This window comes from Chryseobacterium sp. MIQD13 (genome assembly GCF_050496705.1).
Classification (GTDB): Bacteria; Bacteroidota; Bacteroidia; order Flavobacteriales; family Weeksellaceae; genus Chryseobacterium.
In genome coordinates this window covers 1,268,060-1,325,730 of record NZ_JBNWAF010000001.1, presented here as the reverse complement: position 1 = coordinate 1,325,730, position 57,671 = coordinate 1,268,060, and the positions used below count along the sequence as shown (strand labels likewise).

General features: G+C 37.2%; 54 protein-coding genes (2 of these 54 running past the window's edge). 21 read left to right on the top strand and 33 right to left on the bottom strand.

Annotated features, from left to right (window positions below):
* Together ACQWU4_RS06305 and ACQWU4_RS06300 are read right to left on the bottom strand one after the other, a co-directional pair.
* Window positions 1-9 carry the 5' portion of a PglZ domain-containing protein gene (locus tag ACQWU4_RS06305; protein ID WP_429934923.1) on the bottom strand. It extends 1,536 nt beyond the left edge of the window, so 9 of the gene's 1,545 nt are visible here — the first part of the coding sequence; its start codon is at window positions 7-9; the stop codon falls past the left edge of the window.
* A gap of 134 nt (window positions 10-143) precedes the next feature.
* On the bottom strand, window positions 144-1,787 hold the full coding sequence (locus ACQWU4_RS06300) for a S41 family peptidase (protein WP_429934922.1): 1,644 nt from the start codon (window positions 1,785-1,787) through the stop codon (window positions 144-146).
* Window positions 1,788-1,986: 199 nt separating this feature from the next.
* On the opposite strand from ACQWU4_RS06300, the gene ACQWU4_RS06295 reads away from it, so the two are divergent.
* The 9 genes from ACQWU4_RS06295 to ACQWU4_RS06255 all read left to right on the top strand — a co-directional run bounded on the left by ACQWU4_RS06295 (window position 1,987) and on the right by ACQWU4_RS06255 (window position 10,052).
* Window positions 1,987-3,213 (top strand): HD domain-containing protein, encoded by a 1,227-nt coding sequence (locus ACQWU4_RS06295; protein ID WP_429935080.1) that lies wholly within the window; start codon window positions 1,987-1,989, stop codon window positions 3,211-3,213.
* 72 nt (window positions 3,214-3,285) lie between these two features.
* The gene (gene lpxD / locus ACQWU4_RS06290) at window positions 3,286-4,317 is read left to right on the top strand and encodes a UDP-3-O-(3-hydroxymyristoyl)glucosamine N-acyltransferase (RefSeq protein ID WP_429934921.1); all 1,032 of its coding nucleotides are present in this window, start codon (window positions 3,286-3,288) and stop codon (window positions 4,315-4,317) included.
* Complete coding sequence (locus ACQWU4_RS06285) at window positions 4,310-5,707, top strand: bifunctional UDP-3-O-[3-hydroxymyristoyl] N-acetylglucosamine deacetylase/3-hydroxyacyl-ACP dehydratase (RefSeq protein WP_429934920.1); 1,398 nt, start codon at window positions 4,310-4,312, stop codon at window positions 5,705-5,707. The genes lpxD and ACQWU4_RS06285 overlap by 8 nt, the downstream gene beginning before the upstream one ends.
* Window positions 5,708-6,502: an acyl-ACP--UDP-N-acetylglucosamine O-acyltransferase gene (lpxA, locus tag ACQWU4_RS06280; protein ID WP_429934919.1), complete on the top strand. Its 795-nt coding sequence runs from the start codon at window positions 5,708-5,710 to the stop codon at window positions 6,500-6,502.
* A 12-nt stretch (window positions 6,503-6,514) separates the two neighbouring features.
* Window positions 6,515-6,850 (top strand): hypothetical protein, encoded by a 336-nt coding sequence (locus ACQWU4_RS06275; RefSeq protein WP_429934918.1) that lies wholly within the window; start codon window positions 6,515-6,517, stop codon window positions 6,848-6,850.
* A 16-nt stretch (window positions 6,851-6,866) separates the two neighbouring features.
* Window positions 6,867-7,430, top strand: coding sequence for an elongation factor P (gene efp / locus ACQWU4_RS06270; RefSeq protein ID WP_429934917.1), 564 nt, complete (start codon window positions 6,867-6,869; stop codon window positions 7,428-7,430).
* Between the two features lie 70 nt (window positions 7,431-7,500).
* Window positions 7,501-8,403 carry a UDP-3-O-(3-hydroxymyristoyl)glucosamine N-acyltransferase gene (locus tag ACQWU4_RS06265; protein WP_429934916.1) on the top strand — a complete coding sequence of 301 codons (903 nt, stop codon included), beginning with the start codon at window positions 7,501-7,503 and terminating at the stop codon, window positions 8,401-8,403.
* 91 nt (window positions 8,404-8,494) lie between these two features.
* Window positions 8,495-9,367, top strand: coding sequence for a succinate--CoA ligase subunit alpha (sucD, locus tag ACQWU4_RS06260; protein WP_040997883.1), 873 nt, complete (start codon window positions 8,495-8,497; stop codon window positions 9,365-9,367).
* Between the two features lie 16 nt (window positions 9,368-9,383).
* Window positions 9,384-10,052 (top strand): porin family protein, encoded by a 669-nt coding sequence (locus tag ACQWU4_RS06255; protein WP_429934915.1) that lies wholly within the window; start codon window positions 9,384-9,386, stop codon window positions 10,050-10,052.
* A 107-nt stretch (window positions 10,053-10,159) separates the two neighbouring features.
* On the opposite strand, the gene ACQWU4_RS06250 is transcribed toward ACQWU4_RS06255, so the two are convergent.
* The 3 genes from ACQWU4_RS06250 to ACQWU4_RS06240 all read right to left on the bottom strand — a co-directional run bounded on the left by ACQWU4_RS06250 (window position 10,160) and on the right by ACQWU4_RS06240 (window position 12,842).
* Window positions 10,160-11,470: an ABC transporter permease gene (locus ACQWU4_RS06250; protein ID WP_429934914.1), complete on the bottom strand. Its 1,311-nt coding sequence runs from the start codon at window positions 11,468-11,470 to the stop codon at window positions 10,160-10,162.
* 5 nt (window positions 11,471-11,475) lie between these two features.
* Window positions 11,476-12,387: an ABC transporter ATP-binding protein gene (locus tag ACQWU4_RS06245; RefSeq protein WP_429934913.1), complete on the bottom strand. Its 912-nt coding sequence runs from the start codon at window positions 12,385-12,387 to the stop codon at window positions 11,476-11,478.
* 104 nt (window positions 12,388-12,491) lie between these two features.
* Entirely contained in the window at window positions 12,492-12,842 is a 351-nt protein-coding gene (locus ACQWU4_RS06240; RefSeq protein ID WP_429934912.1) for a T9SS type A sorting domain-containing protein, read from the bottom strand.
* Window positions 12,843-12,960: 118 nt separating this feature from the next.
* Between ACQWU4_RS06240 and hemB the strand changes: the two genes are divergently transcribed.
* The gene (gene hemB, locus ACQWU4_RS06235) at window positions 12,961-13,950 is read left to right on the top strand and encodes a porphobilinogen synthase (RefSeq protein WP_429934911.1); all 990 of its coding nucleotides are present in this window, start codon (window positions 12,961-12,963) and stop codon (window positions 13,948-13,950) included.
* 121 nt (window positions 13,951-14,071) lie between these two features.
* Here hemB and ACQWU4_RS06230 read toward each other — a convergent pair whose 3' ends face one another.
* The 3 genes from ACQWU4_RS06230 to ACQWU4_RS06220 form a co-directional block, all read right to left on the bottom strand.
* Entirely contained in the window at window positions 14,072-14,800 is a 729-nt protein-coding gene (locus tag ACQWU4_RS06230) for a hypothetical protein (protein ID WP_429934910.1), read from the bottom strand.
* 106 nt (window positions 14,801-14,906) lie between these two features.
* Window positions 14,907-15,206: a TM2 domain-containing protein gene (locus ACQWU4_RS06225; RefSeq protein WP_429934909.1), complete on the bottom strand. Its 300-nt coding sequence runs from the start codon at window positions 15,204-15,206 to the stop codon at window positions 14,907-14,909.
* A gap of 183 nt (window positions 15,207-15,389) precedes the next feature.
* Complete coding sequence (locus ACQWU4_RS06220) at window positions 15,390-18,191, bottom strand: GH92 family glycosyl hydrolase (protein ID WP_429934908.1); 2,802 nt, start codon at window positions 18,189-18,191, stop codon at window positions 15,390-15,392.
* A 102-nt stretch (window positions 18,192-18,293) separates the two neighbouring features.
* Here ACQWU4_RS06220 and ACQWU4_RS06215 point away from each other — a divergent pair, with 102 nt between their 5' ends.
* From ACQWU4_RS06215 to ACQWU4_RS06195, 5 genes are all read left to right on the top strand, one after another.
* Window positions 18,294-20,636 carry a TonB-dependent receptor domain-containing protein gene (locus tag ACQWU4_RS06215; protein ID WP_429934907.1) on the top strand — a complete coding sequence of 781 codons (2,343 nt, stop codon included), beginning with the start codon at window positions 18,294-18,296 and terminating at the stop codon, window positions 20,634-20,636.
* 133 nt (window positions 20,637-20,769) lie between these two features.
* Entirely contained in the window at window positions 20,770-21,879 is a 1,110-nt protein-coding gene (locus ACQWU4_RS06210) for an Mrp/NBP35 family ATP-binding protein (RefSeq protein WP_429934906.1), read from the top strand.
* A gap of 47 nt (window positions 21,880-21,926) precedes the next feature.
* Complete coding sequence (locus tag ACQWU4_RS06205) at window positions 21,927-22,175, top strand: NifU family protein (RefSeq protein WP_002977212.1); 249 nt, start codon at window positions 21,927-21,929, stop codon at window positions 22,173-22,175.
* 190 nt (window positions 22,176-22,365) lie between these two features.
* Window positions 22,366-22,932, top strand: a complete 567-nt coding sequence (locus ACQWU4_RS06200) for a serine protease (protein WP_429934905.1) — start codon at window positions 22,366-22,368, stop codon at window positions 22,930-22,932.
* Between the two features lie 31 nt (window positions 22,933-22,963).
* Window positions 22,964-24,541 (top strand): flotillin family protein, encoded by a 1,578-nt coding sequence (locus ACQWU4_RS06195; protein ID WP_429934904.1) that lies wholly within the window; start codon window positions 22,964-22,966, stop codon window positions 24,539-24,541.
* A gap of 58 nt (window positions 24,542-24,599) precedes the next feature.
* Here the strand turns inward: ACQWU4_RS06195 and ACQWU4_RS06190 are convergent, their stop codons facing one another.
* The 6 genes from ACQWU4_RS06190 to ppk1 all read right to left on the bottom strand — a co-directional run bounded on the left by ACQWU4_RS06190 (window position 24,600) and on the right by ppk1 (window position 32,636).
* Window positions 24,600-25,295 carry a CBS domain-containing protein gene (locus ACQWU4_RS06190; protein WP_429934903.1) on the bottom strand — a complete coding sequence of 232 codons (696 nt, stop codon included), beginning with the start codon at window positions 25,293-25,295 and terminating at the stop codon, window positions 24,600-24,602.
* Between the two features lie 87 nt (window positions 25,296-25,382).
* Window positions 25,383-28,421 (bottom strand): choice-of-anchor I family protein, encoded by a 3,039-nt coding sequence (locus tag ACQWU4_RS06185; protein WP_429934902.1) that lies wholly within the window; start codon window positions 28,419-28,421, stop codon window positions 25,383-25,385.
* A 192-nt stretch (window positions 28,422-28,613) separates the two neighbouring features.
* A complete protein-coding gene (locus tag ACQWU4_RS06180) occupies window positions 28,614-28,760 on the bottom strand; it encodes a hypothetical protein (protein WP_429934901.1) in 147 nt (48 codons plus the stop codon).
* Window positions 28,761-28,765: 5 nt separating this feature from the next.
* Window positions 28,766-29,419: an NAD-dependent epimerase/dehydratase family protein gene (locus tag ACQWU4_RS06175; RefSeq protein ID WP_429934900.1), complete on the bottom strand. Its 654-nt coding sequence runs from the start codon at window positions 29,417-29,419 to the stop codon at window positions 28,766-28,768.
* A 263-nt stretch (window positions 29,420-29,682) separates the two neighbouring features.
* Entirely contained in the window at window positions 29,683-30,567 is an 885-nt protein-coding gene (locus ACQWU4_RS06170) for an exopolyphosphatase (protein ID WP_429934899.1), read from the bottom strand.
* Window positions 30,564-32,636 carry a polyphosphate kinase 1 gene (ppk1, locus tag ACQWU4_RS06165; RefSeq protein WP_429934898.1) on the bottom strand — a complete coding sequence of 691 codons (2,073 nt, stop codon included), beginning with the start codon at window positions 32,634-32,636 and terminating at the stop codon, window positions 30,564-30,566. Before ppk1 ends, ACQWU4_RS06170 begins: the two co-directional genes overlap by 4 nt.
* 256 nt (window positions 32,637-32,892) lie before the next feature.
* Between ppk1 and dnaK the strand changes: the two genes are divergently transcribed.
* Entirely contained in the window at window positions 32,893-34,788 is a 1,896-nt protein-coding gene (gene dnaK / locus ACQWU4_RS06160) for a molecular chaperone DnaK (protein WP_429934897.1), read from the top strand.
* Window positions 34,789-34,890: 102 nt separating this feature from the next.
* Here the strand turns inward: dnaK and ACQWU4_RS06155 are convergent, their stop codons facing one another.
* The 6 genes from ACQWU4_RS06155 to ACQWU4_RS06130 all read right to left on the bottom strand — a co-directional run bounded on the left by ACQWU4_RS06155 (window position 34,891) and on the right by ACQWU4_RS06130 (window position 36,813).
* Window positions 34,891-35,241, bottom strand: a complete 351-nt coding sequence (locus tag ACQWU4_RS06155) for a hypothetical protein (RefSeq protein ID WP_429934896.1) — start codon at window positions 35,239-35,241, stop codon at window positions 34,891-34,893.
* 1 nt (window position 35,242) lies between these two features.
* The gene (locus ACQWU4_RS06150) at window positions 35,243-35,467 is read right to left on the bottom strand and encodes a hypothetical protein (RefSeq protein ID WP_429934895.1); all 225 of its coding nucleotides are present in this window, start codon (window positions 35,465-35,467) and stop codon (window positions 35,243-35,245) included.
* 167 nt (window positions 35,468-35,634) lie between these two features.
* The gene (locus ACQWU4_RS06145) at window positions 35,635-36,030 is read right to left on the bottom strand and encodes a DUF7674 family protein (RefSeq protein ID WP_429934894.1); all 396 of its coding nucleotides are present in this window, start codon (window positions 36,028-36,030) and stop codon (window positions 35,635-35,637) included.
* A 48-nt stretch (window positions 36,031-36,078) separates the two neighbouring features.
* Window positions 36,079-36,210 (bottom strand): hypothetical protein, encoded by a 132-nt coding sequence (locus tag ACQWU4_RS06140; protein WP_429934893.1) that lies wholly within the window; start codon window positions 36,208-36,210, stop codon window positions 36,079-36,081.
* A gap of 80 nt (window positions 36,211-36,290) precedes the next feature.
* A complete protein-coding gene (locus tag ACQWU4_RS06135) occupies window positions 36,291-36,647 on the bottom strand; it encodes a DUF7674 family protein (RefSeq protein ID WP_429934892.1) in 357 nt (118 codons plus the stop codon).
* Between the two features lie 4 nt (window positions 36,648-36,651).
* Window positions 36,652-36,813 carry a hypothetical protein gene (locus ACQWU4_RS06130; protein ID WP_429934891.1) on the bottom strand — a complete coding sequence of 54 codons (162 nt, stop codon included), beginning with the start codon at window positions 36,811-36,813 and terminating at the stop codon, window positions 36,652-36,654.
* A gap of 260 nt (window positions 36,814-37,073) precedes the next feature.
* Between ACQWU4_RS06130 and ACQWU4_RS06125 the strand changes: the two genes are divergently transcribed.
* Window positions 37,074-38,087 carry a nucleoid-associated protein gene (locus ACQWU4_RS06125; RefSeq protein WP_429934890.1) on the top strand — a complete coding sequence of 338 codons (1,014 nt, stop codon included), beginning with the start codon at window positions 37,074-37,076 and terminating at the stop codon, window positions 38,085-38,087.
* 73 nt (window positions 38,088-38,160) lie between these two features.
* Here the strand turns inward: ACQWU4_RS06125 and ACQWU4_RS06120 are convergent, their stop codons facing one another.
* The 5 genes from ACQWU4_RS06120 to ACQWU4_RS06100 are packed head-to-tail and all read right to left on the bottom strand — an operon-like array spanning window position 38,161 to window position 44,141.
* Entirely contained in the window at window positions 38,161-38,913 is a 753-nt protein-coding gene (locus ACQWU4_RS06120; RefSeq protein ID WP_429934889.1) for a succinate dehydrogenase/fumarate reductase iron-sulfur subunit, read from the bottom strand.
* Window positions 38,914-38,925: 12 nt separating this feature from the next.
* Window positions 38,926-40,842 (bottom strand): fumarate reductase/succinate dehydrogenase flavoprotein subunit, encoded by a 1,917-nt coding sequence (locus ACQWU4_RS06115; protein ID WP_429934888.1) that lies wholly within the window; start codon window positions 40,840-40,842, stop codon window positions 38,926-38,928.
* Between the two features lie 12 nt (window positions 40,843-40,854).
* The gene (locus tag ACQWU4_RS06110) at window positions 40,855-41,511 is read right to left on the bottom strand and encodes a succinate dehydrogenase cytochrome b subunit (RefSeq protein WP_429934887.1); all 657 of its coding nucleotides are present in this window, start codon (window positions 41,509-41,511) and stop codon (window positions 40,855-40,857) included.
* A gap of 17 nt (window positions 41,512-41,528) precedes the next feature.
* Window positions 41,529-42,959 carry an anion permease gene (locus ACQWU4_RS06105; RefSeq protein WP_429934886.1) on the bottom strand — a complete coding sequence of 477 codons (1,431 nt, stop codon included), beginning with the start codon at window positions 42,957-42,959 and terminating at the stop codon, window positions 41,529-41,531.
* A gap of 21 nt (window positions 42,960-42,980) precedes the next feature.
* Window positions 42,981-44,141 (bottom strand): porin, encoded by a 1,161-nt coding sequence (locus ACQWU4_RS06100; RefSeq protein WP_429934885.1) that lies wholly within the window; start codon window positions 44,139-44,141, stop codon window positions 42,981-42,983.
* Between the two features lie 532 nt (window positions 44,142-44,673).
* Between ACQWU4_RS06100 and ACQWU4_RS06095 the strand changes: the two genes are divergently transcribed.
* The 3 genes from ACQWU4_RS06095 to ACQWU4_RS06085 all read left to right on the top strand — a co-directional run bounded on the left by ACQWU4_RS06095 (window position 44,674) and on the right by ACQWU4_RS06085 (window position 48,485).
* Window positions 44,674-46,863: an ATP-binding protein gene (locus ACQWU4_RS06095; protein WP_429934884.1), complete on the top strand. Its 2,190-nt coding sequence runs from the start codon at window positions 44,674-44,676 to the stop codon at window positions 46,861-46,863.
* Window positions 46,864-46,889: 26 nt separating this feature from the next.
* On the top strand, window positions 46,890-47,441 hold the full coding sequence (locus tag ACQWU4_RS06090) for a biliverdin-producing heme oxygenase (RefSeq protein WP_429934883.1): 552 nt from the start codon (window positions 46,890-46,892) through the stop codon (window positions 47,439-47,441).
* A 117-nt stretch (window positions 47,442-47,558) separates the two neighbouring features.
* Complete coding sequence (locus ACQWU4_RS06085) at window positions 47,559-48,485, top strand: malate dehydrogenase (protein WP_034745431.1); 927 nt, start codon at window positions 47,559-47,561, stop codon at window positions 48,483-48,485.
* Window positions 48,486-48,573: 88 nt separating this feature from the next.
* On the opposite strand, the gene ACQWU4_RS06080 is transcribed toward ACQWU4_RS06085, so the two are convergent.
* The 7 genes from ACQWU4_RS06080 to ACQWU4_RS06050 form a co-directional block, all read right to left on the bottom strand.
* The gene (locus tag ACQWU4_RS06080) at window positions 48,574-49,122 is read right to left on the bottom strand and encodes a hypothetical protein (protein WP_429934882.1); all 549 of its coding nucleotides are present in this window, start codon (window positions 49,120-49,122) and stop codon (window positions 48,574-48,576) included.
* A 38-nt stretch (window positions 49,123-49,160) separates the two neighbouring features.
* Window positions 49,161-50,078 carry an alpha/beta fold hydrolase gene (locus tag ACQWU4_RS06075; RefSeq protein WP_429934881.1) on the bottom strand — a complete coding sequence of 306 codons (918 nt, stop codon included), beginning with the start codon at window positions 50,076-50,078 and terminating at the stop codon, window positions 49,161-49,163.
* Between the two features lie 161 nt (window positions 50,079-50,239).
* Entirely contained in the window at window positions 50,240-51,796 is a 1,557-nt protein-coding gene (locus ACQWU4_RS06070; protein ID WP_429934880.1) for a rhomboid family intramembrane serine protease, read from the bottom strand.
* 185 nt (window positions 51,797-51,981) lie between these two features.
* Window positions 51,982-52,896: a helix-turn-helix domain-containing protein gene (locus ACQWU4_RS06065; protein WP_429934879.1), complete on the bottom strand. Its 915-nt coding sequence runs from the start codon at window positions 52,894-52,896 to the stop codon at window positions 51,982-51,984.
* A 16-nt stretch (window positions 52,897-52,912) separates the two neighbouring features.
* Window positions 52,913-53,812, bottom strand: coding sequence for an NAD(P)H-binding protein (locus tag ACQWU4_RS06060; RefSeq protein WP_429934878.1), 900 nt, complete (start codon window positions 53,810-53,812; stop codon window positions 52,913-52,915).
* Between the two features lie 272 nt (window positions 53,813-54,084).
* Entirely contained in the window at window positions 54,085-54,885 is an 801-nt protein-coding gene (locus ACQWU4_RS06055) for a GLPGLI family protein (RefSeq protein WP_429934877.1), read from the bottom strand.
* Between the two features lie 2 nt (window positions 54,886-54,887).
* On the bottom strand, window positions 54,888-55,421 hold the full coding sequence (locus ACQWU4_RS06050; RefSeq protein WP_429934876.1) for a GNAT family N-acetyltransferase: 534 nt from the start codon (window positions 55,419-55,421) through the stop codon (window positions 54,888-54,890).
* Between the two features lie 225 nt (window positions 55,422-55,646).
* Between ACQWU4_RS06050 and pafA the strand changes: the two genes are divergently transcribed.
* A complete protein-coding gene (pafA, locus tag ACQWU4_RS06045; RefSeq protein WP_429934875.1) occupies window positions 55,647-57,293 on the top strand; it encodes an alkaline phosphatase PafA in 1,647 nt (548 codons plus the stop codon).
* An 86-nt stretch (window positions 57,294-57,379) separates the two neighbouring features.
* On the opposite strand, the gene ACQWU4_RS06040 is transcribed toward pafA, so the two are convergent.
* Window positions 57,380-57,671, bottom strand: the end of a protein-coding gene (locus tag ACQWU4_RS06040) for a hypothetical protein (RefSeq protein ID WP_429934874.1). Its footprint extends 839 nt past the window's final position; 292 of the gene's 1,131 nt are visible here — the last part of the coding sequence; the start codon falls outside the window, past its right edge — the gene reads right to left on this strand; its stop codon occupies window positions 57,380-57,382.

Genomic DNA, 57,671 nt, shown 5'->3' with positions numbered 1-57,671 from the left:
TTCCGACATATATTTATTTTTTTACATGGTTATTGCATCAAAATGTTGACCAATTCTTTTTAAATTCTCACAAATTAGAGACAACAAAAGTTAAATATTAGTTAAATGAAAATCCGCATCATTACTACTGATATTCAAATTGTTTAAAAACCGGTCTTTATATAATCCAAAGCTCTTTCCAGAACCTCGTCTTTTCCTTCCTGTATACCTTTTACAGTAGGCTTTATGATAATATCAGGGACAATTCCTATCCTCTGCGTTTCCCTTCCATCAGGGTAATAGGCTCCAAGTCCTGTAAAACAAGTGTCAAGGTCTGCAATTTTAAATCTTATAACGTCACCATTGGCCCCTGAAGTATTACTGCCGATCACTTTAACATTCGGGTGTTGTTTAAGCATCATCGTTGTGGTCTCTGCCTGGCTTTGTGTGCTCTCGTCTGCTAAAACAATTACGCGTCCTTTATAATAATCCGGATTTTTTCTTCCGATGCTGTTTTTTGCGCTATAAAATTTACTCAAATAATCCGTCTCCGGAAAATTAAATTGATAATAAATTGTTTTTTCCGGAAGAATTAACCTGCTTAGAGGAAAAATAGTCTGTTTAGGATAATTTCTGAGATCAAAAATGATTGACGTAGCAGATTTAAAATCCTTATACATATCATCCAGATCACTTTTTTCAATAATACCCATATTCACATAGCCTGTCTTTTTGTCCGCATCCAGAAATTTCCACTTTTGCTGAACAGCCGGTATTTCCTGGGTAATATCTTTAAGAAGATATGTTTTCACCTGAACAGCAAGATTTTGCCCACCGCGTTCTATTTTTAAAGTAATGGAATTATTATTACTGAAAAGAAACAGATTCCTGACTTTATTGATCTTTCCCCAGGAATTGGATGCAGGAATGTATTTCCCTAGACCATTCACCATCTGAGGTATCGTCCGGCCATTGACATCGTAAATCACATCACCAGTTTTCAAAGATGTTTCTTCATCAAATTTATTTTTAATGATCTTTGTTACAACCAGTTTTCCTTCCGCATAGCTGTATAATGCCGGGACTTTTCTTCTTCCATATTGATTTACATTGATTATAGGTGAATATAGAAAGGCGTGGGAATCATCAGTTTTTGCTACCAGTTCTGCGAGAGTTAATTGGTAATTTTCATCATTGTCAATATTCAGGAATTTAGGAACCATTTCTGTTAAAACATCGTTCCAGTTCTGATCTGTAAGGTATTTGTATGGGAAAAAATATTCTACCAGATTCCAATATCTGAAAAGCTCCAGCAGGCTGATTTCTTTTGATGTGAATTTTGAACCGTATGAATTCTCATTTTTAAAATAAACCTTTTTCCCTCCTTTCCCGAAATAATGACTGCTGCTTAAATTTCTGTTATTTTGAATAAAAAGTAACTCCCGGGTAACTTCCTCATTGAATATTTGTTTATTATTAATCCAGTTCAGGTCAAAATTTCTCAAAAAATAAACTTTCTCTTTATCTTCTTTTGGGCATTTTTTGCATTCATCAATTTTTCCGAGACTGCTGATCCATTTGGAATATAATTCGTTAAGCTGGGCTTTATCCTGAATATGATCAAGTTCATCAATTTTTTGAAAGAGCTGCTTATCCCAATCAAAATCTCCTTTGGCAACATGAGGATGATAATACTTTAAAAATCCCCAAACCCTGCACAGCGATTCCAGCTTTTGAGTTTCAGATAAAGCCTGTGCCGAAAAATGTAAACTGAAAAAAAATAGAATGAAGAGAGAAATTTTTCTCATTAAACAGTAGCGTTATTTATACAATCAAAGATATATTTTTAAAATAGAATATGCAGAAGCATCTGTGTAAATTCGTATGATCTGTGGTTAAAAAAAATAAAAATATATTGCATATGCCGACAGCTTAAAATTCTTAACACCAATTTATAATCCCTAAAATTTAAAATCCCTAACTTTGTTTACCAATACCAAAGCCTCCATGCAGAATAAGTTAAAGATCATCAACGATCCCGTTCATGGTTTCATCAGAATCCCACACGAAATTTTATTTGACGTTATAGAACATCCTTACTTTCAGAGACTGCGCAGAATCGGGCAGACGGGACTTCTCAATCTGATCTTTCCGGGAGCTACCCATACAAGATTTCACCATGCGCTGGGAGCAATGCATCTGATGTTTACGGCACTGGAAACCCTGCGTCAGAAAGGGGTTAAGATTACCGAAGAGGAAGAAAAAGGAGCAATGCTTGCTATTTTGATGCATGATATCGGCCACGGACCTTTCTCTCATGCATTGGAAAATATGCTGATGGACGACTGGCACCACGAAAAACTTTCCTTATTATTAATGAATAAGCTGAATGAAGAATTTGATGGACAGCTTTCTGTAGCCATCGAAATGTTTCAGGGAAAATACCATCGGAAATTTTTCAACCAGCTTATCTCTTCCCAGCTTGATGTAGACAGGCTTGATTATCTGAACAGAGACAGCTTTTTCACAGGTGTTTCAGAAGGAAATATCAATACACAAAGGATCATTTCCATGATGAATGTATGCAGCGAAGGCGAATTGGTGATTGATGCCAAAGGGGTTTACTCCATTGAAAACTTCCTTACCGCCAGAATGTTTATGTACTGGCAGGTGTATTATCATAAAACTTCAGCGCTCGCAGAGTTTCTTTTGGTTAAAATTTTGGAAAGAGCAAAATATCTGATTTCCGAAGGAATGGATCTGCCTGCAGGAGAAAATCTGAAATATTTTTTAAACCGTGGGAAAAGTGCAGCTACCGATGAGGATATTTACAGATTTACGCAACTTGATGATAATGATATAATTCATGCGATGAAATCCTGGCAGGATTCCGAAGACTTTATTCTTTCTTATTGGTGCAAATGTGTGATCCAGAGAAACCTTCCTAAAACGATTATTTCCACCCGCTCCTTTAAAAAGAAATTCATTGAAGAAAAAATAAAAAACACCAATGAATTTTTCGGAATTGATAATGGAAAAGAGCTTGTACATGAGATTAAGAGGAAATTACTGCCTTATGACACCAAAAAACAGCCTATTTATCTGCTTCAGAAAGACGGTAAAAAGATCAGGCTGGAAGAGTCGCAGGATCAGCTGTTGTCCGGGCTTATGGTACACAAAACAGCCAGGTATATTCTTACCTTTCCGAGAGATATTTCCCAGATAATATCTTAAATAATCTTAAAATTCACGTTCCTAAAATCAAAAAATGTTTGCGAATTACAGAATTTCTTATCTTTGCAGAATATGGAATTTACAGCTTCGCAAATTGCAAGTTTTATTGACGGACAGATAATAGGCGACGAAAGTACGGTTATTACGGGGGTTTCACCAATTGAGAATGGTGAATCAGGACATCTTTCTTTTATAGCACAGGATCGATTTTCCCATTTTTTAGATACCTCAAAATGCTCCGTTATTATTGTTTCGGAAAAACTTATAGATAAAGATAATTATAATCCTACCTTAATTGTTGTAAAGGATGCATACCTTTCTTTTCAGATTCTGATGAATCTGTATCAGGAAATGCAGGGCAGAAAAGAGGGAATCGAAACCGGTTCTTCTATTCATGATACTGCTGTGATTGGTGAAAAGGTGTATATCGGGGCATTTACTTATGTTTCTGAGAAAGCCAGAATCGGAGAAGGTTCGCAGATTTATCCGCATGTATATATCGGTAAAGGAGTTAAAATCGGTAAAAACTGTAAAATTGACAGTGGTGCCAGAATTTATGACTACTGTATTATCGGAGATAACTGTGTGATTCATTCCAACACGGTTGTGGGGGGGGACGGATTCGGTTTTCAGCCTACTGCTGAAGGATTTAAGAAGATTCCTCAGTTAGGAAACGTGATTATCGAAGACGATGTGGAAATCGGCTCAAACTGTAGTATCGACAGAGCTACAATAGGTTCTACCATTATAGGGAAGGGTACCAAGATTGATAACCTGATCCAGATTGCTCACAACGTGAAAATCGGTCAGAACAATGTGATTGCGGCACAGGCCGGAATTGCAGGATCTACTACTATCGGAGACTGGAACCAGATCGGAGGACAGGTAGGAGTCGTTGGCCATATCAAAATTGGTAATCAGGTGAAAATTCAGGCTCAGAGTGGTGTGAATTCCAGTGTTAATGATAAAGAAACATTGTACGGGTCCCCTGCGATAAGTTATAATGACTATCTTAGAAATTACGTCCATTTCAGAAATTTTACTGAAATTGTAAAGAGAATAAATAATCTTGAGGATATCTCAAAAGATAAAACTAATGAGTGATATGCAAAAAACACTCCAGAAAGAAGTAACGCTTTCTGGAATTGGCCTTCATACAGGTAAAGAAGTAAAACTTACCATTAAGCCTGCAAAGGAAAATACAGGTTTCGTGTTCGTAAGAACAGACCTGGAGGGACATCCTCAGGTAGAAGCGGATGTTAATTATGTAGTAGCAACAGAAAGAGGAACAACATTAGAAAAATTAGGCGTAAAAATCACTACCTGTGAGCACCTTTTAGCTGCGTTGGTGGGATGTGACATTGATAATGCCATTCTGGAAATGGATGCTTCCGAGCCTCCAATTTTAGACGGATCTTCAAAATTCTTTGTTGAAGCTATTGAAAGTGTAGGAATAGCAGAGCAGAACATTGCCAGAGAATATCTGGTAATAAAAGAAGTACTGAGCTATGCAGACCCGGCATCTGGATCAGAAATTACAATCATTCCTTCAGATACTTACGAAGTGACTACCATGGTAGATTTTGGAACCAAAGTATTGGGAACCCAGAATGCTACCCTTAAAAATATTTCAGAATTTAAAGAAGAGATCTCTTCTGCAAGAACCTTCAGCTTTCTGCATGAACTGGAAATGCTTTTGGATCACGGATTGATCAGAGGCGGAGATATCTCTAATGCTATAGTATATGTAGATAAGGATCTGACTCCCGACACTACAGAAAAACTGAAAAAAGCCTTCGGAAAAGATAACGTTTCTATCAGACCGAACGGTATTCTTGATAATCTTACATTAAATTACCCTAACGAAGCTGCCAGACATAAATTACTTGACGTAATTGGTGACTTGGCTTTGGCTGGCGTAAAAATAAAAGGTAAAGTAATTGCAAACAAGCCGGGACACTTTGTGAATACCCAGTTTGCAAAAAAACTGAACCGCCAGTGGAAACTTCAGAAAAAGAAAAACGTACCAGATTTCGATCTTACCAAAGAACCTGTTTTTGATATTAACGGAATTATGAAGCTTATGCCTCACAGACCTCCATTCTTATTGATTGATAAAGTTCTTGAACTTTCAGATTCTCACGTGGTAGGTTTGAAAAATGTGACTATGAACGAACCTTTTTTCGTAGGACATTTCCCTAAAGAGCCTGTAATGCCTGGAGTTCTTCAGGTAGAAGCTTTGGCTCAGACAGGAGGTATCCTTGTATTGGCAAGCGTTCCGGATCCTGAAAATTACTCCACTTATTTCATTAAAATTGATAAAGTAAAATTCAAGAGAAAAGTAGTTCCCGGTGATACTATGATTTTCAAAATTGAATTGATAGAGCCTATCAGAAGAGGTATTGTTCATATGCAGGGATACGGATATGTAGGAGATACCGTAGCAGTAGAAGCAGAATTAATGGCTCAAGTTGCAAAAAATAAAGTTGATTAAATGATTCATCAATTAGCAGCCGTAGATAAACGCGCAAAAATCAGCAAAAATGTAATTGTAGAACCATTCACTACAATTGCCGGGGATGTAGAAATTGGAGAAGGAACCTGGATAGGCCCGAACGTTACCATTATGGACGGGGCGAGAATAGGTAAAAACTGCAGGATTTTCCCGGGAACGGTAATTTCTGCGATCCCTCAGGATCTGAAGTTTGATGGTGAAGATACTCAGGTTATTATCGGTGACGATACAACAATCAGAGAATGTGTTACCGTAAACAGAGGAACAAAAGCCTTAGGATTTACAAAAATAGGAGCGAACTGCCTGATTATGGCAACTTCCCATATTGCTCACGACTGTGTTATTGGTGATCATGTTATTATCGTGAATGGCTGTGGTATTGCCGGACACGTAGAAATTGGCGATTATACTGTGATGGGTGGCCTTAGTGCTGTTCACCAGTTTGGTAAAATCGGAAAGCATGTGATGATCTCCGGAGGTACTTTGGTAAGAAAAGATATCCCGCCATACGTAAAAGTAGCTAGAGAGCCAATGTCTTATGCAGGAATCAACTCGGTTGGTTTAAGGAGAAGAGGATTTACCAATGAGAAAATTTTTGAGATCCAGAAAATCTACAGAGCTATTTTCCAGATGAAGATGAACGTTTCCCAGGCTATTTCACACATTGAAAAAGAAATGCTTCCGACAGCTGAAAGAGACGAAATCCTTCAGTTTATCCAGAACTCTCCAAGAGGTATTGTAAAAGGATACGGAACAGGTAAAGAAAGTAATTAATATAAATTACAAATGAAAAGTTTAATCTTACTAATAATGCTTTCAGCTTCATCTTTGTTGTTTGGACAGCAAACGGAAGGATTAAAAACTGAAAAAATAACGAAGACTTCAATCATGGAAAGAAAACATCCTGAGAAGTCTAATGACAGTATTGCTAAGAATTATTTAAATGATGTTCTGAAACGGTCAAATACTGGGAGCTCAATTTTTGGGACCGCCAATCAGTATAATTCTGAAATTCAGATGAATGTAAACAGATTGAATAACAATATGAATGCATTCAATAATAATACATTTAACAGAATGATGCCTCAGGGGCAGGGAATACAATTTAATAAAAGAAAATAAATATATACAAAATTTAATGGCAACAAGTAACGATATCAGAAAAGGACTTTGCATAGAGTACAGTAACGATATTTTTAAAGTAATAGAGTTTCTTCACGTAAAACCAGGGAAAGGACCTGCTTTCGTAAGAACAAAATTAAAGTCAGTAACCAACGGAAAAGTAATCGATAATACTTTCTCTGCAGGTCACAAAATTGACGAAGTAAAAGTAATCACAAGAAAGTTCCAGTATCTTTATGATGATGAGAACGGATTCCACTTCATGAATAATGATGATTTCTCTCAGTTATATCTGAATAAAGAAATGATTGAAAATGCACAATTCATGAAAGCAGGAGAAGAAGTAACGATCATTTTGAAAGAAGTTGACGAAACACCTCTTTCTGCCGAGCTTCCTCAGTCTGTTTATCTTGAAGTAGTTGAAGCTGATCCGGGAGTAAAAGGAAATACGGCAACCAATGCTCTTAAGAATGCCATTGTTGAAACAGGAGCCAGAGTAATGGTGCCTTTATTCATCGAGCCGGGTGATAAAATTAAAGTAAGCACAGAAGACGGCAGCTACTTAGAAAGAGTAAAATAATAATTAAATTTACATAAATTCGGTTTGCACTGGCAGTCCGAATTTTGTTTTTATAAGAAAACCGATTGTTATGAGATTCCATTCTCCACAAAAGCTCAAAACTATTGCCGATTTAATAGGCTCTGAATTCGTAGGTCCTGAAGACTTTGAAGTATTGGGAACCAATGAAATTCATATGGTAAAACCTGGTGACATCGTTTTTGTCAACCATCCGAAATATTACGATAAAGCGCTGAACTCTGCTGCTACAATCATTCTGATCGACAAAAAAGTAGAATGTCCGGAAGGAAAAGCACTTTTAGTTTCAGATGATCCTTTCAGAGATTTCAATAAGATCAATACTCATTTTACGAGAATATATAATTTCACTGAAGAACTTCACGATGCCGAAATAGGAGAAGGAACAAGAATCCATCGTACTGCAGTTATCGGAAACAATGTGAAGATTGGTAAGAACAGCCTTATCTTTCCTAACGTTGTAATCGGAGACAGAACTGAAATCGGTGATAACGTTATTATCCAGTCCGGAACCATTTTAGGTGGCGACGCATTCTATTACAGAAAGCTGAACGGGAATTTTGACCGTCTGATCTCCGTAGGAAATGTTGTTATTGAAAATAATGTAGAAATTGGTAATAACTGTACAATTGACAGGGGTGTTACGGATTCTACCGTAATCGGAGAAGGTTCTGTTTTGGATAACCAGATCCAGATAGGACATGACACGGTAATCGGGAAAAAATGCCTGATTGCCTCACAGGTTGGAATTGCGGGCTGTTGTATTATCGGTGATGAAGTGACACTTTGGGGTCAGGTGGGCATTGCTTCAGGAAACAAAATTGAGGGCGGATCTGTACTGCTTGGTAAAACAGGGGTGAACAGAGATCTTAAAAAAGGAACCTATATCGGGATGTTTGCAGAAGATTTCAAAGGCTATTTAAAAAAAGAAGTAAAGCTGAGAAATCTCAAATAAACTATTCACTTGGTTTTGTCTGAAATCAAAGAAAAATAAGTAAATTTGTGAGCATTAATAAAATATTTAAATAAATTAAAACATCAATAAAATGTCAATTTTAGTAAACAAAGATTCTAAAGTAATTGTACAAGGATTTACAGGGAACGAAGGTACTTTCCACGCGGGCCAGATGATTGAATACGGAACCAACGTAGTAGGCGGGGTTACTCCGGGAAAAGGAGGATCTGAGCACCTAGGAAAGCCTGTATTCAATACAGTAGCTGATGCTGTTCAGAAAGCTGGAGCTAACGTAAGTATCATTTTCGTACCACCTGCATTCGCTGCTGATGCGATCATGGAGGCTGCTGAGGCAGGTATCAAAGTTATCGTATGTATTACTGAAGGTATTCCTGTAGCAGATATGGTAAAAGTAAAATCTTACATTGCTGACAGAGACTGCAGATTAATCGGTCCAAACTGTCCGGGAATCATTACTTCTGAAGAAGCTAAAATTGGTATTATGCCAGGATTCGTTTTCAAAAAAGGTAAAGTAGGTATCGTTTCAAAATCAGGTACTCTTACTTACGAAGCTGCTGATCAGGTTGTAAAAGCTGGTTACGGGGTTTCTACAGCAATCGGTATCGGTGGTGACCCAATCATTGGAACTACTACAAGAGAAGCTTTGGAATTATTCATCAACGATCCTGAAACTGAAGCTGTAGTAATGATTGGTGAGATTGGTGGTGGATTAGAAGCTGAAGCTGCAAGATGGTACAAAGCTAGCGGATCTACTAAGCCAGTTGTAGGATTTATTGCAGGACAGACTGCTCCTAAAGGAAGAACTATGGGACACGCTGGTGCTATCGTAGGTGGTGATGAAGATACAGCTCAGGCAAAAATGCAGATTATGAGAGACAACGGAATCAACGTTGTAGATTCTCCTGCAGATATTGGTGCTACTGTTGCAAAAATTCTAGGATAATACAAAAACAAAACATATGAAAAAACTTTTATTAACCTCAGCACTGGCCCTTTCGACTATGTCTTTTGCTCAGATCGACTTTGCAAATACAAGATTCGGTGTCACGGCAGGAGGTAACTACTCCAGAGTAAGAAATGCCCATAACCCTTCTGGTCCAAGATATGCTTTTCAGGGTGGAGCTTTAGCTCTAATCCCTATCGGGAAGGCTAACCAGTTCTTTTTACAGCCGGAAGTTGTGTACTACGGTGCAGGAGAAACCGGAAAAGATAAAGACTCTAAAGGAAAAGATGGTTATGATGCAGTATATGGTAACAATTATCTGAGCGTACCTATTTATTTTAAAGGATATTTTTCTGAAGCAGAATCTGAGTTCTTTGGAATGATAGGACCAAGACTTAACTTTCTGATGAGTCAGAATGTTAAAAATGCTCCGGTAAGCAGACCATATTATGATCCGGACGTTACCGATCCTTTATATCCGTCAGTAAGCGGAAAAGCATCAAGCTTTAACCTTGCTTTAGGATTAGGGGTAGGATACAGCTATAAGAGACAGCTGGAACTAGCTCTTAAGTATGATCTAGGTCTTTCAGATACTTATCCTGATCTTGCAAAAGAAAAAGGAGGTACTGATAAGAAAAAATCTGAGCAGGTGATCAGCCTTAGCTTAAGCTATATCTTCAAATAGAATAACGAGTTATTCAAATATAAAAAATCCCGGAAATTTTAATTTCCGGGATTTTTGTTTTATATTATTTTTTGCTTAGTTTGATCTAAACGCCAGTGTTAAAAAAATTATCCTCTGATCCATTTCCAGATCTCCTTTAAAGTCGCTTTATTCCCATACATCAAAATACCTACACGGTAGATTTTTCCAGCCAGGAATATCATAAGGATAGTTGTTCCCAGTAATAATACAATAGACAAAACAATCTGCCATGCCGGAACACCAAAAGGTATTCTTGCAATCATTGCTACCGGTGAAGTAAATGGAATAATAGACAGCCAGAAGCCCAGAGGACCGTCAGGATTGTTCATCAGTGAGAAACTGCCATACATTCCCAAAGAAAGCGGTAAAATAGCAAATAAAGTGAACTGCTGGGTCTCTGTTTCATTATCTACTGCAGAACCGATAGCTGCGTAGATTGAACTGTAAAAAATATATCCCAAAAGGAAAAATACAATGAATACAAAAATGATCAATGGGAAATTCAGTTCCAGTAAGCTGTGTGAAACCTGAGTTGCAATCTGCGTAATATCCAGCTTGCTGGCCAGCTCTTCATTACCACCCGGAATGTTTTTCTGAAAAGATGAAAATCCTGTATTCAGAACCAATGCTCCGGCAACAGACATGGAGATCCAGATCAGAAACTGGGTTAAAGCAACCAGAGTTACCCCTAATATTTTACCCATCATCAGCTCAAAAGGTTTTACAGATGAAATAATGATCTCCACTACACGGTTGTTTTTCTCTTCAAGAACACTTCTCATTACCCTTACTCCATAAATGATTATAAACATAAAAGTTACATACATCAAAAGAATGCTTAAACCGCTCTTTACTCCGAAAGTGAGGTCGGAATCTTCCTTATTATTATCAGAAACATTAATGGTTTTTAAGGTAAAACCTTGATCAAGACTGTTCAGCTGGGTTTCTTGAATACCAAGCTGTTTGATCTTTTCCTTTTTGATTACATCCGTAATATCAGAAACGATCTTCTGCTTCGTATCAAAGCCCATTTTGGCATTCACAATAAGCCTTGTGCTGTTTTCCAGTTCACTGTAATTATGATCTTTCAGCTCGGGAAGGATCAGGATACCGTCAAGGGATTCGTTGTCTTTCAGATTGTTAATCTTTGCTTTCTCATCTGCGGCGGAAACAAATACATAATTCAGTTTATCATCAGATTTCAGCTGATTTGTGAAAAGTCCGCTTTTATCTACAACCTCAATAATACTGTGAGATTCGTTGGCTTTAAACATCAGTCCGATTACGCCTCCAAAACCGATCAGTAAAAGAGGGGCGAGTAATGTCAATATAATGAAGGATTTTTTCTTAACCTGTGTAAGAAACTCCCTTTTTGTAATTAAAAAAATATTATTCATAAAAATTAAGAATGATTACTTACTGCATTAATAAACACTTCATTCATGCTTGGGATTTTCTCGTCGAATGATCTTACTTTTCCTACGTTTACAAGATCCAGAAGAATATCGTTCTGTCCGCTTTCATTTTTAAGATCAAAAGAAACCAGATTATTTTCGTTGGAAAAATTGAAAATTTCATGTTTTATTTTAAAATTCTCAAACTTGGTTTCATCCAATTCAGAAAGAGTTACCCCGAAAATATTTTTCTTGAACTTCTCCCTTACGTCAAAAACTTTTCCGTCAATAATTTTCTTGGAATTATTAATCAATGCTACATAATCGCACATTTCCTCCACACTTTCCATTCTGTGCGTAGAAAGAATAATTGTGGTTCCGTTATTTTTAAGATCGATGATCTGATCTTTAATTAAATTGGCATTTACCGGGTCAAAACCAGAAAAAGGCTCATCAAGGATCAAAAGATGTGGACGGTGAAGTACAGTTACCACAAACTGGATTTTTTGCGCCATTCCTTTTGACAGTTCAGAAAGTTTCTTTTTCCACCACTGGTCTATGTTCAGCTTTTCAAACCATTTTTTGGCTTCATTAAGAGCATCGTTTTTGCTCATTCCTTTCAGTTCCCCGAAATAAAGGATCTGATCACCCACGCTCATGTTTTTATACAGCCCCCTTTCCTCAGGCATGTAACCGATGTCTCTGATGTGGCTTGGATTAAGCTTGTTTCCATTGATGAATACATCTCCGGAATCTGCCTGGGTAATTTGATTGATAATACGGATAAAGGATGTTTTCCCGGCTCCGTTTGGGCCTAGAAGACCATAAATACTGCCTTGGGGCACATGGATGCTGAAATCATCCAATGCTATTTTTTTTCCGGCACCATAAGTCTTTCTGATATGTTCAGCTTTAAGCATTAAATTGTTTTTACAATGAGTATAAAAAAGTGCTTAAAGTTACGGAATTATTAAGGCAGATTGAGGGGAAAAGAAAAAATCCTGATGATTATCAGGATTTAATTTTATTGTTTTACAATTTGAGTAACCTTTTGGGTGTTATCGCTTAAAATATAGCGAATCAGATATTTTCCGGGTTTCAGTTTTTCAATATTGATTTCTCCGGAATTCATGTTAACAGCATAGTTAGCTACCTGTGTTCCTAAAATTGAATAAAAGGTTACACTTTTGATCTTTAAAGCAGAATCTTTTGCTTTGATCAGAAGAAAATCCTTTGCTGGATTTGGGTAAGCTACCAATACACCGTCATCAGACTTCTGTGTGATGGAACCCGGCTCTCTCAGTTGTGCCTGCATATTGTTGGAAAACCCAACGAAAGCGCCTAAAAATATAAATAAAAGTAAAAGTTTTTTCATCAAATTATAATTTCTCGAATGTATTAAAACAAAAATAAACAATTCTACAATTCTATACAATAGTTTTTTATATAAGTTGTAGTAAATTTGTAGGAACTTATTCAAAAAGTATTCCAAAATGATACATTCAAGAAATAGAAGACTTAGAGTTAATGAATCTATCAGAAGTTTGGTAAGAGAAAACATTCTTACAACTGATGATTTTGTAATGCCAATCTTCGTAATGGAGGGCGAAAACCAGCAGGAAGCAATCCCGTCGATGCCGGGAATCTTCAGGAGGAGTATAGATTTGACGGTGAAGGAATGTAAGGAATTATTTTCTTTGGGTGTAAAATCTGTCAATCTGTACATGAAAGTGTCAGAGCACTTGAAAGATAACACAGGAAAAGAGGCCTGGAACAAAGACGGACTGATGCAGCAGACAATCAAGGCAATTAAAAATGCGGTTCCTGAAATGATTGTGATGCCTGATGTAGCTTTAGATCCTTATTCAATTTACGGTCACGACGGGATCATTGAAAACGGAAAAATTGTAAACGATGCTACCAATGATACGCTGGCAAGAATGTCTGTGTCACACGCTGAAGCCGGAGCCGACATTGTGGCACCAAGTGATATGATGGACGGAAGAGTACTGGCTATCCGTGAAGCTTTGGAAGAAAGCGGGTTTACAGACGTGGGAATTCTGAGCTATTCTGCCAAATATGCAAGTTCATTCTATGGACCTTTCAGAAGTGCTCTGGATAGTGCCCCGAAAGATAATATGGAAATTCCGAAAGATAAAAAGACCTATCAGATGGATTTTCACAACTCACGTGAAGCTCTGAACGAAGTTTTTAAAGATATTGATGAAGGGGCAGATATCATTATGATCAAGCCGGGACTTCCTTATCTGGATATCGTTTCCAAAGTTCGTGAAGCCATAGATCTTCCGGTAGCAGTTTACAATGTGAGTGGAGAATATGCTATGGTAAAAGCTGCTGCACAGAACGGATGGCTGGATAATGATAAAACAATTATTGAAAGCCTTACTTGTTTCAAGAGAGCCGGAGCAGATATGATCTTTACTTATTTTGCGAAGGAAGCTGCAATGATTTTGAATAAATAGAAAAATCATCATTAGAAATAAAAAACACCTCAACTTGAGGTGTTTTATTTTTTTTACGAAACATGTATTACTAGGATTTTCTCCATTATAGCAGTAATGTAAATGTTTTTTGGACAATTCATTACATGATGTTAAAATCTTTTCCTTTCGTGAATTTTGCTGCAAAAGGAGCCTGATTCCCTGAATATTTTAAAACAAAGTGTTTCTTTGTGTCTGTATCTATTTTGGCATCTACTTCTACATCCTGTGTCTGAAAACTGACATCCAGCCCAACTCCTGAATCTTTTTCCAGAAAGATTTCCACACTTTCAGCATAAAAAAGAGAAGTACTTAAATAATTGAATTTAATATTTTTTCTGTAGGTCTTGGATTTGCTCTGTGTAAACAAAGAATAATTCTTCAGAATTTCAATTCCCGGAGTATCAATGTTGGTAATTCTGGATTTTGTTACCCCGTTTACTCTTACTGAAAAGTTTTTGGCATTTTTAATATTTCCGTTCACTCCAATATTAAACAAAGAAGGCAGAGACAGGCCATATTCGATCATGCTGTCTTTTGTGAATTCAAAATCCGGGATCAGTGCAGGATTTTTGGGTGTGTTAATCAGCTGTTCTTTTACGGTATTAAGGATGTCTCCGGAAAACAGGTATCCTATGAGATTGTTACCGGTAGTTCTCCAGTTTCTTCCGTTCCATTCAAAGATCTCACAAAGCAATGTATCTGTGGAAGAATGGGGAAGAAGATCCATATCCTGCCATTTGAAAACTTCTTTGGCATAAGGTCTTCGGTCAACAATATTAATACCCAGATCCAGGGCAAGAAGATCTGTCAGGTCTTGATTACTTTCCATATTATTTTATTCTTGATTTAGTGGTATAAAATTATGGAAATAAAAATAATAAACGAATATATTAAACGATTAGCAGGGCTTTGAAATATTTATAACTTAATTAATCCTATAGCCAGCCTTTTCTTCCGTAAACATAGGTGTCATCAAACTGCTTATCGCTCATAAAAAGGTATAGGATCCCTTCAATAAAAGGTATAATAGATGCTGCTCCAAAAGTGATAATATTAAGAACAAGCTGGATCACACCTTCTTTTGTATAGCCTAAATAAAATTTATTCAAAGCCAGCCAGCCTACAAGAATTCCCAGGATTGCTGCAGGAATTTTCTTTTCTGAGCGGTAAGGGACATTATTCTGCTGATTTTGATTCTGTGTATCTTCTGTTTTTGTATAACCGTAATTTTCCATTGTAATTTTCTTTGTGATGAGTAAATGATTTCTCAATATGTCGGATAAAATCCTAAGGAGTTACAGAATAGCTGTTTAAATTTTGTATAAATAAATGCTGGACAGAGCCGAAGCATCTTCATAAAAATCATTTCCTTTTGAAAAGTTTCAAAAGGAAATGATTATAATATTTAGTTTTAGAAACTACTTCACAGAAATCTCATCCACAAAAATATAAGCCTCACCACCTGCTCCCTGATGCCATTCCGGGAGCTTTCCATAGTAATAGGCCTTTATTTTGATGTACCGTGCCTCGGTAGGTAAAATCTCTGCTTCGAAATCTTTGATCTGTACTTTTTCATCTTTGGCATCCATTGTATTGTCGATGCTTTTCAGAAGAATAAAATCTTTTCCGTTCATTGAAGCATAATATTCCACTTTTTTAGGCATCAGGATCCATGCTCTGCTGTCCTGCAGATAAGTAGAGGATAATTTTGTGATCTGCTGAGGAGACTTCAAATCAATTACCGCTTCAAAATCCTGACCCTGATAGCCCTGCCATTCACCTTTTCTCCAGTTTACATCACCTCTGATTCCGTCAATCAGTGCCAGTTTTCCATTTGCAGTATATTGCGGATTAACTTTTGAATTGACTGTGATATCCCAATAATTAGGCCTTCTGCTAAAATTCGCTACTGTTACAGAGCTTTTCTCTCCATTTCTTTCAGAATAAGCATGAACCTGAGTTGTCTTACTGATTGTGAAAGGAGCTTTATATGCGGTAAAAGTTTTTCTTACATTAGCATCGCTTTCACTCAAAGTCATATAATATACTTTGTCGCCCGGATTCAGAGGAGTGATCTGAACCTTTGCAGAAAAATCGAAGATCCTGTCTGATGCAATAACCGGTGCTGCAGTCAGTTGTGTATATTTAAAATCCTTTGCCGGTTTGCTGTTTTCGAAAGCTAGTTTTTGAAGTTCAGATTTACTTGTATTCTTTGTGATTACTTTTGTTGTGCCATCTTCCAGATGAATTTTAACCTCATCAAAATAAGGTGTTGCCGTCTGCCATTCCGGAAGCCCGGGAGTAACAGAGTAGATTCCCAGTGAGCTTAGAATATACCATGCACTCATCTGGCCACAGTCTTCGTTTCCAATAAGGCCGTCCGGTGTATTTTTATAAAAATTATCAAGAATATATTTGATCTTGGCATCTGTTTTTTCAGGTTTATCTACATAATTATACAGATAAGCAATGTGATGGCTAGGCTCATTTCCTTGCGCATACTGGCCCATCAGACCTGTGATATCCGCCTGTTCTCTTCCCGTTGTTTTATCCGAAGCTGAGAAAATAGCATCAATGAACTGTTCAAATTTATCTTTGCCGCCATGTGCTGTTATGAGTCCTGGAATATCCTGCTGTACAGAATAGGAATAATGCCATGAATTTCCCTCCGTATAATTATTATTGACCTCTCTTGGATCAAAAGGCTCATACCAGTTTCCGTTTTTTCTCGGCTGCATAAAGCCGTTGTTCGGATTATAAAGGTTTTTCCAGCTCTGGGAGCGTTTCATAAAGTACTGATAATCCTCCTTTTTACCTAAAATTTTAGCCATTTGGGCAATACACCAGTCGTCGTAGGCATATTCCACCGTTTTGGAAACACTTTCAGATTCATCATCCATGCTGATATAGTTATTCTGTTTGTATGCATTTAAACCGAAAATATCCAGCATGGCAGAATTTTTTGACGCCTGAAATGCTTTTTCATAATCAAAACCCTGAATACCTTTGGCCATAGCATCTGCAATCACGGAAACAGAATGATAGCCGATCATACATTCCGTTTCATTGGAAGCCAGTTCCCAGACAGGAAGTTTTCCGCCCTGCTCATACTGTCTGATAAAGGTGTTGATGAAATCTGCCGTTCTTTTTCTGTCAATCAGTGTCATCAGCGGATGTGCAGCCCTGAATGTATCCCAAAGTGAGAATACAGAATAATAGTCAAAGCCATTTGTCGTATAAAGCTTATTGTCACGGCCTCTATATTTTCCATCCACATCCATATTGATGTTGGGTTGAGTAAAAACATGATATAAAGCTGTATAAAAAACAGAAATCTTGTCCTTATCATCAGATTTAACCTCAATTTTCGAAAGCTCTTTATCCCAATCGCTTTCAGCCTGTTTTTTTACCATTTCAAAATCATTGGATTTTCCTTCTGCAAGCATATTTTTTTCTGTCCCTTCATAGCCTGTAGGGGAAACTGCAACTTTTACGCTGATCTTTTCTCCTTTTTTAACATCAGATGAAAAGGCCAGAGCAAGTCTGGTTCCTATGAAAAAATGGTCTTCCTGTTTCCCGTTAACATCTTTTTTTGAAATTTTCATCGGTTTTGAAAACTCAACTCTGGCGTAGATATACTGATTCGTAGCCCAGGCTTCACTTCTTCTGAAAACCTCGATGGTTTTATCATCAATAATTTTTACTTCCCCTTCCAGCAGTTTATCCCGGTGGTTGAGGTCCAGAATAATGTTTGCTTTTCCTGCATTATTAAAAGTATATTCGTGATAACCGACTCTTTTGGTAGTAGTCAGACGGACATCAATATTGTTTTTGTCTAATTTAACAGAATAAAATCCAGCGGATGCCTTTTCATTCTTATGCGAAAATTTAGACGAATAATCTTTAGAATTCAAGCTTGCATTTCCCATCGTAGGCATGAGCATAATATCTCCATAATCTGAAACCCCGGTTCCGTTGAGGTGCGTATGGGAAAATCCGTAGATCACAGAGTCTGAATAATGGTAACCGCTGCAGCCATCCCAACTACCATCTATCCTTGTATCCGGCGAAAGCTGTACCATCCCGAAAGGAACAATGGCTCCGGGGAATGTGTGACCATGGCCTCCGGTTCCTATAAAAGGATTTACATATCGGGAATAATTCTGGGAATATATGATCTGGGCAATGAATAGCGAAAAAACTGCCAGTCTTTTTTTCATAACATCAATTTATACCAACGAATATATTGAAAAAACTGCAGAACCTTATGTAACGAAAGAAAGATAAAAATTGTCTTATTAAAAATTAATATCACATAATAAATGAAGAAAACACTACTTTCGGTGGCCATGCTGATGCCGGTTCTTGCTTTTTCACAGCGTATAACGGGGAAAATAGCACAGACAGGAAATATTAGTTCATATATAGAAATTATAGCGGTTAAAGATCAGAACAGACAGTCTGCAATTTCGGACGAGAAGGGAAATTATACCCTGAAATTACCTGAAAACGGAGTCTACAATATAAAGCTGATACAAGATGGAACGGAAGTTTCAACATCAGAAATCACAGTAAATGGTGACATGAAGCAGGATTTTTTCATTGAAAAAAAGCAGGAGAAGCAGATTGAAGGCGTTACTCTTACCGCCAGGAAAAAGTTAATTGAAAGAAAAGCGGACAGGCTGATCTTTAATGTATCCAATTCTGTTGCTTCCCAGGGAATGGATGGTGCAGAAGCTTTGGCAACCACACCGCTGCTTAAAGTGGATGATAATTCCGGGATTGCCATTGCCGGGAAAAGCGGTGTTGCCGTTATGATCAATGAAAGAATACTGAATCTTTCCGGAAGTGAGCTGGTGACCTATCTTAAAAGCTTAAGATCTGAGAATATTGAAAAAATTGAAGTAATAACCACACCTCCTGCAAAATATGAAGCACAGGGAAACAGCGGCCTGATCAATATTGTTTTAAAGAAAAACCAGAACCTGGGCTGGAGCGGAAGCCTTACTACAGGTCTTCAGCAACAGACCTATACAGGAATTTCAAACAGTGCAGCAGTCAATTACCAGAATGAAAAACTGCGGGCATCAGTGAAGGTAAGACAATCTGACTCCGAAAAGCATTCTTATGAAAATTATACAATAGAAGGTTCAGATGGCCTGAAAAGTTCTGATGACAGGAGAGATTTTGGTGACGGGATCGGTGCCAATTTAAGTATTGATTACCGGTTAAATGTTAAGTCTAACGTAGGATTTATTTACGACCGCGGATTCGGGCATTCCAATATGGATATTGAAAATACGTCAGATTATTTTCAGAACGGAAATTATACGAATACACTGTCTACCTATGCAGAACACCGTGCTAAAAACCAGCAGCAAACCATAAGCGCTTATTATGATCTTAAATTCGGAAAGAGGGACAATAAGCTGAGCATTACCGGAAATTATTTTTCCAATATTCCGAAGAGCCTGATTGATTTTACCACAACAGAAAGTTCAGGTGAAAGCTTTGTGGTCAGGACACCTTCCACAGTCAATTATAAAATTTATTCAGGTCAGGCAGATCTTACATTACCTTTTCCATTTGCCAAAACGGAAACAGGAGTAAAGTTTACTAATTTTGATAATAACTCAGACATCTCCTACCAGAACTTCACCAACGGAAGTTTTATCACAGATCCTCTGAAAAGCAATGTTTTTGAATATAATGAAAAAAATTATGCAGCCTATTTAAGTTTTGAAAAGGATTTCAATGAAAAATGGTCGGCAAAAGCAGGAATCCGGTACGAATATTCTACAGTAAACGGAAACTCTGTAACTTCGGGTCAGCAGACGGAAAGTTCTTACGGCAAGTTTTTCCCTACGGCCTACGTTACCTATAAAAGTAATGAGAATAATACTTTCAGTTTAAATTATTCCAAAAGAATCAACAGACCGGGATTCCGTGCGATCAATCCATATCGCTGGTATATCAATGTCAATTCATATTTTACGGGGAATCCTCTGTTGAAGCCATCCATCAATCATAATTTTGAACTTTCCCATGTTTACAAAGGAAAGCTTTCAACATCTGCCTATTTCCAGAGAACGGTAGATGCTTTTGATCAGCTGGCCAATCTTCAGGGGGAAAACAGGATCAGCACTTTTGAGAATTTCTATAATCAGAACAGTATGGGAGTTACGGTAAATTATTCAGATACTTTCTTCAAATTCTGGGAAGTGAATTATGCTGCAGACCTGTCTTATATGGAAACAAAGGTTTTTTCCACCGATGCTGCATCCCGAAAAGGAAGCAGTTATGATTTTAACTTTCAAAACAATCTTTCCCTCAATAAAAGTAAAACAGTACAGCTGATTTTTAACTACTGGTTCCGGTTGCCGTCCAATTCCGGAAATGTATATATGAATTATGCAGGAAATTTCACATCAGGACTTAAATTAAGTCTAATGGAGAAAAGCCTGCAGATGAATTTATTTGTTTCCGATATTTTCAAACAGTCAAGGAGCAGGGGAGAAATTTACTATACCACAGGAACTCATTTTTACAATAATTATTATGATGCAAGACGGCTTACGTTATCGGCAACCTATACTTTTGGAAACAAAAAAGTGAAGGGAACAGATCGTAATGTAAGATTTGATGAGAAAAACAGGGCAAATTAGAATTTTAAACAAGCTTCTGTTAATGAGAATTTTCTACGTGGAATGTTATGTTATTTATCACATCAGGTTATAGATTTTATTGATTCTAAATTGTCGAAAAAATCCGTAAATTTGTGAACAATTTATATTTAGTATGTTGACGAAAGAAAAGGTACAGGATTTCCTTAAAGAGATAGAAGTAGACGATTTGGTGAATAATATTCAAATTATGGGTAACGATGTGTATATTGACATGACGGCCCATTCACCTGCTATGCACGAAAAGAAAAAGCTGGAGGCAGCAATGAAGCAGGCATTTGCCAGTGAATTTGGAGAAGATATTCATTTAAAACTTAAAATTGTTTCTCCGGAACCAAGCGAGATTCAGCAAAGCCAGATTAAAGGCAAGCAGATTCCGGGAATTCAGAATATTATTGCTATTGCTTCCGGAAAAGGAGGGGTAGGAAAATCTACAGTTGCTGCGAACATGGCAGTTACTTTAGCTAAAATGGGTTTCAAGGTAGGATTACTGGATGCCGATATTTATGGGCCATCTGTTCCTACCATGCTTGATACAGAAGGTGAAAAGCCGATTTCTGTAGAAGTTGACGGAAAAAGTATGATGAAGCCTGTTGAAAATTACGGAGTGAAAATGCTTTCTATAGGATATTTCTCCGGAGCCAATCAGGCCGTAGTATGGAGAGGTCCTATGGCTTCAAAAGCTCTGAACCAGATGATCAGAGATGCAGCATGGGGAGAGCTTGACTTCTTATTGATTGACCTTCCGCCGGGAACAGGAGATATTCATTTATCTATCATTCAGGAAGTGCCTGTAACGGGTGCTGTGATCGTAAGTACACCTCAGCATGTGGCATTGGCAGACGTAAGAAAAGGAATTGCCATGTTCCAGATGGAAAGTATTAACATTCCGGTTCTTGGATTAATCGAAAATATGGCGTATTTTACGCCGGAAGAACTTCCTGATAATAAGTACTATATCTTTGGAAGACAGGGAGCTCAGTATCTTGCTGAGGATCTGGGGATTCCGGTATTGGGAGAGATTCCTTTGATCCAGAGTATAAGAGAAGCGGGAGATGTCGGAAGACCTGCAGCGCTTCAGGAAGGCTCTAAAATTGCAGATATCTATACCGAAACGGCAAGAAATATGGTGGAAAGTCTTGTAGAAAGAAATAAAAACCTTCCTCCTACAGAAGCTGTAAAGATTTCGACTATGGCAGGATGCTCGCCGAAAGCTAAAAAATAATTAATTTCAATTGAGTTTGAAAAAAACCGAATTGAACGAAGAAAAATATGGAAACAAATATAACACACGAAGATACAGTAACAAGAGTAATGGAAGCTCTGGAAAGCATCAGACCGTTTCTGAACAAGGATGGAGGTGATATTGAGCTTATTGACGTGAAAGACAACCAGGTTTTTGTAAAACTTCTGGGTAACTGTTCCGGGTGTTCGCTGAATTTCTCAACCCTGAAACTGGGCGTAGAAAACACCATCAAGCAGCACGCTCCGGAGATTGAAAAAGTAATCAATGTAGAGTAAAAAATTACACGAAATATTTTTTAAAGACAGGTTTTTCAGCCTGTCTTTTTTTTGCTGTGGTTTTAGGTAAAAATTACTTTTTCAGATATTTTACAAATCAATCATTTTCCTTGTTTAAAGGGTTGTTTTACAAGGATTTTTATTGGTTTTATTGATTTTTTTTAGTTATATTTGTTCAAAACACATCTTTATGTTTGAATTTCTGCAAAATTTAGAACCGCTTCATCAGGGGTTCTGGTATACAGCCATAGCGGCCAGCTTTATCTTTTTAATTCAAACGGTTCTTACTTTTATCGGAGGAAGCCATGGTGATGTAATGCACGCTGATTTTAGCGGGGACAGCCATGCAGATACTCCTTTTCAGTTATTTTCTTTCCGAAATCTGATCAACTTCCTTTTAGGATTCGGATGGAGTGGTGTGGCATTCTATAGCTCAATAGGAAACAAATCACTGCTGATTTTTGTAGCAGTTCTCATCGGGGCCGGATTTATATTTTTATTCTTTATCCTTATCCTTCAGATCATGAAACTTACGGAAGACAATACCTTTAAACTGGAAAATCTTATCGGAAAGGCAGGTGAGGTCTATCTTACCATTCCGGCAGATATGAGCGGTAAAGGAAAAATCACAATTTCTGTGAACGGAACAAGCCATGAACTCCCGGCGATGACGGAAGAGAAAGAAAATATCCCATCCGGAGATTCGGTGAGGGTAACTTACATTTATGACAAGATTCTTGTTGTTTCAAAAATTTAATTCATTATCAACCATTTTATAAAAACTACTTATGGAAATACCAGGAACTCTCATTCTTACATTAGTTATTGTACTTGTACTATTCGTCACATTTTTAGCCCTTATTTCCAGGTATAAAAGATGTCCGTCGGATAAAATTTTAGTTATTTACGGTAAAACAGGAGGCAGCTCGGCAAAATGTATTCACGGAGGCGGTGCATTTGTATGGCCTGTTATTCAGGATTATGCTTATCTTGATCTGAAACCGATTTCTATTGAGGCTAATCTTACCAACGCCTTATCCAGACAGAACATTCGTGTGGATGTACCATGCCGATTTACCATTGCTATTTCAACAGAACCGGATTCTATGGGGAATGCTGCTGAAAGATTATTAGGATTGTCACAGGAGCAGATCCAGGAGCTTTCCAAAGATATTCTTTTCGGGCAGCTGCGTTTGGTGATTGCAACAATGACCATTGAAGAAATTAACTCAGACAGAGACAAATTCTTAGATAATATTTCTAAAAACGTAGACACGGAACTAAAGAAAATTGGTTTAAAGCTGATTAACGTAAACGTAACGGATATCAGAGACGAATCCGGATATATTGAAGCTTTGGGTAAAGAAGCGGCTGCAAAAGCTATTAACGAAGCCATCATCAGTGTTGCAGAGCAGACGAAAATCGGGGAAACCGGAAAAGCCATTGCTGACAGGGAAAAAGATACTCAGATTGCAGAAACCCAGAGAGACAGAGATGTAAAGATTGCAATCACACAAAAAGATAAGGAGATCAGTATTGCTGCAGCCATAAAAGACGAATCTATCGGTAAGGCTGAAGCAGAAAAGGAGTCCAGAATTGCTACCTCATTGGCAAACTCTATTGCCGTAAAAGGAGAGAACGAAGCCAAAATTACCATTGCCAATTCCGATGCCGAAAGAAGAGAAAAAGAAGCTGAGGCATTAAGAATTGCTACAGCTGCAGAAAAAGTACAGGCTGCAAGATCACTGGAGGAATCTTATCTGGCAGAACAGAAAGCCGAAGCCGCAAGAGCAGAAAGAGAACGCTCTACACAACAGGCCAATATTGTTGTACATGCAGAAATTGCAAAACAAAAAGCAATCATTGACGCCCAGGCTGAAGCAGAAAAAATAAGATTACAGGCAAAAGGAGAAGCAGACGCTATTTTCGCTAAAATGGAAGCTGAAGCAAAAGGTCTTTATGAAATCCTGACTAAACAGGCAGAAGGTTATGATAAGGTTGTACAGGCAGCAGGCGGTGATACAAACAGTGCCTTCCAGTTACTGTTAATTGAAAAACTTCCGGAACTCGTTAAAACTCAGGTTGAAGCCGTTAAAAATATTAAAATCGATAAAGTTACGGTCTGGGACAGCGGAAACGGGCAGGATGGAAACAGTTCTACCGCTAATTTTGTTTCGGGAATGATGAAGACAGTTCCACCTTTGAATGATCTGTTTAATATGGCAGGACTTAATTTACCGGATTATTTAAAAGGAAAGCCGGATGAGGTTAAGAAAGAGATTATTACGGTTCCTGAGAAAAAAGAGAAAAAGAATTTTGATAATATGAATCCGGAAACTCCGGAAACAGAGACTCCGAAAGCGTAATATTAAAATATTGGAGATATAATTCAGGCGGAAAGCGAAGCTTTCCGCCTGAATCTTTTTACTTTAAGTAATCATTAAATTTTTGAATGATGTCTGCAAAAGAATTTATGACAAATTTTTCTGAATTGTTTATTCCTCCAGGTTTATAGTGTGCAATTTTATTTCTAAGTTTTCTTATTTCATCAATTTTATTAATGAACACCTCCTTATCAATATTTTTTAGATTTAGATTATTCCAATTTTCTTCTTGAGTGAATATTTTTATATATTCTCCATATGTTAGATCGTGAACATCTTTTTGAGTAGGAATATTTCTTTGACGAATAATTTCTCTAATAGAGTCTTCTATAATTCCTAACTTTAAAAATGGAATAATAAATTCTTTAAATTGAATTGTCATGTCATACGTAGTAATTATACCCAGTAAATTTTCAGAATCATCTGTTACTAATATATAGTCTTTCTTTGCAATTAATTTTATATAATCCAAAAAATCACCATTTTCCTTTACTATGGCAGGTTCTTCAAGATAGTCGATAATTTTTTCATTATTCTTGCCAACAGCTTCATTTTTCCCAATAGATTTCCAACTTATAGCTCCAAAAATTTTTCTATTATTATCTAAAACTGGAATTTGTGAAAAATCATTTAATAGCATTAAAGATTTGGCTTTATCAATGGTATCATCGATGGAGCAAACTATTACTTCATCAGATTTATTGATGAATTGTGATACTTTAAAAGTTTTTTTCATTGTTATATGGTTTTTATGATAAAATTAAGATTTTAAAAATAAAAAGCCCCGGAAAATCCGGAGCTTCTATCAACTAAATCATATATGTTATTTTACAATAACCCTTTTGATATCACCTTCTGAAGTTTTAATTAAATAAACCCCTGTAGAAAGTTTATAAGTGTCTATCGTTAAAGCTTTTTTCTCTTTTCCAAGTATTTTTCCTGACATATCGTAAAGCTCATAATCCTGTGCTCTGTTAAAATAAAGCGTATTTCCTTTAGTTACAGGATTAGGAAACACATTGAATGTCGCTTTTTCAGTTTTTACTTCACCCGTTCCCAATGTAGCAGGAGAAGCTACTTCATACATAGATAATGTTCCGCTGATCTCATTGGCAATAATAATATAACCTTTGCCGGTTGTCGTATTTCCCGGAGCTATGTAAGTGATACCTTCAGGTCCATTATCACCACTGTAAGCAGAAGTAGAGCGTGAGTGTTTGTAATCTGTAAATGTTGGATTATTGGGATCTGTAATATTATACACCATTACCCCTCCGGTTCTTTCAAGAGTGATAAAAGCATAAGTTTGCCCGTTGATAGTGGCTAATGCAACTCCTTCCGGTTCGGGACCTTTGGCACGGCTTCTGTTTTTGGCCCCGTTGCCTTCATTATCAGCATTAAAAATCAGTGGATGATTGGCTGCAATATATCTTTCGAAATGGTCACCGCTATCATAAACCAGCTGTTTTGTATCTGCATTGAAAATAGAGAATGAACGCGCTCCCAAAGCCGTAATTTCTTCAAAATCCGAATCTCCGTCCGTATTTCCGGTTGCACTTGAAACCCTGAACCTTCCCAGATTATGAGAAGCCTTTAAAACAGAAGCCTGAGGAAATAATACAGGATCCAGCATATAGGTATTTGCTCCCACCGTTGTTCTTTCGCTATATCCTGAAAGATCTTTTTCATCCCCTTCATTTGCCGTTACGATATAATTGGTATTTCCTATTTTGTAATTCTGAACAGCGTCAGGAATATAATAGGCTTTCACCGGCCAGTTGGCAATTAATACTTCTCCGTTATTGTCGGAAGCATCAAAACCATTCCCCGGAAGACTCATATCCTTTTTACCCAACCCCCAGATTCCTGTAATTGCTTTTGTGGCCAAATTGATTTCAGCTACTGCATTGTTTTCCTGAAGCGTCACCCATGCTTTCTGGCTGTCTGAACTTACCGTTACATATTCAGGTTCCAGATCCTGGGAAAGTGTATTGTTTGTCCTCACTTTTCTCAATCCTGTTGTGGCTAAAACTGCAGTCTGAGAATCGAAACTATTAAAATTAAGTGTTGTGACATTACTTTGCGCAAGATTTCCTATGCCTCCTGAGATATCAATAATGCTGATTGTTCCTTCAGGATCTACAGTGTAAGCATCATTCGGTTCACCTTCATTAGCAGTGATTACTTTGGTTCCATCCGGAGTGAAAGTTACCATGTCGGGAAGAGCACCTACAGTAATCTGTTTCAGAAAATTTCCATTAATATCAAAGAAAACTACAGAACCATTCTGTTGCGGATCTGCATTTGGAGAAGCAGCAGCAATAATTCCGTTTTTAACCGCAATACTTGTAATTCCTCCATATGGAGCCATATTCACAGTTCTAACCACTGACAGCGCTGCAGGATTGCTGAAATCAATAATATCAAAAACATCCGTAAGCGAACTGATGGTAAATAATTTCTGTGCAGCAGGATCATGAACTACAATTTCCGTAGAACTGTTATTGTTTCCTGAAGGATCAAAACTTCCCACATAGTTCAGCTGGATCTGTCCGGAAGGAACCGGAGCTGGCTTATCATTGTCAACAATATAAACAGTTGCCGTATTATCTCCGGAAATTGTTGTTCCTGTTGGATTTTCAAGACTTACTACAAAATATTCAGCCTGCTGTTCCTCCAGTGTATCATCAATGATCGGAATATTTACAGTGTAGCTCGTTGCAGAAGGTGTAATATTGATCGTTTGGTTGGCTAGTGTGAAATCATTACTATCTGCTGTACTAAACGGTGCAGGCTTTACAACAAGATTCACAGTAGCTGTAGAAGGATTGGTAACATTGATCTTTAATGCCAGAACTCCTGCATGTTCATTCACCTTGATGAAATTCTTATCCAGAGAAACCGTTGTTCCGGCAGTTGTAAAGATACTTGAAGTTGCCGTTGTAACAGCATTATCACTTAAATCTTCTACCATATTCTGTTTCAGACCCAGATAATATGCCTGCCCTGGAATAAGGGCTGCAGAAGGAATTACTGTGATCTTATTATTGTTAAAAGTCGTAGTGAAGGGAACCTGAGTGCCCGAAGGATTTCCTGTACGGAATTCTACAAGGCTTTGTGCATTAGAATCGGTGATCGCGGAATTATCTGTAAGTCTTACATTTTCATTAAAAGAAATAGAAGGATTTACAGAAATTGAAGCATTATTTGTGTTGTGAGTGGGGAAATAAGCAGCAGTGGGAGGTGTAATATCTGTTCCTCCTGCAGCTGCAGCATCTACTGTAAAATTATCAAAACGGTTATTTCCTCCCGTTCCACCTCCTGTAGCAGAGAATTCTACTCTTAATTTAAAATTCGGGTTATTGGAAACTCCTGAAACTGCAGAAAAATCAAAAGTAACCAGTTGAGGATTGGCATCCTGAGGATTTACAGTCTGATAGGGAATAAAAGTAGTTCCATCTGTTGAATAGAACCAGGCCTGAGTTCCCGCACCCTGTCCTGATCTCCTTGTTGTAAACTTTACGATAGCATTCTGGTAACCCGTGGTAGGAAGATTGAACTGTAGTGCTCCTCCGATTGGATTATTAAACCTTAGATGGGTTCCCGAAGGATCGCCGTTTCGTGCATTGAAATTATCAGTATTGAAATTTTGCCCCGTACCTCCTGCAAAGTCTATTTCGCTTGTCCCTCCTGCCACAGCGGTAAGTGAGCCGTTGAGAAGAGTAGAAGAAGGAGTGGTGATAGACGCTGCAGACGTATTATTATTAAAATTCCAGTAATGAATAAGTGTCTGTCCGAAAAGTCCGCTTTGAAGGAAAAATGCGGCAATGACAGATCCTTTTAAGAGATAATTGTTGGTCATTTTTTACTTGCATTAGTTTGATGCAAAAATGAACTTTATACACTGCAAGTATCTTAATGGAATTTTAAGAAATGTTTAATAAAAAGATAACAGTTATAATTGAAAGGCGAAATAAGAAGAAAATGACATGAGGATAAGACAAATTTTGCAAACCAGCTTATCTGTCTTTTTAATCTCCTTTGTTCTGATATTTTATTCAGTCACTTTACTTCCTGAGAGATTCAGGGTTTTATTTGAAGAACTTTTCTCTTCCAGAGGATGTTTCTGCATATAGAAAAATCCTGAAATAGCAATCAGAACCAGAAGTACAAAAACAACAAGAATTATTCTTTTTATCATATCTCTCATATTGCCAGATTTTTAATGTCCCTAATTTCTAAAGTGGCTGTAGGATAGCCTTTATGTACAGCATTGATCATTGCTCTGCCCACTTCGTGTAAAGTTAGTGATTTTGAAGGTAATATAACAGGAAAAAACCAAATAAATGGCTTAAAGAACCATTTTACATTGATTTGACCCTCAACGGGTTTCATAAATCCAGGGCGGAAATTGAATGCATTCCTGAAACCCATTTTTTTCAAAGCATTTTCAGTTCTGCCTTTTACTCTTGCCCACATTAGTTTTCCACTTTCTGTACTGTCGGTAGATGCTCCTGAAACATAATTGAAAACCATTTCAGGGTTCTGGTTCAGGACCGCCTGGGCAAAATGAATTGTCGTATCATAGGTGATCTTCGTATAATCTTCCTCATTCATACCTACACTACTGATTCCTGCACAGAAGAAACAGGCATCATAATCTTTCAGTTTTTCATCATTAACGTCTATAGATAAAAAGTCCGGAACTAGATATTCTTTGAGCTTTGGGTGCTTTTTTCCTGAAGGTTTTCTGCTTACGCTTAATATTTCGGAAACATTAGGATTTTCAAGGCATTCCATTAAAACACCTTCGCCTACCATACCGGTTGCTCCTGTAAGAATTATTTTGATCGGATTCATTTTTTTTCTGTTGATATTATGTATGACGTACTGTCATTTAGTTTTACTTTAAATTTAATGTAAAAATTTTACATCTTTGAGAATAATATTCTGAGATTTGATTTGCTTACCAACGGATTAGTCAGATCTGCACAGATTTTATATTCTGAATGTATTATGAAAAAGATTGCCTGTCATTGCTTCGCTTCGCTCGCAACGACAAGTTTACACAAACAGAAACCAGCCAAAAAATAGCTGGTTTTCAAATATATTATGTCTGAAATTTACTTTTTTTCGTGCAGTTTACTGTAAATATTATGGATAAGTCCGTCAGCTACTGAAATCTTAGGAACAAATATCCTGTTAATATCAGACCATGACATGACATTATTAAATATTCTCAAAGCGTGCACGAGAACATCAGCTCTGTCTTCTCTAAGATTGTGCTTGGTCATTCTTTCTGCTACGGAAAGTTCATTAAACTCTTTATATACCTTTTTAAGATGAGAAAGCGTCATTGGTTTTCCATCTTTGGTTTTGCTCATTGAGAAAACTTTGTTGATATTTCCTCCGGAACCGATAGCTACAATTGGTTTTTTGCTGACAATATTCTTTTTGATCTCAGCTTTCATGTCCTGCCAGTTTTCTGCAGATACCAGGTTGTTCAGAAGACGGATTGTTCCGATATTGAAGGATTTTTCGTAGACCATTTTTCCGTTCTCGTAAAAAGTAAGCTCCGTAGAACCACCTCCCACGTCAATGTACAGATAGGCAAATTCTTTGTCAAGACCCTCTGCAACATGGTTTTCATAAACAAGGGTTGCTTCCTCATCACCGGAAATAATTTCTATATTGATTCCTGAGGTTTCCTGAACCAACTGGATGATTTCATTTCCATTGGAGGCATCACGCATGGCGCTGGTGGCACATGCCCTGTAATGGTCTACCTTATAGATCTTCATAAGGTCGCTGAAAATCTTCATAGAGTCGATGACCATTTTTTCTCTTTCTTCACCAATCATCCCCATGGTGAAAACATCCATACCAAGCCTCAAAGGAATTCTTAAAAGGTTTAATTTTATAAATTCAGGTTTTCTGTTGCTGATCTTTACTTCATTGATCAGAAGTCTGGCGGCGTTGCTTCCTATATCTATCGCTGCGATCTTCATTTTTTGCTTGTTTTAGCTTTTAAATATTTGTAGGTTTCTATTTGAGAACGGCACTCCTTTTTATCATTCCTTACATACTCGTTGCTCAATTTTTTGTCTAAAATACGAGCTTTTACGTTATCTCTCAACTGAATGTCAAGAATATCTTTCAATTCTTTCTTAAGTTCCTTATCTGTGATCTTTGCAGCGGCTTCAATTCTGTAATCCAGATTTCGTGTCATCCAGTCTGCTGAAGAGATGTATATGTCTTCTGCTCCTTTATTATAGAAATACATTACCCTTGCATGTTCCAGGTATTCATCCACAATGCTTATAGCCTTTATTTTTTCTTTAAATTCCTTCTGGTTAACTGCGCAGTAGATTCCTCTTACAATAGCTCTTGTCACTACTCCTGCATTTGCAGCTTCATATAGTTTCTCGATAAGGGCCCTGTCGCTCATGGAATTAACCTTAACAATGATCTCAGCTTTTCTTCCTGCCTTGGCTTCTTCAATTTCCTTATCAATATGATGTACGATTTTTTCACGCATAAACTGTGGACATATCAACAGGTTTTTGCAGGTTTTCAGAACAGGAAGGAAATCATCTTTCGGTTTTTTGAGGACATTAAATACTTTATTGATATCTGCCATGATGCCACGGTCAGAGGTCATCAGTAAATGATCACCATAGATCCTTGCTGTTTTCTCGTTGAAATTTCCAGTACTTACAAAACCATACTGAATTGTTTTATTGTGTGATCTTTTCTTGATTATACATAGCTTGGCGTGTACTTTTTTATTCGGAAGACCTACCAGAACAGTGATTCCCTCAGGCTCGAACATTTCTTTCCACTGCAGGTTGGATTCTTCATCGAATCTTGCCTGAAGTTCCAGCATAACCGTTACTTCTTTACCGTTTCTCGCTGCATAAATCAGGGCATTACTGATCTTTGAGCTGCCGGCAAGACGGTAAGCAGTAATCTGTATAGATTTTACATCAGGATCCATCGCTGCTTCACGCAGAAGATCAATCACCGGATTATATTTGTGGTAAGGGAAAGTGAGCAAAACATCATCCTTTAAGATAACATCCGTTACCCTTTCACCGTTTTCAAAAGCCTGATGGGTGAAAGAGGTTCTTTCAACAGGTCTTTCATAGGTTTCAAAAACATCAGGAAAATCCATAAAGTGCTTGAAATTATGAATTTTTCCGCCCGGAATAATGCTGTCTTTTTTCGTTAAATTTAATTTCCTGATCAAAAGCTCCAGCAAGGCTTTATCCATATCTTTATCGAAAGCAAAACGGGTAGGTTTCCCCTTTCTCCTGTTTTTAAGCCCCTTTTCTATTTTTTCTGCAAAGTTGGTACGAATGTCATTATCCAGTTCCAGCTCGGCATCCTTTGTTACTTTAAAAGCATTGGCAGCAAATTCGTCATAGCCGAAATACGAAAAGATATGCGGAAGGTTGAATGTAATAACATCTTCAAGCAGCATGACGTTTTTTTCTTCAGGATCTTCCGTAGGCAACAGGACAAATCTTCCTACAAAACGTGAAGGAATTTCAATAATTGCATAATTGCTGGAATACTGCCAGTCCTTTTTTCTCATAGCAACCCCCAGATAGAGACTTTTGTCCCTCATATAAGGCATGGGCGTATTTTCATGAAGCAGGATAGGGATCACATTGGATTCAACGACTTCATCGAAATACTGTCTTACAAATTCCTTCTGTCTGGAAGTTAGGTTTTTAGCATTTTTAATGAAAACTTTATGACCGGCCATTTCAGACTGGATGTGTTTCCAGGTCTTGTCAAAATTCTGCTGCTGCCTGATCACAATTTCATTGATCCGCTGAAGAATCTTTGAAGGCGGCTGATAGAAAGATTCGGCAATTACTTTTTCTTTAAAATCCATTGCACGCTTTAATCCGGCTACCCGCACCCTGAAAAATTCATCTAAATTGTTGGAAAAAATTCCCAGAAAACGTATTCTTAAGTGTAAAGGGACATTTTCGTCCATAGCTTCCTGTAAAACCCTTTCATTAAAAGCAAGCCATGTGATATCTCGCGGATTGAAGTGTACTGACATTCTAAAGTTTATATTTTATCAAAAATAGCAATTCGTAAAGTTTAATTCATATTTCTAAGGTTAAACTTTGATTAATTTTTTCAAACTTCCAATGTTCAAACTGTCTTGAATAGTAGTATTTAACATAATCTGGCAAATTTTATTAACCCTGATGATTTTTGATTGTGTCATTTTGTCACAAAATGGGATATGGTACAGATATTGAGAAATTGAGAGTGTAAATTAAAATATAAAAATTAGAAAAAATATAAATATTATGAGTAAAATAATTGGAATTGACCTAGGAACAACCAACTCTTGTGTTGCTGTAATGGAGGGGAAAGACCCTGTTGTTATCCCTAACGCGGAAGGTAAAAGAACAACTCCGTCTATAGTAGCATTTACGGAAGATGGTGAGAGAAAAGTAGGGGATCCTGCAAAAAGACAGGCTGTAACGAATCCAAAGAAAACTGTATACTCTATCAAAAGATTTATCGGTACTCATTTTAAGGAAGATGCTAAAGAAATTTCAAGAGTACCTTATGAAGTAGTAGCAGGACCAAATGATACAGTAAAAGTAAAAATCGACGACAGAGAATATACACCACAGGAAATTTCTGCAATGACTCTTCAGAAAATGAAGAAAACTGCTGAAGATTATCTTGGACAGGAAGTAACAAGAGCGGTAATCACTGTTCCTGCTTACTTTAATGATGCACAGAGACAGGCTACTAAAGAAGCCGGAGAAATTGCAGGTCTTAAAGTGGAAAGAATCATCAACGAGCCTACAGCTGCAGCTTTAGCTTACGGTTTGGATAAAAATCATAAAGATCAGAAGATTGCTGTATATGACCTTGGAGGTGGTACTTTCGATATCTCTATCCTCGATTTAGGAGACGGTGTATTTGAAGTATTGTCTACAAATGGTGATACGCACTTAGGAGGTGATGACTTCGATGATGTGATCATCAACTGGATGGCTGACGAATTCAAAGCTGAAGAAGGTGTTGACCTAAAATCTGATGCTATTGCATTACAAAGATTAAAAGAAGCAGCTGAAAAAGCAAAAATCGAATTATCTTCTTCTGCACAAACTGAAATCAACCTGCCTTATATTACAGCTACAGCTACAGGTCCTAAACACTTAGTGAAGACTTTAACTAAAGCTAAATTCGAGCAATTGGCTTCAGACCTTGTAAGAAGATCTATGGAGCCGGTAGCAAAAGCGTTGAAAGATGCAGGTTTATCAACTTCAGATATCGATGAGGTAATCTTGGTAGGAGGTTCCACAAGAATCCCGATCATCCAGGAAGAAGTGGAAAAATTCTTCGGTAAAAAACCTTCAAAAGGAGTTAACCCGGATGAGGTAGTAGCTGTTGGAGCTGCAATTCAGGGAGGTGTACTGACAGGTGATGTAAAAGATGTATTGCTTCTTGACGTTACGCCACTTTCTCTAGGTATTGAGACAATGGGTTCTGTTTTCACTAAATTAATTGAAGCAAACACTACAATCCCAACTAAAAAATCTGAAGTATTCTCTACAGCCTCTGACAACCAGCCGGCTGTAAGCATCAGAGTAGGACAGGGAGAAAGACCAATGTTCAACGATAATAAAGAGATCGGAAGATTTGATCTTGCAGATATTCCACCAGCACCAAGAGGAGTTCCTCAAATTGAAGTAACTTTCGATATTGATGCTAACGGTATCCTAAGCGTTTCTGCTAAAGATAAAGGAACAGGAAAAGAGCAAACGATCAAGATTCAGGCTTCTTCAGGTCTTTCTGACGAAGAAATCGAAAGAATGAAGAAAGAAGCTCAGGAAAACTCTGCAGCAGATGCCAAGAAAAAAGAAGAAGTTGAAATTTTCAATAAAGCTGACGGATTGATCTTCCAGACTGAAAAGCAGTTGAAAGAATTCGGTGAAAAGCTTTCTGCTGACAAAAAAGCAGCGATTGAAGCAGCTCACGGAGAGTTGAAAACAGCTTTCGAAGCTAAAAATGCAGACGATGTAAAAGCTAAAACAGAAGCTTTAGATGCAGCCTGGATGGCAGCTTCAGAAGAACTGTATGCAGCAGGGCAAGGTGCTCAGGGTGCAGATGCAGGTGCTCAAAATCCTGGAAGTAATGCAGGTGCTGAGGATGTACAGGATGCTGACTTTGAAGAAGTAAAATAAGGATTTATAATCTGAATTATAGAAAATCCCCGAACTTATGTTCGGGGATTTTTGTTTTTACTATGTATTTTATTAGAACTATGATTGGCAGGAAATAATAATTTAATCAAGTAAATACTCCCAGACATATCCGGTTTTACCCTGATATTGGATCTTGATCCAACTTCCCTGCTTATTATCAACAGTATCTTTTTTTACTTTTCTCTGAATGATTTCCACTTCAGAATTTACAGGAGCAACAATTAAAACATTACCATTTTTAGAAGGGATATCTCTAATGGAAGCGCCACGTTTAGCGGTTACTTTTGCTGATGAGGATATCGTATTTTTTTGCAGATTGTTCTCCCAAAAGTGTTTTGGAGCCAGAAACAGAACAAGGATAAGGCCTAAGATAACCCAGCTCAATATTCTTGAATGAGTTTTAAGTGATTTTAAGCTGCCCCAATCTGCCATTTTATCTTTTGAAAAAATAAATTAATCCCACTAAAACTATAATGATGAGATATTTGTTGAAAATTCTGCCTAGCAGATCCGTTTTATCCATATTCAAAGCACATTTGTCACACAGGAACCTTGGGCCTGTATAAGTTACATCTGTACGGCTGGATGAAGAATGGCCGGTGACAACATTTCTGCGGTGATAAGCTCCCGAACGACCACATTGATAACAATATGCCATTGAATTTATTTTTATTCAACAAGTGATGAGTTATTATTCAAATATACATTTTTCTAAATATATGGGATAATAATTTTTCATGATTGCTCTAATTCCTGTTGATCCGGAAAATAAAAAACTCCTCAGACAAAATGCCTGAAGAGCCTATTTACAAATTAAATTATTTCTTACTTACCGAAGAAGATCTGGTCCTGCTTCTGCTGTTCATTATAAATGACCTGAAAATTGTCAGGCATATATTCATAAAGAAGCTTCCAATGCTGGATCTTGGTGTGATTTTTAAAGCTTTCCAGAGATCTTACAAACAGATTTTCAATGACGGTCCTTACATAAGAATCAGCATTTCTGTAAATCCAATCCATCAGCTTGATGTGATGTGCTACGATATAGATCTTCGATTCCTGCAGCATATCTTTTAAATAATTGATAGTAGCCTGAATAACACCTGCAAAATTTTCCTGAACAGATAACTGTGTGATCTCATTTCGAAGTGGCGGATAGAAAAATTTTAAGTATTCAACAGCTATTTTTTTATTAATAGCCTGCATTTGTACTTTCTTCATAATTAATATTTTTCAGTATTTAATTTGCAGCGAAATGTGTACCAAAATCTACAGCATGGCAGCAAAAATAAAAACACCTATAATCACAGCGATGTGAGTAGCCAATATCTCTGTATTGTGCCTGCTGGTCGTTGTTTTCCATGTTTTCCAGTCGGAAATTCTTCTGATTTTTGTTTTCATAACTTATTGAATTTGAGTAGTTTTAATTTTTAAATAAAATATGCTTTTGTAATGAAACGTATAAAAAATGTAATGAAATTTTATATACCATGATTGTAAATCTGTTTTGAGTAAATCTGCTGTAACTCCTTTGAAATATGGCTAAAGATTACTTTCCGGTATTCTCCGCTGCAGAAAACTGTAAAATTATCCAGAGAATAAATGAAAATTCCTTCCACTGCATTTTTTAAAGTAGTATCTCCATTTGTGTAAATTTTGTCCATTTTTTGAAGACTTTTGTATAAAACATTTCTGTCATTCTGTCGGACCATACTTTTGATACATTCCGTAAAAGTTCGGATTACACTATACGAATTCTGTTGTGCATTTTTCGTAAGCTCATTTTCAAAGTCAGGGATAACCTCTGTAATTTCCTGAACGGCTTCTGAATAGTTCATATGATTAATGATTTTGTTCTAAAAGTTTAATGAAAGCTCCAAAGACGAAAATGATCAGAAAAGCCACGAAAAGGAGATGATAGGGTTTCAGCCATTTCGGAGTTCTGGGTCCTCTGCTTTTTAATCTTCTTAATTTGTCAATGCGGTTTAAGGTCTTCAGGTCCATTGTGTATGTTTTGTAAATGATGATGCGAATGATATTCCTTTGATAATGAATTTTGCTTAATTTGTTTATAATCAATTGATTAATCGTATGTTTGGACAATTTTAAATCCTGGAAACCTTGTCAAAATGATAAGGTTGTTATCAAAACGGAATCAGCATTAAGGATTTTAAATGGTCTGGAATTTTTAGATCTGCCTATTATTTTATTTGTATGATGGAAAGAATAGAATGAATATCTTTGCACTCCAAATTATTCAGGACATGTTTTCAAAAATTATAGTACACAGAGTAGGAAATAAAATCAACGGAGAATCCTTAACGTTGTCTCAGGAAGAGCTGAAGCTGGAAGAAGGAATGGCAGAGCTGCTTGAAGATTACTTTTTAGGCTCTTTTAAATCGGAAGAGACCTTTAATTTTTACAGTGACACATATCTGGTTAATAATCCGGTTTACAGTTCTGTTTCCGAGATCTTTGAAGATAAAGCGAAATTCCTTTGGGAATCCGAAAATATTGCAAAACATCTTTTTGAAGCAGCTGAAAATCCAAGGGTTCAGGGTGGAGAGCTGTTTATTGTCCTTTTTGAAGAAGAAAGTGACCGTCCGGATAAAGTGGATAAAATAGGGATCTTTAAAACGGAAAAGAGAGAATCTTTCCTGAAAATTTCTCATCAGGAAGAAACTTTTGACATTGAAAAAGATCAGGGAATAGGTTTATCTAAAATTGATAAGGCTGCTTTAATCTACAACAATAACAAAGAGACAGGGTATGTACTTTCTGTAGTTGATAACAACAAAAACGGGGATATGTACTACTGGTTCGAAGATTTCCTGAAGGTAAAACAGCGTGATGATGAGTATTTCCACACTCAGGAAGCCTTGATGGTGTACAAAGATTATATTACCAAGCAGCTTCCGCAGGAGTTTGAAGTTTCAAAAGCGGATCAGGCGGATTTCTTAAATAAATCGATCAATTTCTTCAAAGAAAAGGAAGAATTTAAGCTTGATGATTTTGCTAATGAAGTACTGGGAGACCAGCATGTAATTGAAAGTTTTGTGAATTTCAAAACAGATTATGAGCAGGATATGCAGGTTAATATTGCTGAAGAATTCCCGATCAGCGAAGCGGCAGTAAAGAAAACCCAGCGTCATTTCAAAAGCATTATCAAACTGGATAAAAACTTCCATATCTACATTCACGGTGACAGACAGAAGCTGGAAATGGGAGAGGACGACAAAGGAAAATATTACAGACTTTATTTCGACAAAGAAGTTTAGGAAAATAAAAAGGCAGAAGAGTGAATTTGTATATAATCTCTTTTGCCTTTTCAGCTTTTTACCTTTTTGCAACTTACTGTTTTCGTCTGAAAAATAGTGTTCTGCTGTACTCGTAATTCATTCTCGCGATATTCAGCACAGAAATTCCCTGAGGGCATTCCACTTCACAGGCTTCCGTATTGGAACAGTGCCCGAATAATTCCTTATCCATCTGGGTAACCATATCCAGAACGCGGCGGCTCCTTTCCTCTTTACCCTGCGGAAGAAGAACCATATGAGTAATTTTTGCAGAAGTGAATAATGCTGCACTGCCATTTTTGCAGGTGGCAACGCAGGCTCCACATCCGATACAGGCCGCAGAATCAAAAGCTTCTTCAGCAATCCCGTGGATAACAGGAATAGCTGTAGCATCCGGAGCCTGTCCTGTATTGACTGATACAAAACCTCCTGAAGAGATAATCCTGTCAAAAGCCGAACGGTCTACTTTCAGGTCTTTTTTCACAGGAAAAGCTTCTGCCCGGAAAGGTTCTATCAAAACTGTTTCTCCGTCTTTAAAAGAACGTAGGTGCAGCTGACATGTTGTGGTATTTTTTAAAGGTCCGTGGGCAATTCCGTTGATCATCATGCCACACTGTCCGCAGATTCCTTCACGACAGTCGTGATCGAATTCCACAGGCTCATCACCTTCGGTAATAAGTTTTTCATTTAAAGTATCCAGCATTTCCAGGAAAGACATGTGGGGATTCAACTCTTTCAGATCATAACTGACCAGTTTCCCTTCGCTTTGTCTGTCCTTTTGTCTCCATATCTTAAGGTGTAAATCCATAATTTTTGTTTTTTATTTGTAGCTTCTTACTGTAGGCTGTATCTCTTCGAATATCAGAGGTTCCCTGATCAGCTCAGGTTCATTGTTTTCCCCTGTCCATGCCCATGCGGAAATAAACTGGTATTCAGCATCATTCCTTAATGCTTCTCCGTCAGGAGTCTGAAATTCTTCTCTGAAATGAGCGCCGCAGGATTCGTTCCGGGTCAGGGCATCATAACACATCAGTTCCCCGATCTCGAAATAATCTGCTACACGGCCTGCTTTTTCAAGTTCTGAATTCATTTTGTCACCCTCTCCGGAAACCCTTACATCTCTGTAGAATTCCTGTTTTAATTTTCTGATTTCTTCAATGGCATATTTCAGGCCTTTTTCATTTCTTGCAAGACCACAGTAATCATATAAAAGTTTTCCTAATGTTTTATGAAAATAATCAACGGTTTTACTTCCCTTAATATTCATAAAGTCCTGAATCTGTTGTTTAGCTGCTTGTTCTGCATTTTCGAATTCAGGGGTATCCGGTGAAATTTTCCCGGTATGAATTTCATCTGCTAAATAATTGGCAATTGTATAAGGGGCAATAAAATAACCGTCTACAGAAGCCTGCAGAAGAGAGTTGGCGCCCAGTCTGTTTGCTCCGTGATCTGCAAAATTAGCTTCTCCCAATGCAAAAAGTCCTGGAATAGTGGTCATCAGCTCATAATCTACCCAAAGTCCACCCATGGAAAAGTGAGCAGATGGCGAAATCATCATCGGTTCATTGTAGGCATCATATCCTGTAATCTTAAGATACATATCTAACAAATTCCCATATTTCTCCTGAATTTTCTCTTTTCCCTGCTCTCTTATTGCTTTTGAAAAATCAAGATAGACAGCATTTTTAAGGGGCCCGATTCCATAGCCGGCATCAATTCTTTCTTTGGCAGCACGGGACGAAATGTCTCTCGGTGCCAGATTTCCGAAAGCAGGATATCGTCTTTCCAGATAATAATCTCTTTCGTTTTCAGGAATATCATTGGGCTGTCTCTTTTCATCGGCCTTCGAGGGAACCCAGATTCTTCCGTCGTTTCGAAGGGATTCTGACATCAGGGTTAGTTTAGACTGATAATCTCCGGATTGAGGAAGTGAAGTAGGATGTACCTGAATCCAGCTCGGGGAGGCCATTAAAGCTCCCTTTTTATGTGCTCTCCAGATTGCCGAACCATTACATCCCATAGCTAACGTCGATAGGTAATAGATTTTTCCATAACCTCCGGTTGCCAGAATAACAGCATGCGCCGCATATCTTTCAATTTCTCCGGTATCTAAATTTCGTACGATGATTCCCCTTGCCTTGCCATCGATTATAACAAGATCCAGCATTTCATGTCTGGAATAAAGTTGTACAGTGTCTTTTCCAACCTGTCTCATCAAAGCCTGATAAGCTCCCAGAAGCAATTGCTGTCCCGTTTGCCCTCTTGCATAAAAAGTTCTGCTCACCTGAACGCCGCCGAATGAACGGTTATTAAGATATCCTCCATATTCCCGTCCGAAGGGAACACCCTGTGCTACGGCCTGATCGATGAGGTTTAAAGAACATTCCGCCATGCGGTAAACATTGGCTTCACGGGCTCTGAAATCTCCACCTTTAAGCGTATCAACAAACATTCTATAGACACTGTCACCGTCATTTTTATAATTTTTAGCGGCATTCACGCCACCTTGTGCTGCTACAGAATGAGCTCTTCTCGGGCTGTCCTGGAAGCAGAATGATTTTACATGGTAACCCATTTCTCCCAGAGAAGCAGCAACGGAGCTTCCTGCCAGTCCGGTCCCGACTACAATAACGTCCAGTTTCTTACGGTTGGCAGGATTAACGAGCTTTGCTTTCTTTTTATAATTGTCCCATTTTTGGTCTAAAGGCCCTTTGGGTATTTTTGAATCTAAGATCATGACTTTTTCTGTTTAATTGGAAGTAAAGAATACATACACCGGCATAAGGGCAAAGCCTAAACTGATAATGACTGAATAGACAATACCGGCAGTTTTAAACCATTTTACAAATTTTGGATGATATAATCCGAGGGTTCTTGTTGCGCTGTAGATCCCGTGGATCAGATGGTAACACAGGGCTATCATTGAAAGGACATAAATAATAACATACCACCATTCTTTAAAGACAGTTACCACGAGAATATAAAGGTCCTTATTTCCGTTGTTGTCCAGTGGAGGGTTTCCGAATTTATAGACATACCAGAAATTCTGGAAATGGATCACCAGAAAGATCAGGATCAGAGTTCCGAGAATTCCCATATTGCGGGAATACCATTTACTGGCTCTTCCACGTCTTTCTGACTGATAGTTCCCTCCTGATTTTTTGTTTTTCAATGTAATTACCAATCCATCTAGAGCATGCAGGATAATGCTTGCATACAGAACATATGAAACTATTTTGATCAGAATATTCCCGGACAGAAAATGTGAATAGGCATTAAACTGAAGGTGCGCCTGCTCCGGGGGAAGAAACAGCTGGAGGTTTCCCAAGAAATGAATCAGCAGGAAGAAGCTCAGGAAAAGTCCTGTAAGGCACAGCAGCATTTTTCTTGACAAGGTTGACAGCATATTTTTGATTTAATGAATTAATAATAACCTAAGATTTTCATCCAAAGTCCTCCAACCACCATATAGATGATCAATAATACGATCCCGATTTCAAGTCCTCTCAGCCACCATGCTTTCAACTCTACATAACCGCTTCCATAGAATACAGGGGCGGGACCGTGGCCATAATGGGTAAGAACACCATAGATTGAGCCTAAGAAACCCAACATCATAGCCAACAGCATTGGTGGAATTCCCAAAGAAACACCAACTCCTAATAATGCTGCATACATGGCTGCTACATGGGCCGTTGCACTTGCAAAAATGTAGTGACTGAAAAAATAGACGACAATGATTACGGGAAAGGCAACCTGCCAGCTTAATCCGCCTATTTTTACTTTAATCAGATCACTGAACCAGCCAATGAAGCCCAATTCATTTAATGAGCTGGCCATCATAACTAAAACAGCGAACCAGACGATGGTGTCCCATGCACCTTTTTCCCCTTTGATATCTTCCCACGTCAATACAGAAGTCAGTAACAGTAATGTAAGACCTATGAAGGCTGTAGTGGTTGCATCAATAGATAATGCCCCTCCAAATATCCAAAGAGCTAAAAGAATGAAGAAAGCCAGCAGCATCAGCCATTCGTTTCTGGAAATAGGTCCCATTTCCTTCAGTTTCTGAGCGGCCATTTTGGGAGCATCACCTGTTTTTTTCAATTCAGGCGGGTATAATTTGTATAAAACCAATGGAACTATAAAGAAAGCCACTAATCCGGGAACGAAACCGGCAGCAGCCCATGACATCCAGGTAATATTGATTCCCAGGTTGGCTGCGAATTTCTGACACATCGGATTGCTCGCAGTTCCCGTAAGAAACATGGAAGAGGCGATGAGATTCATATAGTAGCTGTTCAATGTCAGGAAAGAACCTAATTTTCTGTGGGTTTCAGGTTTTTCAGGAACAGAATCGAAGCTTATGGCCATGGATTTCATGATAGGATAAATAATTCCGCCGCCTCTTGCGGTATTACTTGGAATAGCAGGAGCCAGACATACATCCGCAAGTCCGAGTCCGTAAGCCAGTCCTAAAGAACTTTTACCGAATATCCTGATAAACAAAAAGGCAATCCTGTTTCCCAGTCCTGTTTTAATAAATCCTCTGGCAATAAAGAATGAGATACCGATCAGCCAGATCACTTTATCTCCGAAACCGGAAAGTGCTTTTGTAATTGATTTTCCGGCATCCCCGGGAGCTACTACCTGTGTAAGAGCTGTAAATGCAATAGCCATCATGCACATTGTACCCATTGGAGCTGCTTTGAGGATAATTCCTAAAATAGTTGCTGCAAAAATAGCAAACAGATGCCATGCATTTTCGGCAACACCTTCAGGAGCCGGGATGAACCATATTGCCAACACAACAGCAAACGTTATTGCAATATTTGTGATATTAATTTCTTTCATAATTTTTAAATCTTTAAGCGGTTAAAATCTACTCTGTACCTGTACAATGAACAGATTGTTATTGTATTGTGATGTATTTTCCACCTGGTGTTTGTAACGGTCGAACTGTACGCCCAGCTGAATCCTTGCTCCATAATTTTTCAGGAATTCCAGTCCAAACATAGGGGTGATGGTCTGTCTTGGATTGGAGTTCAGCCTGAAATTGGTATCCAGGTATTCATAACGGCAGGACAGCTCAAAGGCACTGAGGTTTTTATGATTGATTTCGTACCGTACATTCGGAAGGAAGTATACTCCACGAATCAGGTATTGGTCGGGATTGGAAGGTCTCAGTTCCGGATCTACAGAATTGTACAGAACATGATTAGTGGCCTGTTTGGCTTCCAGCTGCATATCAAGGCTCCATTTCGGATCAAATTGGATCATTGAACTCAGATCAATTCCTACTGCATATATTTTTTTGCTTAATACTTCGCCAATACCGCCATTCAGGCCTACGTTGAAATTGTATTTTTTTGACAGTCCAAAAACCAATCTAGTAGAATACTGCTTCCCGTTGTCGTTATCATTAATTTGATTTTTCCCGTTTCCATTAACAACTGAAACTGCATACTGAAAGGGGATTTCGCCCAATTGAAGCTGCCCTGTTGCAGAAAGCCCAATTTGAAAGCTTGTCCAGCCCAGTTTTCCAAACTCGGTATACTGATTGGACCAATCTAAGGATTTGATAATGTCAATAGGGTAGGTTTCTTCAATACCAAACCAGGGCCTGAATTGTCCTACGGTAAATGCTAACTTTGGATTAAAGGTGTATTTCAGATAAGCGTTTTCCAGTACTCTGCCTTTAGGATCGTTTTTAAAATCAGCAAAATTGGCAAGTGCCACAACTTCTGTTCTTTTGCTGATCTGGGCACGTACCTGAACCCTCATGTATTTAAGCATAAAGTTATTACTGGTTCCTGATCCGTCTGCGTGATGGAGGCCGTTTACATCAACATCCCCGGACATACCAACAAGATAACGTGCCTGAAAAAGGCCTTTGATCTGAAGTACAGGATATTTCACATTATCTTCCTCCTGTTTGTTGGGTTGAAGTGAATCCTGAATCTGTGCACAGGCTGAAAAACCAGCCAGCAGGGCACAAAAAATCAGATTTCTCTTTTTGGGTGAAAAAAGGGTCATAGGATTTGTGTTTAATGAATATTTTATTTTAAAAAATCAACATCTTTTATGATATGGTTGATTTTACAGAATCTTTTTGTAAAGGATTTACAAGTATTTCTGATTCTGGTTGCAAGGTGAAAGTGAGGATAATTAAAGGGAAATTTTTCATAGTCTTATTATTTGAATTTAAGTGAAGGTTTTGTTAGGAATAATGTGAAAAAATTAGACAATTTTTAAACGTATTCATTATTTGGTGATATAAATTTAATAATTTTAGTTTAATTAACATAGTTATTTTAAATGTAATCTAAAATTCATGTAATGAATCATGATGGGAAGATTAAACTTGATTTACCGCAAAATTTTTAGTATATTATAAATCAAAACCTATTATTGATATTGAAAAAATAAGAGCATTTGAGTTGAAATTCAGACTGATTTGGCTTATCAATTACTGGGATAATTGGGTTTTCAGGGACTTCCGTGATTTGATACCACAAAGTAATATACCGTTAAAAAAAGCGTTATATTTGATTGATCAAAGAAATATATGAATTTTGTAGAATGTCATGAAGAGCCCATCCATATTCCTGGGTATATACAAAGTTTTGGATACCTGATTGGCATTGATGCAGAATCCCGTTCCATCATTTTTTTCAGCAGGAATATTGCGGATATATTTGGAATCGAAAATGCGGAACAGCTTTTTGACAGTACTTTTATGGATTTTCCTGAAATCTTCGGGCCTGTTCTTGATTCGGATCTTTATATTTCTCTGAAGGACTTTACAAAAAGAGAGAACGAAACTCATTTTGATAAAGTATTCATCGGCGGAAAGGAGTACCATTTTTCTGCTTTCAGAAGTGGTAATCATATTTTTATGGAATTTGAGGCTGTGGTCAAAAATCTCAATAAACGTATTTCTAATAAGTATGACAATTTTTATGTCATAGATAATGAAAAAGAGCTGTGGGAGCAGTTATTGGGTACGCTTTCTAAAATTGTGAATTATGACCGGATGATGGTTTATAAATTTATGATGGACGGTTCCGGTAAAGTGATTGCAGAAAGAAGAAATGATCATATGGAGAGTTATCTCGGGCTTCATTATCCCGAGTCAGATATTCCGAGACAGGCGCGGGAGCTTTATTTAAAAAAGAGAAAGAGGATATTCAGCAATGTATATGCAGAAACGGTACCGATTGTAAGTAAAACTGAGGACAATATTGATCTTACTTTTGTGGCTTCGCGGGGAATGTCACCTGTTCACGGACAGTATATTAAAAATTCCGGTGCTTCTTCAAGTTTCAGCATATCTATTATTATTGATGATCACCTTTGGGGGCTGGTGACCTGCCAGAATTCAGAAGCTAAACATGTTGACCTTGAAGACAGGGTTCAGGCCGGAATTTTTACGGCTTTGGCTTCCAATGCCTATTCTTCATTTAAATCCAAGAATGCACTGAATTATCAGTTGGAACTGAATGAAAAATCCTCTCAGCTGAAAGCGGAGTTTTTAAAACATAATAATTTGTTTGATTCTCTTGCAGATAATAAAGGAAAGATCAGAAAACTGCCTGAAGCAGATGGTCTGGTTATTATTTCGGAGGGCAATACTGTAACCGTAGGAACGGTTCCTGAACGTGCAACGATTGATACTATTACCCATTGGGCTCTTGAGAATACCACAGAAAGTATTTTTGTGAGCAGAAGCTTCCTTAAAGATTATGGAAATGAACTGGAGCTGGATGAAAGTGCTGCAGGAATCATTATCTATTTTATTGAGAGAAGTAAAAAAGAAATGCTGATCTGGTTCCGCAAAGAGTTTGATGAACATATCGACTGGGCCGGAAATCCTGAAAAGAAAATTGAGGTATTAATGAAGGATGGGGAGGAAAAGCATATTGTTTCACCAAGAACTTCTTTTCATATTTTTACAGAAAACATTAAAGGAAATTCAAGAAGATGGAATTCCAGGGATATCAGCGCTGTACAGGCTGTCCGGGATGTGATACTGGAAACTTCACACAAACAATACAATGCGATCAAAGCACTGAATAATGAACTGAGTAAGTTAAATGAAGAGCTGGACAGTTTTTCATATACAATTTCACACGACCTCGGAACTCCTTTAACTGTAATGAAGCTGAATGCTCAGATGCTGCTTTCCAATTTTGAAAACACGGAAAAAAATAAAAATAAACTGACCTCTATTGTTGAAGAAATTGACAATATGGCGGAAATGATGCATGATGTACTTCAGCTAAGCCGGGCCAAACATAGTGAAATAGATCTGGAACGCCTGCATCCCCTGAATATGATTCAGAAAATATCGGAAAATGCAAAGATTACTTTCGATACTCCCAAAACTGTGGTTATTATTAAGGATTGCCCTGATGTGCTTGCTGATAAAACAATGCTGAATCAGGTCTTTTTGAATGTGATCAATAATGCGGTAAAATATAGCTCTCATCAGAATGAACCGAAAGTGGATATCTGGGGAAGTGAGGAAGGAGAAACTGTTGTATACAGGATTTCAGATAATGGTATTGGAATCCCTGAACAGGAAAAGCATAAAATGTTCAAGATCTTTAACAGGATGGATAATGCCAAAACATTCAAAGGAAATGGAGTAGGACTGTCTATTGTGCACAGGATTATGAAACGGATAGGAGGAAATGTGGATTACGAGAGCAATAAAGAGGGAACTTGTTTTATACTAACGTTTAAAAAACCGTAAATTTGGGAAACTTTAAAACCTAATTTATGGTATCAGAGTATCTTAAACAAAATACAGCGGAATATCACGATGCTGCGGAGAAACTTTTCAATTCTGAAAAAATTTTTAATAAAACTTTCACACTGGAGGATTACAAAAAGATCATCAATACAAATTACCTGATGCTTCTTCACAGTGAGGATAAAATATTCGGAAGTCTTTCTGATAAGTATTCGGAAAAACTTCAGCTTAATGACAGAAAGAAACTTTCCCTTATCGAAAAGGATCTTGAAAGTCTTTCCCTGGAAAACCAGGCTGCCTCTCACAACCTTGAGTTTGATAATGAGCATGAAGCTTTGGGTGCCATGTACGTAATCGAAGGTTCTACTTTAGGTGGAAATGTGATTGCCAAACAGCTTTCCAAAACAGAAGGTTTTGATGATGTAACTTTCAATTTCTTTGGTTGCTACCAGGAAAATACGGGACCGATGTGGAAAAATTTCAAAGAGGTTCTGGATACTGAAGTTACTGAGGAAAACTATAACGAGGTCCTGTCAGGAGCAAAAAAACTATATACGTTTTTACTGAACGTCAATTAATTTCATTCAACCCCAATTAAATTCCTGAAAAATTGCCCACATTTTCAGGAATTGTTAAATTTGGGCGTTTCAATTTTTAGACTGAACTAAAAAATAATTTTAAAAAAAGTATACAATATGAAAGTAACTGTAGTAGGTGCAGGCGCTGTAGGAGCAAGCTGTGCAGAGTACATCGCAATGAAAAACTTCTGTTCGGAAGTAGTTTTAGTAGACATTAAAGAAGGATTTGCTGAAGGTAAAGCAATGGATTTGATGCAAACTGCATCGCTTAACGGATTCGATACAAAAATTACCGGAACAACAGGAGATTACAGCAAAACTGCAGGTTCTCATGTAGCAGTAATCACTTCAGGGATTCCAAGAAAACCTGGAATGACAAGAGAAGAGCTTATCGGTATCAATGCAGGTATCGTGAAAGATGTTACTGCAAACTTGGTAAAACACTCTCCGGAAGTAATCATCATTGTGGTTTCTAACCCAATGGATACTATGGCTTATTTGGTACACAAAACCTCAGGTCTTCCTAAGCACAAAATCATCGGAATGGGTGGTGCGCTGGATTCTGCAAGATTCCAATACAGATTGGCTGAGGCATTGGAAAGCCCTATTTCTGACGTTAACGGAATGGTAATCGCGGCTCACAGTGATACAGGTATGCTTCCATTATTGAGCAAAGCGACAAGAAACGGTGTTCCGGTAACAGAATTCTTGAGCGATGAGCAACAAAAATATGTAATTGAAGAAACTAAAGTAGGAGGAGCTACACTTACTAAATTATTAGGAACTTCAGCTTGGTACGCACCAGGTGCAGCAGTTTCTGTAATGGTTCAGGCGATCGCTTGTGACCAGAAAAAAATGATCCCTTGTTCTTTAATGCTTGAAGGAGAATACGGACAGAATGATATTTGTCTTGGTGTTCCTGCAATTATCGGAGCAAACGGTGTAGAAAAAATCGTTAACGTAACACTTACAGCTGACGAACAATTGAAGTTTGCTGAAGCAGCTAATGCTGTGAGAGAGGTGAACGGAGATCTTAAGTTTTAATTAGATTTAAGCTTTATAAAAAACTCAGCGCGGCCGAAGGCCGCGCTGAGTTTTTTATAATATCAGAAAATATATTTTATGTTTTTTGCTATGATATCTGAGGCTTCGGGATTTTGAATAATAAAACAAGAGCCCAGATCTGAAGTATGGTCTGTATAATATTTAATATGCCCAAAACAGGATCAGATAATAAGTTAAAATAAAGGGATTGAAGTCCTGTCAATCCAATCAGAAAAGTGATAAGCAGAACATATTTTACCCATTCGGTTCCTTTTCCGGCCAGATAGCCCATTCCGAAGATAAAAGCTAAAGTGGCTGCAGCTACAGTGGTGGACAATGGTGAATTTAAAGATTCGTAGATCCAGATCATATTTCCTATACTTAAAGCTCCTGACAGATACATAAGATTTGCTGCTTTGATGTGATTGGGGTGTATAATCAATTCATTATGCTTTTGTATTGTAGAGACAGTAGAATGGATTCTTTCTTTTTCTTCAGGAGTGAATATTCTCCCTCTTGATTCAAGGATTTCAGAAGCATATTTAATGGCTTCAGGTATGAAACGGCTTTCAGGCTTTATATATTGCTCAAGTTCCCGGTCTGACATTTTTTCCAGGGCATTTTTATTGGCACTCATTGTAATATTTATAAAACTTCAAATTTAATGAAAGTATTTCATTTATTCCCATCTACAAAGGCCCAAACGGAATTCACAAACTCTCTGTTTTTCTCATAATACAAAAGATGTCCGCCATTAATAGAAACGACTTTCTGATCAGGGAACTGAAACGTTTTATAATGTTGTGTCCCAACAGCCTTGTCCTTTTTTCCTGTAATAATGAGTACAGGAACATGAATATCTTTTGTAATCGGTGCATGGTCAGTATAATACTCAGGAAAATCTTTAGGTTTTGAAATTACGGCCATTCCGAAATCTATAATCCTTGGATGAAGAGAATCTATTTTGTCCATCTCTTTGATAGTTTCAATATCCTCGGTAAGAAATTTATATCCGATTCTTTTCTTTCTTAATGAAGCACTGATTTTTGAAAGCTCTGAAGAAAGACTGTCTCCGGGAACAACTTTGCCGGGTTGGTTGAGGAGACTGTTTCCGTATTCTATCTGCTCTTTCAGTGATTCATCATTGAGAAAATGCAGGGTAATATTTACCAGAATAAGTCCTTTTGTATGCTGTGGATATTTTTTAGCATAATTCACTGCAATAATTCCTCCGAAAGAATGGGCAAGCAGAAAAATTTTATCAAGCTTTAAATGAAGCCTTAATTCCTCAATATCCTGAACCATTGCATCCAGGTGATAATTCTCCGATTTCCCGGATTCACCTGACCCACGCTGATCCATATAGATCATCTGCATATTTTTTTCAAGACTGCTGCCTCCTAAAAGCTCAAACGATGGATATCCCTGTCCCGGACCTCCCGGAACATAAATACAGGCTTCCCCTTTTCCCGAAACTTTATATTTGATCCTGACGTGATCAGAAGTTTCAAAAAAGTCTTCAATATTGCCAGTCTGAGCTGACACAGAAGTGACAGACAGAAAAAGAAAGATAAGAATTTGGATGGTCTTCATATCATAATAACAGTTGAGAGATATGGTTTATTACTTATAAAGTATATAAAAACAGACTCAATTGCTGAGCCTGCTGTGATATTGTATCAATTGTTGAAGAATGTTATAAGTCCCACAATGAAAACAGCCATATAGAGTATAAGGCTTTGGTATTTTTATTTTTAAGAATTTGTCTTAGGGTTTTCTTTCATAAATAACCGGAATATTGCACCAATAATAAATCCACTTAAGAGGCCTCCAATATGAGCAGCATTATCTATACCTCCGCCAAGTCCCATAATTAGATTAAATCCAATGAAAATTAGTGTACTTAAAAGAAATGCTTTTCCGAATTCCGGATGGAAAACTTTAAACACAATAAAGGATAAAAATAAACCGTATAATCCAAATATAGCTCCTGAGGCACCGACACTTATGGTATGATCATACCATAAAATACTTGTAATACTTGCAGTAATACCTGTCAATAGGTAAACAAGTAAAAAATATTTTCTTCCAAGCACAGGTTCTAAGAAAAGACCAACCAAGAAAAGCCCCAACATATTTGTCAGTAAATGCATAACACCACCAGATACAAAAATACAGGAAATAAGTCTCCACCATTGGCCATCTTTAACTAGCGGACCGTAATTTGCCCCCCAATATAAAAGATCCTGTCCTTTGAAAGAAAGAAATCCATAGCCCATCAAAAACATCAAAATGAATGTACCAATATTAATATATATTAAGATTAATGTTATAAAGTTACCTTCCTGTGGTATTAAAAGTTCAAGCATTTCACGGTTTTCTTTCTGTGCTTTTTTGTCAGGCTTTCCTTCCTTTATTCGTTTAAGTTCTCTTTGATTTGTTTTGGGACTCAATATCATAATCAACCAGATAACGGAACCTATTAAGATACAGGCAGTAAGCGTTTCAAGTTTATTGCCATTTCTTACTTCAAAAGGTTCATTAATTCCAACTAGAATTGACGGGTCAGAAAGAGTTTTAAAATATCTGTTATTTTTGATTGCTTGATTATAACCTGCTTTTTCATCTGAATTCCCTATCCGGTCCAAATAAATAAATTGGGTGATATTCTTGTTCTTGAAATCAATCTCACTTTGATCTACAAATTCATGGAATTTCTTTTCTTTCTCAGCCGGATCTAATCTATTGCTGATACTTTCTGAATATTTAATTCCTAGCCAGGCAGATGGTTTATGATTGATAGTATCTTCTGCTTTGTTAAAAATAGGAATAGATGCATAAACATATAATCCTAATTTATTATTGTTTTTACCTGTAGCCTCCACATCAAGATAAACACTTGTAAATTTTTTATCAATATAATGAGATTTTAAAGTATAATATTTTGCAACAGTAGTTTGATTTATTTCATCTATTGAATTCAATTTTCTGAGCTCTCCGGATGCTGTAATAAGTAAATTTTGTGCGATCATTAAAGGAACAAAAAAGATAATCCAGCATATTATTGAGTAAAAATCTGCCCAAGTTCCTTTTTCGGTTTTGAGTTTTAAAACTTTTAATTTAGGTCTGATGTAAAAAAAGGTAATGAGCCCTGCTAATGTTATTGGAATACCAAAAACAAGAAATATCTCTTTTATATTAAAAAATGAGAATTTAATAAAGAAGATCCAGTGTAAAAATGTATATCCTATTAATGAACCTAAAAGGGATAAAATGAAAGGTATAAAAAGTAGTTTTAACTTGTCTGACATTTAAAATGTTATAATTTTTTTCAAAGATAATATTTTAAAATATTTGTCTTAAATTGATAAAAAAAACTTCTCTTTAAAAGCTCAAGATATATTGTTTTTGTAGAGATTTTGCATTGTTATGAAATTGAAAATACATCAGAAAGATGTATTTCAATATAGATGAAAATCTGAATTACAGTAAAATATCAGCTAAAAGACTTTCTGAATTCCAGAGGAGAAAGATTGGTTTTACTCTTAAATAATTTACTGAACGACTGTGGGTGTTCAAAACCTAATTCATAAGCAATCTCACCTACCGACAATTGGGTAGTGGATAATTTTTCCTTTGCTTTCCCGATTAATTTTTCATGAATATGCTGCTGAGTATTCTGTCCGGTAAGAACTTTTAACAAACCAGTCAGATAGCTTGGAGAAACATTCAGTTGATCTGCAATATTTTGCACACTTGGAAGTCCCTTTGTAATAAGGTCTTCACTATCAAAATAATCGGCAAGTAGGACCTCTAAAGCATCAAGAACTTTATGGCTGGAAATTTTTCGGGTGATAAACTGGCGCTGATAAAAACGTTCTGAATAGTTGAGTAGAGTTTCAATTTGGGAAATAATAATGTTCTGACTGAATGCATCAATATTGGAGTGGTATTCCTGATGAATATTTTCAACAATATTACTGACTGTATTTTCCTCTTTTTCAGATAAAAATAAAGCTTCATTCACTGAATAATCAAAGTATTCATAATTTTTTATAGTTTTTGCCAAAGGAGTATGCCAGAGAAAATCGGGATGAATGAGCAGAATCCATCCCGTGTGTTTTGCAATCGAACCAGGATCCCTTTTAATACTGAAAACCTGTCCCGGTGCCATAAAAAACATGAAACCTTCATCAAAATCATATTGCTGCTGGCCATATTTTATTTTGGTGAGAGAAGTTCGTTTGACAGAAATAGAATAAAAATCCAGAATCCAGCTCAGTTCAGTTTCTTTTGAATCATCCTTAATAGTGCTGTAATCTACAACACTGATTAGAGGATGCTCAGGTTTTGCCAGGCCCCGGAACTGGTGAAATTCACTGATTGTTTTGATTCTGATAGGCTGTTTCATATCACAAAATTAATTATTATTGATGATAAGCTGTTGCAAATTCCTTTGCGAAATCTTTCAGTTTTACTTTTCCTAAAACCGGCTGGTTCAGATAATAATCTTCATATAAAACTCCATTTCCTCTTGCAGCATTCATTTCCACAAAACCTTTGGCTGTTTTCGGATTCATGCCTGTACCTGTCATACCAGTAAGAAGTTCTTCGTCAGAAACGGGAAGCCATTGAAGATCTGTTTTTCCTATAGCTTCTCCTAGTGTCCGGGCTATTTCGTCAGGTGAAATTTCTTCACTTGCAATATACCGGACTTCTCTTCCATTGAATGGCTTTTCAATCTCTTCGGCTATTGTACTTGCAATATCCAGTGGTGAAACCCAAGGTTCTTTTTGATTACCACCATAATTTTGAATGATCATGCCTTGTGATTTGATGGTAGGAATGAAGGAAAACATATTGTAATAAAATCCGACCGGACGCATAAACTTGATGGAGACATCTTCCTGAAGCTCATTCAGTATTTTTTCCACATTATAATGAAAAGTAAGAATTCCGTTTCCTTCACTCATATGCGCGCCAATGCTGCTTAAATGAATGATTTTTTTTACTCCCGATCTTTCAAAAGCTTCTTTGTAATTTCTTCCGATTTGGGTATTGGCTTCTATAAAATCAATGGTATGATCAAAGAAAACTCCGGCATTCAAGGCTTCCATAGCATATACAATATCTGCCCCTTTGAAGGTCTCTGCTAAAAAATCTACATTTTCCATAGATCCGATGGCAGCTTCTGCTCCTAATGCTTCAATTTCTGATTGTCTTTCGATATTACTGCTGATAACAGTTACAGAATGTCCATTGCTTATCAACTCTTTTGTCAGCGGTTTACTGATATTTCCCAATGAACCTGTTACGATAATTTTCATTTTGACTTGTTTTTGTTGTAGCAAAATTCTGCAATTATTAAAGGGCAGATGTAGCCGAATCTGCTTTTCTTGTAGTCAAATCTTATCTTAAAGGGAATAGTATGCATAAAAAAGAGCGGTAAAACCGCCCCTTATTTATCTGACAAAATTTTAAAAGAAACATCTCCACCTCTGGGTTTCATATTTTGTTAATTGCGAATATATAAAATATTTTAACACACTTATTGGTGTTTTAAAATATTTCTGAAAAAATGATATTTTAAATTCTGATCTCAATCAAAAAAGACATTTATTTTTTGAAGGCCTTTTTTTATGTTACCCGTAATTTCCTTTCCTGACGCATCAAACAGTCTGATATTTCCATTATATGCGGAAGGATTGTCAGTGTAGTTTTTTCTTGCATCCAGATACTGCATTTTGTTTTTGGCTTTTACGGTAGAAGCATAAGGAATAGGCTCAATGAGCTCTTCCGATTTCTGAATATCGGTAGCGTAAATTTCTATAGTCCTGCTTTTGTTATAAATTTCAAGGATCATTCCCGAAAGTCCTTTAAAGCGGAAAGGGCCTTCCGGTATAGCAATGTCCTCCGTATACCATGCAAAAAACTCGTTCCCGGTATCGGTTCTTGTTTTGGCGAGGCGGCATTTGAAGCCTTTTATTTCCTTAGTCTCATTCAGTACTTCCCATTTAAGCTCGGGCTCCTCAAAGCTGAAAATATATTTTCCCACCGGCATAAAAGCTGTTAATTTCCCATTAGCTTTATATATGCTACTGTTATTTCTGGGATATTTTGGAATGGCACCGAGAGCAGTTCTGATAACATCTGTGCCGCTATTTTCTTTTTTACCGGATAAAATACTGTAATATTCTTTCGCATCGCGGCTGAAATACACAGACTCGGAAGCATTACAAAGCAAAATAGCTTCATATTGTTGGATATTCTTTTTATTCAGACTGTCGGGAATCAGTTTGGTTTCATACCTGATTTCCATAACTGCCTTGCTGTTTTGAGAAAAAAAGGCAGTACTTAAAACCACAAAACAGTTTATCAGTAATTTTTTTATTATGTTCATACTTATAAATCTAATGTCATAAATATGGCAGTTTCTTCTATGTTTTCATACAGCCTGGTATTGAGACCTGTAATACTGAAGCCTAGTCTTCTATAAAACTGGATTGCCGGATAGTTGGTATTCTGCGTTTCAAGTTCAATGATTCTGCAACTCAAATTTCTGGCCTCCCGGACAGCATTTTTGATCAGTTGAGCTCCTGCTCCCTGTCTTCTCAGGTTCTCGCTGACCAGAATATTCTCAATATAGAAGCTGTTATTCCATGTTCTGTGTTCACAAATAATCCAGCCGAATAATTTATCTCCTTCAAACACTCCGAAAGAATGTCCTTTTTGGATAATTCCATTAAGATCTTCAATATCTTCTGAACTGGTTTTCCAGGTCTTGGTATAGGGAATGGCTTTTTCTTTTAATACAAATTCAAAAGAACCGGAAAATTCGACAGCAGAAATGGCAAGTATTTTATCAGTAGTATAACCGTTAGCTCCCCAGTTCAGACTAGGATTTTCAGTCAGTTTTTCTAATTTTTTTATTTCCATGAAAGTTTGGAATATGATTTTATTTTGATTGAGCTTTATACAGATTTTTAGAAGGAAATATTCATGATAGGATGAATATAAGGAAATTTATGTACTGATTTGATTGTTATGAGGCAGGTATTTTTTTTCCAAAATTTTAAATGAATGATTAATCCAAATTTAAATAAAATTTCACACTCCAAAACTTTCAAAACCCTTAAATTTGTGGCAACAAAAATTTACTAGATGCTTAGGAAAATTTCAATTGCGGCAGCGGCTTTATTGTCCGTAATTACAATCAATGCTCAGAAGAACAAAAATTCTCAATTAGAAAGACCCAAATTAGTCGTAGGATTAGTGGTAGACCAGATGAGGTGGGATTATCTGTACCGTTTTTATGGCAAATACGGGAATGATGGTTTCAAAAGACTTCTGAATACCGGATATTCTTTAAATAATGTTCATATCAACTATGTTCCTACTATTACGGCTTTGGGACATACCTGCATCTACACAGGTTCCGTACCTGCAATTCACGGTATTGCAGGAAATGATTGGACAGATAAAGAAACCGGAAAGAATGTGTATTGTACGGCGGATGAAAATGTTCAGCCTGTAGGAACAACCAATGCAAAAACAGGAAGTCACTCTCCAAAAAATCTTTGGTCTACAACTGTAACGGATGAATTAAGACTCGCTACCAACTTTCAGGGAAAAGTAATCGGGGTTTCATTAAAAGACCGTGCATCTATTCTTCCTGCCGGACATACTCCCAATGGAGCTTTCTGGTTTGATGACAGTACCGGAAATTTTATTACCAGTACCTGGTATATGAATGACCTGCCTCAGTGGGTAAAATCTTTCAATTCACAGAATCTGCCTGAAAAATTAGTAGCTAACGGATGGAATACTTTGCTTCCGATCAATCAATATACAGAGAGTTCACCGGATAATTCTTCTTGGGAAGGGTTACTGGGAAGTGCAAAAACACCTGTTTTTCCTTACAGCAATTTAGCTCAGGACTACCAGAGCAAAAAAGATAATATCCGTTATACACCTTTCGGAAATACGCTGACGCTGAAATTAGCGGAAGCTTCTGTGGAAGGCGAGAAACTGGGAGGCGACCAGATTACCGACTTTTTAGCAATCAATCTGGCTTCTACAGACTATGCAGGGCATAAATTTGGTCCGAATTCTATTGAAGTGGAAGATGTTTATCTAAGACTTGATCAGGATCTTGCTGAGTTTTTCAATTATCTGGATTCAAAAGTAGGAAAAGGGGAGTACACTGTTTTCCTTTCTGCTGACCACGGTGGAGCTCATTCAGTAGGTTTCCTGAAAGAACATAAAATTGCTACAGGGTTTTTTGGAGACGGAATGGAAAAAGATATTAACCAGAAGCTGAAAGATAAATTCGGAGTTGATAAACTGATCAATGCAGTAGACAATTATCAAATTTATTTTGACAGAAAGCTGATGCAGGATAACAAAATAGAACTGGATGATCTGAGAGATTTCACGATCAAAGAACTCCAGAAAGATCCTACCGTTTTATATGCTGTATCTGTGGATGAAGTTCAGGAAGCAACTATTCCGGAGCCGATCAAACAGAGAATCATCAACGGAATCAACAGACAGAGAAGTGGTGATATCCAGTTAATTTCTCATGATTCAATGCTTCCAACCTATGCTAAGACTGGAACTACGCACAGTGTATGGAATTCTTATGATTCACATATTCCTCTGATCTTCATGGGATGGGGAATCCAGAAAGGAGAAAGCAATAAAGCTTATAATATGACCGATATTGCTCCTACCGTTTCATCATTACTGAAAATTCAGTTCCCAAGCGGAAACGTAGGAAATCCGATCACAGAAGTTATTGGAAAATAAAAATTACAAAAAAGCATTCCTTTTAGGAATGCTTTTTTTATTACTCGTTACTTATCATTCATCATTCATCATTCATCATTCATCATTCATGATCTGATAAGCCTCTGAATTTTCTTCCTGTATTCTAAATTTTGTTTCCTTATCTTTAAAATCAGATGGATAAAGAAAGCAATAATAAGGATGCCAATGCCTGTAATAATCCCCGTGAGATAATGGTAATGAGTTTTTATCTGGCTGCTTCTCTTAAGGGTTTCAAGATTATGATCATTGATGGAATGATTGATAGAGCTTAGCTCGTTCTGTTCCCTCTGAAAACGCATTTCAAAATACTTTTTACTGTAATTCTGATAAAGGTTTGGTTTTCCCAGGGCCAGGTAA

Excerpts from the sequence above, each read along its gene's own strand:
- pafA (WP_429934875.1), top strand. The coding sequence starts at position 55,647 with ATGCTTAGGAAAATTTCAATTGCGGCAGCGGCTTTATTGTCCGTAATT.
- ACQWU4_RS06135 (WP_429934892.1), bottom strand. The coding sequence starts at position 36,647 with ATGAACTATTCAGAAGCCGTTCAGGAAATTACAGAGGTTATCCCTGAC.
- ACQWU4_RS06150 (WP_429934895.1), bottom strand. The coding sequence starts at position 35,467 with ATGGCATATTGTTATCAATGTGGTCGTTCGGGAGCTTATCACCGCAGA.
- ACQWU4_RS06255 (WP_429934915.1), top strand. The coding sequence starts at position 9,384 with ATGAAAAAACTTTTATTAACCTCAGCACTGGCCCTTTCGACTATGTCT.
- ACQWU4_RS06085 (WP_034745431.1), top strand. The coding sequence starts at position 47,559 with ATGAAAGTAACTGTAGTAGGTGCAGGCGCTGTAGGAGCAAGCTGTGCA.
- lpxD (WP_429934921.1), top strand. The coding sequence starts at position 3,286 with ATGGAATTTACAGCTTCGCAAATTGCAAGTTTTATTGACGGACAGATA.
- ACQWU4_RS06070 (WP_429934880.1), bottom strand. The coding sequence starts at position 51,796 with ATGTCAGACAAGTTAAAACTACTTTTTATACCTTTCATTTTATCCCTT.
- ACQWU4_RS06300 (WP_429934922.1), bottom strand. The coding sequence starts at position 1,787 with ATGAGAAAAATTTCTCTCTTCATTCTATTTTTTTTCAGTTTACATTTT.
- ACQWU4_RS06250 (WP_429934914.1), bottom strand. The coding sequence starts at position 11,470 with ATGAATAATATTTTTTTAATTACAAAAAGGGAGTTTCTTACACAGGTT.
- ACQWU4_RS06210 (WP_429934906.1), top strand. The coding sequence starts at position 20,770 with ATGTTGACGAAAGAAAAGGTACAGGATTTCCTTAAAGAGATAGAAGTA.
- efp (WP_429934917.1), top strand. The coding sequence starts at position 6,867 with ATGGCAACAAGTAACGATATCAGAAAAGGACTTTGCATAGAGTACAGT.
- ACQWU4_RS06125 (WP_429934890.1), top strand. The coding sequence starts at position 37,074 with ATGTTTTCAAAAATTATAGTACACAGAGTAGGAAATAAAATCAACGGA.
- ACQWU4_RS06100 (WP_429934885.1), bottom strand. The coding sequence starts at position 44,141 with ATGACCCTTTTTTCACCCAAAAAGAGAAATCTGATTTTTTGTGCCCTG.
- ACQWU4_RS06200 (WP_429934905.1), top strand. The coding sequence starts at position 22,366 with ATGTTTGAATTTCTGCAAAATTTAGAACCGCTTCATCAGGGGTTCTGG.
- ACQWU4_RS06170 (WP_429934899.1), bottom strand. The coding sequence starts at position 30,567 with ATGAAGATCGCAGCGATAGATATAGGAAGCAACGCCGCCAGACTTCTG.
- ACQWU4_RS06065 (WP_429934879.1), bottom strand. The coding sequence starts at position 52,896 with ATGAAACAGCCTATCAGAATCAAAACAATCAGTGAATTTCACCAGTTC.
- ACQWU4_RS06195 (WP_429934904.1), top strand. The coding sequence starts at position 22,964 with ATGGAAATACCAGGAACTCTCATTCTTACATTAGTTATTGTACTTGTA.
- ACQWU4_RS06265 (WP_429934916.1), top strand. The coding sequence starts at position 7,501 with ATGAGATTCCATTCTCCACAAAAGCTCAAAACTATTGCCGATTTAATA.
- ACQWU4_RS06130 (WP_429934891.1), bottom strand. The coding sequence starts at position 36,813 with ATGGACCTGAAGACCTTAAACCGCATTGACAAATTAAGAAGATTAAAA.
- ACQWU4_RS06155 (WP_429934896.1), bottom strand. The coding sequence starts at position 35,241 with ATGGCAGATTGGGGCAGCTTAAAATCACTTAAAACTCATTCAAGAATA.
- dnaK (WP_429934897.1), top strand. The coding sequence starts at position 32,893 with ATGAGTAAAATAATTGGAATTGACCTAGGAACAACCAACTCTTGTGTT.
- ACQWU4_RS06220 (WP_429934908.1), bottom strand. The coding sequence starts at position 18,191 with ATGAAAAAAAGACTGGCAGTTTTTTCGCTATTCATTGCCCAGATCATA.
- ACQWU4_RS06245 (WP_429934913.1), bottom strand. The coding sequence starts at position 12,387 with ATGCTTAAAGCTGAACATATCAGAAAGACTTATGGTGCCGGAAAAAAA.
- hemB (WP_429934911.1), top strand. The coding sequence starts at position 12,961 with ATGATACATTCAAGAAATAGAAGACTTAGAGTTAATGAATCTATCAGA.
- ACQWU4_RS06090 (WP_429934883.1), top strand. The coding sequence starts at position 46,890 with ATGGTATCAGAGTATCTTAAACAAAATACAGCGGAATATCACGATGCT.
- ACQWU4_RS06225 (WP_429934909.1), bottom strand. The coding sequence starts at position 15,206 with ATGGAAAATTACGGTTATACAAAAACAGAAGATACACAGAATCAAAAT.
- ACQWU4_RS06105 (WP_429934886.1), bottom strand. The coding sequence starts at position 42,959 with ATGAAAGAAATTAATATCACAAATATTGCAATAACGTTTGCTGTTGTG.
- ACQWU4_RS06295 (WP_429935080.1), top strand. The coding sequence starts at position 1,987 with ATGCAGAATAAGTTAAAGATCATCAACGATCCCGTTCATGGTTTCATC.
- ppk1 (WP_429934898.1), bottom strand. The coding sequence starts at position 32,636 with ATGTCAGTACACTTCAATCCGCGAGATATCACATGGCTTGCTTTTAAT.
- ACQWU4_RS06075 (WP_429934881.1), bottom strand. The coding sequence starts at position 50,078 with ATGAAGACCATCCAAATTCTTATCTTTCTTTTTCTGTCTGTCACTTCT.
- ACQWU4_RS06175 (WP_429934900.1), bottom strand. The coding sequence starts at position 29,419 with ATGAATCCGATCAAAATAATTCTTACAGGAGCAACCGGTATGGTAGGC.
- ACQWU4_RS06190 (WP_429934903.1), bottom strand. The coding sequence starts at position 25,295 with ATGAAAAAAACTTTTAAAGTATCACAATTCATCAATAAATCTGATGAA.
- ACQWU4_RS06275 (WP_429934918.1), top strand. The coding sequence starts at position 6,515 with ATGAAAAGTTTAATCTTACTAATAATGCTTTCAGCTTCATCTTTGTTG.
- sucD (WP_040997883.1), top strand. The coding sequence starts at position 8,495 with ATGTCAATTTTAGTAAACAAAGATTCTAAAGTAATTGTACAAGGATTT.
- ACQWU4_RS06145 (WP_429934894.1), bottom strand. The coding sequence starts at position 36,030 with ATGAAGAAAGTACAAATGCAGGCTATTAATAAAAAAATAGCTGTTGAA.
- ACQWU4_RS06115 (WP_429934888.1), bottom strand. The coding sequence starts at position 40,842 with ATGATCTTAGATTCAAAAATACCCAAAGGGCCTTTAGACCAAAAATGG.
- ACQWU4_RS06230 (WP_429934910.1), bottom strand. The coding sequence starts at position 14,800 with ATGGAAAGTAATCAAGACCTGACAGATCTTCTTGCCCTGGATCTGGGT.
- ACQWU4_RS06055 (WP_429934877.1), bottom strand. The coding sequence starts at position 54,885 with ATGAACATAATAAAAAAATTACTGATAAACTGTTTTGTGGTTTTAAGT.
- ACQWU4_RS06185 (WP_429934902.1), bottom strand. The coding sequence starts at position 28,421 with ATGACCAACAATTATCTCTTAAAAGGATCTGTCATTGCCGCATTTTTC.
- ACQWU4_RS06285 (WP_429934920.1), top strand. The coding sequence starts at position 4,310 with ATGAGTGATATGCAAAAAACACTCCAGAAAGAAGTAACGCTTTCTGGA.
- ACQWU4_RS06060 (WP_429934878.1), bottom strand. The coding sequence starts at position 53,812 with ATGAAAATTATCGTAACAGGTTCATTGGGAAATATCAGTAAACCGCTG.
- lpxA (WP_429934919.1), top strand. The coding sequence starts at position 5,708 with ATGATTCATCAATTAGCAGCCGTAGATAAACGCGCAAAAATCAGCAAA.
- ACQWU4_RS06050 (WP_429934876.1), bottom strand. The coding sequence starts at position 55,421 with ATGGAAATAAAAAAATTAGAAAAACTGACTGAAAATCCTAGTCTGAAC.
- ACQWU4_RS06205 (WP_002977212.1), top strand. The coding sequence starts at position 21,927 with ATGGAAACAAATATAACACACGAAGATACAGTAACAAGAGTAATGGAA.
- ACQWU4_RS06140 (WP_429934893.1), bottom strand. The coding sequence starts at position 36,210 with ATGAAAACAAAAATCAGAAGAATTTCCGACTGGAAAACATGGAAAACA.
- ACQWU4_RS06095 (WP_429934884.1), top strand. The coding sequence starts at position 44,674 with ATGAATTTTGTAGAATGTCATGAAGAGCCCATCCATATTCCTGGGTAT.
- ACQWU4_RS06180 (WP_429934901.1), bottom strand. The coding sequence starts at position 28,760 with ATGATAAAAAGAATAATTCTTGTTGTTTTTGTACTTCTGGTTCTGATT.
- ACQWU4_RS06120 (WP_429934889.1), bottom strand. The coding sequence starts at position 38,913 with ATGGATTTACACCTTAAGATATGGAGACAAAAGGACAGACAAAGCGAA.
- ACQWU4_RS06080 (WP_429934882.1), bottom strand. The coding sequence starts at position 49,122 with ATGAGTGCCAATAAAAATGCCCTGGAAAAAATGTCAGACCGGGAACTT.
- ACQWU4_RS06215 (WP_429934907.1), top strand. The coding sequence starts at position 18,294 with ATGAAGAAAACACTACTTTCGGTGGCCATGCTGATGCCGGTTCTTGCT.
- ACQWU4_RS06240 (WP_429934912.1), bottom strand. The coding sequence starts at position 12,842 with ATGAAAAAACTTTTACTTTTATTTATATTTTTAGGCGCTTTCGTTGGG.
- ACQWU4_RS06110 (WP_429934887.1), bottom strand. The coding sequence starts at position 41,511 with ATGCTGTCAACCTTGTCAAGAAAAATGCTGCTGTGCCTTACAGGACTT.